Annotated in this window: 47 protein-coding genes and 2 tRNA genes (2 of these 49 running past the window's edge); 19 read left to right on the top strand and 30 right to left on the bottom strand. The window is 36.8% G+C overall.

Going from position 1 to position 57671, the window contains the following annotated elements; translation table 11 throughout:
• Positions 1-1336, bottom strand: partial view of a hybrid sensor histidine kinase/response regulator transcription factor gene (locus BD809_RS02285; RefSeq protein WP_148781332.1) — the start only. Its footprint begins 1397 nt before the window's first position; 1336 of the gene's 2733 nt are visible here — the first part of the coding sequence; its start codon is at positions 1334-1336; the stop codon falls past the left edge of the window.
• 229 nt (positions 1337-1565) lie between these two features.
• Here BD809_RS02285 and BD809_RS02280 point away from each other — a divergent pair, with 229 nt between their 5' ends.
• The 5 genes from BD809_RS02280 (at position 1566) to BD809_RS02260 (ending at position 6280) form a co-directional block, all read left to right on the top strand.
• The gene (locus BD809_RS02280; RefSeq protein ID WP_246131394.1) at positions 1566-2039 is read left to right on the top strand and encodes an ISAon1 family transposase N-terminal region protein; all 474 of its coding nucleotides are present in this window, start codon (positions 1566-1568) and stop codon (positions 2037-2039) included.
• Positions 2040-2407: 368 nt separating this feature from the next.
• Entirely contained in the window at positions 2408-3811 is a 1404-nt protein-coding gene (locus BD809_RS02275; protein ID WP_148781331.1) for an MBL fold metallo-hydrolase, read from the top strand.
• A gap of 16 nt (positions 3812-3827) precedes the next feature.
• A complete protein-coding gene (locus BD809_RS02270) occupies positions 3828-4283 on the top strand; it encodes a beta-lactamase hydrolase domain-containing protein (RefSeq protein ID WP_148781330.1) in 456 nt (151 codons plus the stop codon).
• 670 nt (positions 4284-4953) lie between these two features.
• Positions 4954-5307, top strand: coding sequence for an ISAon1 family transposase N-terminal region protein (locus tag BD809_RS02265; RefSeq protein ID WP_148781329.1), 354 nt, complete (start codon positions 4954-4956; stop codon positions 5305-5307).
• Positions 5297-6280 (top strand): ISAon1 family transposase, encoded by a 984-nt coding sequence (locus BD809_RS02260; RefSeq protein WP_170251737.1) that lies wholly within the window; start codon positions 5297-5299, stop codon positions 6278-6280. The genes BD809_RS02265 and BD809_RS02260 overlap by 11 nt, the downstream gene beginning before the upstream one ends.
• Positions 6281-6375: 95 nt before the next feature.
• Here BD809_RS02260 and BD809_RS02255 read toward each other — a convergent pair.
• The 6 genes from BD809_RS02255 to BD809_RS02230 form a co-directional block, all read right to left on the bottom strand.
• Positions 6376-6448: transfer RNA gene (locus tag BD809_RS02255), tRNA-Met, on the bottom strand.
• A 184-nt stretch (positions 6449-6632) separates the two neighbouring features.
• The gene (locus BD809_RS02250) at positions 6633-6815 is read right to left on the bottom strand and encodes a CPXCG motif-containing cysteine-rich protein (RefSeq protein WP_148781327.1); all 183 of its coding nucleotides are present in this window, start codon (positions 6813-6815) and stop codon (positions 6633-6635) included.
• A gap of 34 nt (positions 6816-6849) precedes the next feature.
• A complete protein-coding gene (locus BD809_RS02245) occupies positions 6850-8214 on the bottom strand; it encodes a TolC family protein (protein WP_148781326.1) in 1365 nt (454 codons plus the stop codon).
• Positions 8201-11404: an efflux RND transporter permease subunit gene (locus BD809_RS02240; RefSeq protein WP_148781325.1), complete on the bottom strand. Its 3204-nt coding sequence runs from the start codon at positions 11402-11404 to the stop codon at positions 8201-8203. The genes BD809_RS02245 and BD809_RS02240 overlap by 14 nt, the downstream gene beginning before the upstream one ends.
• Positions 11404-12558: an efflux RND transporter periplasmic adaptor subunit gene (locus BD809_RS02235; RefSeq protein ID WP_148781324.1), complete on the bottom strand. Its 1155-nt coding sequence runs from the start codon at positions 12556-12558 to the stop codon at positions 11404-11406. The genes BD809_RS02240 and BD809_RS02235 overlap by 1 nt, the downstream gene beginning before the upstream one ends.
• 129 nt (positions 12559-12687) lie before the next feature.
• On the bottom strand, positions 12688-14604 hold the full coding sequence (locus BD809_RS02230; RefSeq protein ID WP_148781323.1) for an ABC-F family ATP-binding cassette domain-containing protein: 1917 nt from the start codon (positions 14602-14604) through the stop codon (positions 12688-12690).
• A 57-nt stretch (positions 14605-14661) separates the two neighbouring features.
• Here BD809_RS02230 and BD809_RS02225 point away from each other — a divergent pair, with 57 nt between their 5' ends.
• Complete coding sequence (locus BD809_RS02225; RefSeq protein WP_148781322.1) at positions 14662-15048, top strand: DUF983 domain-containing protein; 387 nt, start codon at positions 14662-14664, stop codon at positions 15046-15048.
• A gap of 1 nt (position 15049) precedes the next feature.
• Here the strand turns inward: BD809_RS02225 and BD809_RS02220 are convergent, their stop codons facing one another.
• The 7 genes from BD809_RS02220 to topA all read right to left on the bottom strand — a co-directional run bounded on the left by BD809_RS02220 (position 15050) and on the right by topA (position 24545).
• Positions 15050-16087: an NAD(P)/FAD-dependent oxidoreductase gene (locus tag BD809_RS02220; RefSeq protein WP_148781321.1), complete on the bottom strand. Its 1038-nt coding sequence runs from the start codon at positions 16085-16087 to the stop codon at positions 15050-15052.
• A gap of 69 nt (positions 16088-16156) precedes the next feature.
• Entirely contained in the window at positions 16157-17047 is an 891-nt protein-coding gene (porN, locus tag BD809_RS02215) for a type IX secretion system ring subunit PorN/GldN (RefSeq protein ID WP_148781320.1), read from the bottom strand.
• 16 nt (positions 17048-17063) lie between these two features.
• The gene (gene porM, locus BD809_RS02210; RefSeq protein WP_148781319.1) at positions 17064-18608 is read right to left on the bottom strand and encodes a type IX secretion system motor protein PorM/GldM; all 1545 of its coding nucleotides are present in this window, start codon (positions 18606-18608) and stop codon (positions 17064-17066) included.
• Between the two features lie 57 nt (positions 18609-18665).
• On the bottom strand, positions 18666-19295 hold the full coding sequence (porL, locus tag BD809_RS02205; protein ID WP_148781318.1) for a type IX secretion system motor protein PorL/GldL: 630 nt from the start codon (positions 19293-19295) through the stop codon (positions 18666-18668).
• 83 nt (positions 19296-19378) lie between these two features.
• Complete coding sequence (gene porK / locus BD809_RS02200; RefSeq protein ID WP_148781317.1) at positions 19379-20749, bottom strand: T9SS ring complex lipoprotein PorK/GldK; 1371 nt, start codon at positions 20747-20749, stop codon at positions 19379-19381.
• 110 nt (positions 20750-20859) lie between these two features.
• Positions 20860-22008, bottom strand: coding sequence for a formimidoylglutamase (locus tag BD809_RS02195; RefSeq protein ID WP_148781316.1), 1149 nt, complete (start codon positions 22006-22008; stop codon positions 20860-20862).
• Positions 22008-24545, bottom strand: a complete 2538-nt coding sequence (gene topA / locus BD809_RS02190) for a type I DNA topoisomerase (RefSeq protein ID WP_148781315.1) — start codon at positions 24543-24545, stop codon at positions 22008-22010. Before topA ends, BD809_RS02195 begins: the two co-directional genes overlap by 1 nt.
• A gap of 355 nt (positions 24546-24900) precedes the next feature.
• On the opposite strand from topA, the gene miaB reads away from it, so the two are divergent.
• The 7 genes from miaB (at position 24901) to groL (ending at position 31679) form a co-directional block, all read left to right on the top strand.
• The gene (gene miaB / locus BD809_RS02185; protein ID WP_148781314.1) at positions 24901-26346 is read left to right on the top strand and encodes a tRNA (N6-isopentenyl adenosine(37)-C2)-methylthiotransferase MiaB; all 1446 of its coding nucleotides are present in this window, start codon (positions 24901-24903) and stop codon (positions 26344-26346) included.
• 25 nt (positions 26347-26371) lie between these two features.
• The gene (locus BD809_RS02180) at positions 26372-27640 is read left to right on the top strand and encodes a sigma-54 interaction domain-containing protein (protein WP_148781313.1); all 1269 of its coding nucleotides are present in this window, start codon (positions 26372-26374) and stop codon (positions 27638-27640) included.
• 37 nt (positions 27641-27677) lie between these two features.
• Entirely contained in the window at positions 27678-28184 is a 507-nt protein-coding gene (locus BD809_RS02175; RefSeq protein ID WP_148781312.1) for an LptE family protein, read from the top strand.
• A gap of 52 nt (positions 28185-28236) precedes the next feature.
• Positions 28237-29184, top strand: coding sequence for a hypothetical protein (locus BD809_RS02170; RefSeq protein ID WP_148781311.1), 948 nt, complete (start codon positions 28237-28239; stop codon positions 29182-29184).
• 7 nt (positions 29185-29191) lie between these two features.
• On the top strand, positions 29192-29515 hold the full coding sequence (secG, locus tag BD809_RS02165; RefSeq protein ID WP_148781310.1) for a preprotein translocase subunit SecG: 324 nt from the start codon (positions 29192-29194) through the stop codon (positions 29513-29515).
• A 158-nt stretch (positions 29516-29673) separates the two neighbouring features.
• Positions 29674-29949 (top strand): co-chaperone GroES, encoded by a 276-nt coding sequence (locus BD809_RS02160; protein WP_148781309.1) that lies wholly within the window; start codon positions 29674-29676, stop codon positions 29947-29949.
• 89 nt (positions 29950-30038) lie between these two features.
• On the top strand, positions 30039-31679 hold the full coding sequence (gene groL / locus BD809_RS02155; RefSeq protein ID WP_148781308.1) for a chaperonin GroEL: 1641 nt from the start codon (positions 30039-30041) through the stop codon (positions 31677-31679).
• An 83-nt stretch (positions 31680-31762) separates the two neighbouring features.
• Here groL and BD809_RS02150 read toward each other — a convergent pair whose 3' ends face one another.
• Positions 31763-33244, bottom strand: coding sequence for a helix-turn-helix domain-containing protein (locus tag BD809_RS02150; protein WP_170251734.1), 1482 nt, complete (start codon positions 33242-33244; stop codon positions 31763-31765).
• 119 nt (positions 33245-33363) lie between these two features.
• On the opposite strand from BD809_RS02150, the gene aceB reads away from it, so the two are divergent.
• Together aceB and aceA are read left to right on the top strand one after the other, a co-directional pair.
• The gene (gene aceB / locus BD809_RS02145; RefSeq protein WP_148781307.1) at positions 33364-34962 is read left to right on the top strand and encodes a malate synthase A; all 1599 of its coding nucleotides are present in this window, start codon (positions 33364-33366) and stop codon (positions 34960-34962) included.
• A 36-nt stretch (positions 34963-34998) separates the two neighbouring features.
• On the top strand, positions 34999-36276 hold the full coding sequence (gene aceA / locus BD809_RS02140) for an isocitrate lyase (protein WP_394348840.1): 1278 nt from the start codon (positions 34999-35001) through the stop codon (positions 36274-36276).
• 84 nt (positions 36277-36360) lie between these two features.
• Here the strand turns inward: aceA and BD809_RS02135 are convergent, their stop codons facing one another.
• From BD809_RS02135 to BD809_RS02095, 9 genes are all read right to left on the bottom strand, one after another.
• Positions 36361-37125 (bottom strand): M15 family metallopeptidase, encoded by a 765-nt coding sequence (locus BD809_RS02135; RefSeq protein WP_148781305.1) that lies wholly within the window; start codon positions 37123-37125, stop codon positions 36361-36363.
• Between the two features lie 24 nt (positions 37126-37149).
• Complete coding sequence (locus BD809_RS02130) at positions 37150-38868, bottom strand: efflux RND transporter periplasmic adaptor subunit (RefSeq protein ID WP_148781304.1); 1719 nt, start codon at positions 38866-38868, stop codon at positions 37150-37152.
• A 54-nt stretch (positions 38869-38922) separates the two neighbouring features.
• Complete coding sequence (locus tag BD809_RS02125) at positions 38923-39633, bottom strand: PepSY domain-containing protein (RefSeq protein ID WP_148781303.1); 711 nt, start codon at positions 39631-39633, stop codon at positions 38923-38925.
• 7 nt (positions 39634-39640) lie between these two features.
• Positions 39641-40222, bottom strand: a complete 582-nt coding sequence (locus tag BD809_RS02120) for a DUF2911 domain-containing protein (protein ID WP_148781302.1) — start codon at positions 40220-40222, stop codon at positions 39641-39643.
• A gap of 11 nt (positions 40223-40233) precedes the next feature.
• Positions 40234-42735: a heavy metal translocating P-type ATPase gene (locus BD809_RS02115; RefSeq protein ID WP_148781300.1), complete on the bottom strand. Its 2502-nt coding sequence runs from the start codon at positions 42733-42735 to the stop codon at positions 40234-40236.
• A 72-nt stretch (positions 42736-42807) separates the two neighbouring features.
• Complete coding sequence (locus BD809_RS02110; RefSeq protein ID WP_148781299.1) at positions 42808-43374, bottom strand: helix-turn-helix domain-containing protein; 567 nt, start codon at positions 43372-43374, stop codon at positions 42808-42810.
• A 37-nt stretch (positions 43375-43411) separates the two neighbouring features.
• Positions 43412-43972 (bottom strand): DUF3347 domain-containing protein, encoded by a 561-nt coding sequence (locus tag BD809_RS02105; protein WP_170251732.1) that lies wholly within the window; start codon positions 43970-43972, stop codon positions 43412-43414.
• Positions 43973-44012: 40 nt separating this feature from the next.
• Positions 44013-45272, bottom strand: coding sequence for a TolC family protein (locus BD809_RS02100; RefSeq protein ID WP_170251730.1), 1260 nt, complete (start codon positions 45270-45272; stop codon positions 44013-44015).
• 276 nt (positions 45273-45548) lie between these two features.
• Positions 45549-45995: an HYC_CC_PP family protein gene (locus tag BD809_RS02095; RefSeq protein ID WP_148781295.1), complete on the bottom strand. Its 447-nt coding sequence runs from the start codon at positions 45993-45995 to the stop codon at positions 45549-45551.
• Between the two features lie 86 nt (positions 45996-46081).
• Between BD809_RS02095 and BD809_RS02090 the strand changes: the two genes are divergently transcribed.
• Entirely contained in the window at positions 46082-46537 is a 456-nt protein-coding gene (locus BD809_RS02090) for a GAF domain-containing protein (RefSeq protein ID WP_148781293.1), read from the top strand.
• Between the two features lie 214 nt (positions 46538-46751).
• Positions 46752-47768, top strand: coding sequence for a UDP-glucose 4-epimerase GalE (gene galE / locus BD809_RS02085; RefSeq protein WP_148781292.1), 1017 nt, complete (start codon positions 46752-46754; stop codon positions 47766-47768).
• Positions 47769-47863: 95 nt separating this feature from the next.
• On the opposite strand, the gene BD809_RS02080 is transcribed toward galE, so the two are convergent.
• From BD809_RS02080 to BD809_RS02050, 6 genes are all read right to left on the bottom strand, one after another.
• On the bottom strand, positions 47864-49984 hold the full coding sequence (locus BD809_RS02080; protein WP_148781291.1) for a peptidylprolyl isomerase: 2121 nt from the start codon (positions 49982-49984) through the stop codon (positions 47864-47866).
• Between the two features lie 342 nt (positions 49985-50326).
• Positions 50327-51595: a hemolysin family protein gene (locus tag BD809_RS02075; RefSeq protein ID WP_148781290.1), complete on the bottom strand. Its 1269-nt coding sequence runs from the start codon at positions 51593-51595 to the stop codon at positions 50327-50329.
• Positions 51596-51798: 203 nt separating this feature from the next.
• Entirely contained in the window at positions 51799-52356 is a 558-nt protein-coding gene (gene lptC / locus BD809_RS02065; protein ID WP_148781289.1) for an LPS export ABC transporter periplasmic protein LptC, read from the bottom strand.
• Positions 52356-53726, bottom strand: a complete 1371-nt coding sequence (locus tag BD809_RS02060; RefSeq protein ID WP_148781287.1) for a tetratricopeptide repeat protein — start codon at positions 53724-53726, stop codon at positions 52356-52358. Before BD809_RS02060 ends, lptC begins: the two co-directional genes overlap by 1 nt.
• 16 nt (positions 53727-53742) lie before the next feature.
• Positions 53743-54987 carry a hypothetical protein gene (locus tag BD809_RS02055; protein WP_148781286.1) on the bottom strand — a complete coding sequence of 415 codons (1245 nt, stop codon included), beginning with the start codon at positions 54985-54987 and terminating at the stop codon, positions 53743-53745.
• A complete protein-coding gene (locus BD809_RS02050) occupies positions 54984-55715 on the bottom strand; it encodes a type III pantothenate kinase (RefSeq protein ID WP_148781285.1) in 732 nt (243 codons plus the stop codon). Before BD809_RS02050 ends, BD809_RS02055 begins: the two co-directional genes overlap by 4 nt.
• 97 nt (positions 55716-55812) lie before the next feature.
• On the opposite strand from BD809_RS02050, the gene BD809_RS02045 reads away from it, so the two are divergent.
• Together BD809_RS02045 and BD809_RS02040 are read left to right on the top strand one after the other, a co-directional pair.
• Positions 55813-55885, top strand: a tRNA-Phe gene (locus BD809_RS02045).
• Positions 55886-56119: 234 nt separating this feature from the next.
• Positions 56120-57671, top strand: partial view of an ATP-binding protein gene (locus BD809_RS02040; RefSeq protein ID WP_170251728.1) — the 5' portion only. The gene runs 347 nt beyond the window's last position; only the first 1552 of its 1899 coding nucleotides appear in the window; its start codon is at positions 56120-56122; the stop codon falls past the right edge of the window.

The following is a 57671-nucleotide window of genomic DNA, read 5'->3' as shown; positions in this document are numbered from 1 at the left end:
TTTTAGAATTATTAAACATTAGACCTACTTCCCGTGTTAGTTTCTTATCTAATAATTTATTTTCCGACAAGGATTCTATCGATGAAAGAATCAACGTAATTGGTGTTTTAAACTCATGTGATAAGCCCGTAAAAAAATTTGTTTTGGCTTCATTACTTCTTTTTACTTCCTCAGCTATTTTTTTTATTTGATTTCTTTGAACGGTTATCTTCTTATTTTGAAGTTCTAATTCTCGCTTTTTCTTTTTAAGTTTATAACTTGTGTAAATTCCATAAGTCCCTAATAGAAAACTCAAAATCAATAAAGCTAGTAAAAGCTTTAAATTGTTTAATTGGGTGGAGTATGTTTCTTCTTGTTTCTTTATCTTTTTTTGCTGATTTTCAATATCCATTTGATGCTGAGCGATCTTTTCAAACTGATTTTTCATGATATCAGCATTTCTGGAGTCGATAAGCGTAGTATTTAAAATATTATTTTTAGGTACTTTTTCTCCATTTAATATTTTCAAGGCAATTTTAATTGCCTCATCACCACCAGTCGGGTACAGTATAGTGGCTAAGAGGATTTCCTGTTGTACTAAATTAATACCTCCATTTGGACCGGGTAAACCATCCACTCCAATAAATTTAATAGAATTATGTAGACCTTTTTCTTTGGCAACTTCCCAAGCACCTAAAGCCATTCTGTCATTGTGAGTAAAGATGTAATCTATTTCTTTAATTTCATCTAATAATAAACGAAGACTATCTTTAATTGAGTAACTTTCCCAATTACTCTCGAGTGTCTTTACAACCTCAAGATTTTCGGTATTTTTAATTACATTATTGAACCCTAAACTTCGTTCTAAAGCAGGCGAAGAACCTGATAAACCCTTAATTTCTATAATTCTTTTTTTTGATTGAGAAATAGAAGCTAAGTAATTTGCAGCATTAGCTCCTACTCGGTAATTATCACCTCCAAGATAAGCTGTGTAATTTTGCCCATCTATTTTTCTATCTACAACTAAGACAGGAATTCCCATTTTAAAGGCTTTCTCAACTATAGGAGTAATAGGCTTTGATTTTACAGGGGAAACAATTAATGCATCAACACGGCTATCTATTAATTTTTTGATATCACCTATTTGGTTATCGATATCGTCCTCGCCGTCCAGTATTATGAGTTTAATCTCTGGATAAAATCCAGCTTGAATTTCCATGGATTGATTCATGGCTTTCCTCCAATCATCTTCAAAACCAGTTTGAGAAAAGCCAATCTTAAATTTACTATTCTCCTTTTGATTGCTGCATGAAAACAAATTCAATCCAATAAACACAAACATGATTAATCTGAACATTCTAAAAAATTGGAATTTTTATAAATGTATAAAATTCATTCACTTAAATTTAAAATGTATTAAATAAAAAGGCATTTTTGGAAGAAAATTGATTTTTAAAAATTTTATAATCTCTCCTATAAAAGTATTTTAGTAAGTTGAGAGCTACATGAAAAGAGATTAGGGATCATTCCTAAAAGCTGTGTGTGAATTATAAAAAGAATAAGATCTTTGTGAAAAAAAACAAAGATTGGATCCATATATTGATTTACTGAAGGTTCTTTTACCGGAACTACTGATTACTCATTTTGACATTGTAAAACATGAAATAAAGCAAGATGTTCTCCATCTTAATTTCGAGGAGAAAGTAGCGATCCCTCAAGAATTTTCTTCCGGACTGGTTATTTCTCACGGTTTTCACAAAGAGATAACGATTCAAGACTTTCCCATTCGTGGTAAAAAGGTCTATCTTCATATTAAACGCCGTCGTTGGCTAGATAAAATGATTAGGATAGTTGTTCAAAAAGATTGGAATTTAGTAGCGCAGGGAACCCGTATAACAGTGGAGTTCGCTGCTTTTTTAAAGTACTTAATCACTACTAAGCCTAACGATTCTCATACTATTGGTAGTTTTTATGGTGTTAACGGTAAGAAATTCCAACGGCAATACCGAGAATCTTTGAGGGAAGCTCATTGCCCGAAAAGGGAGCATTTTGCAGAATGAAGTGGTAATGTGCTGACTGATTTACAACCAGAAAATTATTGAGATTAATAATCGCAATCTTCTGTGTTTTTTCCATTGCTACAGGTAAAGCTACTTCAATCAACTTTTTTTCAGTCTTTAGTAGAAAATTTGAGAAGAACCCATTGAGACCCCTCATTTTTGTAATTTAATTCTATCAAATTTTATTATCCTTTATATTCTCAAATCGTAAACGTAAGGTTTCATATTGTAATTTTCTAAAACTATTAACATCTAACAAAGCTTGTGTTAATCTCTTGTTATACCACAAACCTTTAATTTTGTCTTAACTTTATTTGTCAATTATAACGCTTAATTTAGATAGCCTAAACTTCTAATATAGGCATATTATGGCTTTAAGATTTGAACCAATATTAGCAGAAGGTATTGCCCAGGTCTCATATTTTTTATGTGATGAAAGTGCAGGCTGCGCAGCAGTAATTGATCCTCGACCCGATGCCGATATCTACCTCCTAAAAGCACAGCAATACGGCGTAACTATCACCCATATTTTTGAAACCCATATCCATGCAGATTTTATGAGCGGAGCGCGTGAGTTGGCTTCCCGTTGCAACGGAAGCGCTAAAATTTTTGTGAGCGTTGAAGGTGATGCAACCTATGATTTTGCCCATGAATCTGTTCGAGAAGGAGATAAGTTTGAATTCGGCCAGGTCAAACTAAGAGCTAAGCATACTCCCGGTCATACCCCCGAACATTTATCTTACTTATTATACGAATCGCATGAAGAAGATCCGTGGGGCATTTTAACCGGGGATTCCCTGTTCATTGATTCTTTAGGACGACCTGATTTATTGGGGGATGAGAAAACCGAGGAATTGACCAAGGCTCTTTTTAACACCATGCGGGAAGTTTTCTGCCAGCTTAGCGATAAAGTAATTGTTTATCCATGCCATGCAGCAGGCTCGGCTTGTGGTCCTGATATTGGAGACCGTATGCATACAACTATCGGATACGAGAAGAAACATAATCCATTCATGCAGATCGAGACTTTCAACGAATTTAAAAAAGCGATTCAGGATAGTGCGCCTCCTGTACCTACCCATTACCCAAAGATGAAAAATCTTAATGCTAAGGGACCAGAAACTTTTGGTCATACGCCACAAGTGAGGTCTTTGAGCGTAAAAGAGTTTGAGGAAGAAATGAAGAATACTGATACGATCATTATCGACACCCGGGATATGTTGGCTTTTGGAGGCGGCCATATTGAGGGTGCCATTAACATAGGACAACGTCCCATTCTGTCGGTTTGGGCCGGTTGGCTGATAGATACAAATGCACCCATTTTGCTAATCCTGCACGAGGATAAGGACCTAGAGCGGGTCGTAAAGCTGCTGTGGCGCACCGGACATACCAATTTTAAGGGCTATCTGGCAGGGAACATGCGCAATTGGCAAGAATCGGGTAAACCAATCAAAAAATTGCCTCAACTAAGTGTTCATGAGCTCAGCGAAAACAAAGAACAATATCAGCCATTGGATGTACGTAAAAACAAAGAATGGCAAAATGGCAATATCCCTGATGCCACACATATATTTCTTGGAGAACTATCTGATAAGATCAACACTCTAGACAAAGAACAAAACCTTGCTGTGTATTGCGCCAGCGGCTATAGAGCTAGCATTGCGGCCAGTATTTTACAAAAAAATGGCTTTCAGAATGTGAATAGCATTCCAGGTAGCTTTAAGGCATGGAAGGCTGCAGGCTTACCAATTGAAAATAGAACAGAAAATTAAAATAAAGAAAGAAACTATGGAAAAGGAAATCAAGAAAGTAAATAATGAAATTTCGGTGGCTGCATTTGATCCGGATAAAAACAGCTTTAAAACTTTTACCGATAAAGGCTTCAAGTCGGTTATAAATTTGCAGACTGAGGAAGAAGAACAAAACGTTTCTACGGAAAAAGAAGAAAAACTAGCTAAGGAAAATAATCTTACATACAGACATATTGGTGTATCTGAAGATAATTTATCAGAGGCTAAAGTAAATGATTTTAGACAGGAACTTGAAACGCTCCCAAAACCTATCGTAGTTCATTGCAAATCTGGAAAACGCTCCGGTGCATTGGTGATGATGCATATTGGATGCCAGAAGAATATGTCTGGAGAAGAAGTAATAGAACAGGCTGAAGAAATGGGATTTGAATGTGATGTTCCTGAATTGGAGAAGTTTCTTAAGAAATACGTAAACGAGCATTCTAATTCTTAAATTTACATTGAACAGATTTTTAGATTGAGTAGCCCATAAATAGATGTGGTGAATGTTAGGAATCTGTTCTATGTTTTGAGGTTTTTTACTAAATCCTAGCAGATTTAGTAAATAGGGTCAATTTTTGACAAGAGTTTATATTCTACTTGGATGGAAAATGAGAGTTTGAAACTTTCATTAAGTAGAATCTTTAATGGTAAAAAATAATCTATAGAATACATTAATATCGGTCTCTCTATTAAAATTGAGCAACAAAAACCTTTTGGTAAAATACAGACTTTGCCTTTTTATTACAGATAAATTCTTGAACTAGAAGCCATATTTCAGAAAAACACAACTAAAATCATTAGTACCCAATTAACTAATTCAAAAGTGGGATGTCCTCTATGTGGCGGTCCAAAATATAAAAATGTTACCGGAAGAAAATCTAAGTTTTAAAAGGGTATGGCTTGCACTAATTAGAAATTGATTGGGCACTTTTTACCAAATATTAACTCAAAACAGAACATATTCCAAGTTAAAAAATGTTCAAAATAAAATACGAATACAACTAACATTAATTTTCGCCAAATTACATTTCTTAAAAAAAATACTAAAATGTTGGGATCATTCCTAAAAGTTGTGGGTGAATTGAAAATAGAATAAGATCTTTGTCAAAAAAAAGCAAAGATTGGATCCCTATATAGACTTACTGAAGGTTCTTTTACCGGAACTACTGATTACTCATTTTGACATTGTAAAACATGAAATAAAGCAAGATGTTCTCCATCTTAATTTCGAGGAGAAAGTAGCGATCCCTCAAGAATTTTCTTCCGGACTGGTTATTTCTCACGGTTTTCACAAAGAGATAACGATTCAAGACTTTCCCATTCGTGGTAAAAAGGTCTATCTTCATATTAAACGCCGTCGTTGGCTAGATAAAAAGACCAAGGCAGCTGTTCAGAGAGATTGGAATTTAGTAGCGCAGGGGACTCGTATGACAGTTGAGTTCGCTGCTTTTTTAAAAGCACTTAATCACTACTAAACCCAACGATTGTCATACTATTGGTAGTTTTTATGGCGTTAACGGCAAGAAATTACAACGTCAATACCGAGATTCTTTGAGTGAGTTTAAGGAGTGGAAAGAAAAACCTCATGCTAAGGAATGGTTGATTTTTCCAGAGAATATGGGTACGTATTTGTCTATTGATGAAACAACACTTTCTAAGGGAGAACTCTACACAATTATTACCAATAAAAAAGCCAAAGGAAGAAAAGGAGCTATTGTTGCTATACTGGCAGGCACCCAAGTAGACCCTATCGTAGCGCAATTACTGAAAATTCCAAAATCACTAAGAGATAAAGTAAAAGAGATCACTCTAGATATGGCTAATTCAATGAAAGCGATCGCTAAGAAATGTTTTCCTAAAGCCATACAAGTCACAGATCGATTTCACGTACAAAAACTAGCTTTAGAAGCCTTGCAAGACATTAGAATAAAACATCGTTGGGAAGCTATAGATCAGGAAAATGAGCAAATCAAACAAGCTAAAACTAATCAAAAAAACTTCAATGCTGAAACCTTTTCTAATGGAGATACCAGAAAACAACTCTTAGCCAGAAGCAGATATCTGCTCTATAAAGCACCAAATAATTGGACAGAAAATCAACACCTAAGATCCAAGATACTATTCGATCAGTATCCAGATATTAAAAAAGCATATGATTTAGTTCAAGGACTAAGAAGTATATTCAATACGGCTACTTCTATTCAGTCAGCCTATACTAAACTAGCACATTGGTATAAGGATGTTGAACAAACAGGCTTCAAAGCATTCAATACTATTGCCAATACAATCACTATAAACTATAGGTCCATATTGAATTATTTTATCAATAGGAGTACCAATGCATCAGCAGAATCTTTTAATGCGAAAATAAAAGCCTTTAGAGCGCAGTTTAGAGGAGTCAAAAATGTGGAATTCTTCCTTTTTAGGTTAACCAGAATTTTTGCTTAAACACAACAATTGATCTTGATCCAAATGTTGTACCTATTGTTGTTACCAAGCCATAAAAAAAGCCTCACATTACTGTGAAGCCTTATCTTTTCTAGTAGCGGGAACTGGACTCGAACCAGTGACCTTCGGGTTATGAGCCCGACGAGCTACCTACTGCTCTATCCCGCGATATATGCCACATGATTTCAAAATTTAATGTCTTCCGACGTTTAAGGAATAACCTTAATGAAACCTTTATTCAAGCAACGTGCTCGTTGTGGACGGCAAATATACAACCCTTTTTCAATTATATCCAACTCTTTTTCATAAAAAATATAAAAAATATCCGACACTTTGATAGTCATCACGTTACCTATTGTTCAATGCTATTTGCTGTAAAAGAAATCAACTCTCTATCTACAAATTGTGTCCGTAATTCTATGGGGTTACAACAAATCTCACAATCTTCAATGTAGGTTTGGTTAGCTACCGAAGCATCTAACAACATAGAAATGTTTTCCCAACAATACGGGCATTGAAAAAAATGTTCGTACATCTGCTACCTTTTAATTCGTAAATACAGCGAAAGATTAAAATTGAACATTCAATAACTGTCCTGTCAATTGTAACAATTGCAACTCCGCCAATTTTGCAGTATACTTTGCTTGGTTTTTGTTTGTCTTAGCATTGATTAAATTAATCTGTGCTTGTCTGAACTCAATAGATGTGATCTGCCCTAACTTAAATCGTTCTTCAGAACGTTCAAAATTATTCTCACTGGTGAGTACATTCTGTCTCTGAATTTTGTAAATGTTGAGACGATTTCTATAATTACCAAAGGCATTGGCTATATCCCTACGAACTTCCAGCTCAAGCTGCTCCCTTGCCAGTTCTTGATTATCGAGAACTATTTTACTGTTTTTTACTTGGGTAATGGTTCGTCCTCCATCAAATAGATTCCAACTTAAGTTTATTCCTGCTCCCAACGTCGCTGTATTAGAAAGGTTTCCCGGAAAAAATGCAGATGCCGGACTTCGGTTTTGATTCCATCCATACGATCCCGTAAGACCAATGGTTGGTAAAAACCCGGACTTACTAATTTTAATATCATATGAATTTATAGCCAAATTACTTCGATTTTGAAGTAAAGCGACATTATGCTCTTCGGCTTTTTCGAGATACGTATCTAATTGAAGTTTTGGTAAAAAAGCGACAATAGTATCTACCTGAAATGGTGCATCTAAATCCGAAGCATTCAGAATTACATTAAGATCCCGCTTTGCATTGAGTACTGATTGTCTCACCGTTAGCAAGTTGATACTGTCATTTGCAACATCTACTTTGGCGTTGAGAACAGCCAGTTTATTATTCTGACCATATTCAAACTGATATTGCGAACGTTGTACCCTCTCCTGCGAAATTGCTAAAGTCTCCTCCAGAATCGCTTCGTTTTCAGTCAGTCGTGCTACCTCATAGTACACGCTAAAAAGTTGCAGGATGGTATTCTCAATAGTTTCTCTAGCTTGTAGCCCGGATAAATTATATTGCTCTTTTAACCTTTTGTAGTTATAATATCTCCCTAATCCGTCAAACAATAAATAATTTAAATTTAAACCTGCTGTATAGCGCTGTGTCTCTGCATCTTCAATGACTCGATCAGCTAGCGGTTCACCCGTATCAGGATCAACAACTCCCGGAAAAGAAGTTGTAGTATTTGCCAATTGATAGTTTGCTCCGGCATCACCGGTTAAACTAGGTAAATATCCGGAGTTTAATATACTTTTGTTATTCTCAGCAATTTCAATAGAATTCGTAACGATTTTTACTCCCAGATTATTTTCCAGTGTTATCCGAACGGCTTCCTGTTTGGTTAACGTTTGTCCATGCGTTACTCCGGTTATTAACATCAGGAATGAAGCTATAACCGAATATCTTATAATTTTAATGATTTTCATCCTCTTCTTTTTGTTCTTTAATTGCGCGCTCGACTTCTTCCTTAGATACATTCTTACCTGTTATTAACCATTTTCCTTTATACTTTATCGTGTTGCTAAAAGAAAGAAACAGGGGTAATAACAACAAGGTTAGAACGGTCGCAAAACCAATCCCATATGCAATGGATATGGCCATAGGTTTAAGAAATTGTGCCTGTCTACTTTTCTCAAAAATTAAGGGTGCCAAACCAGCTATTGTAGTGATTGAAGTTAAGAATATAGCTCTAAAACGTGCTCTTCCTGCTTCGTAAATAGCGTTTTCAAATGACAACCCTGCTCTCAAATTAGAATTAAACTTACCGATAAGTACTAAACCATCGTTTACCATAATACCTATCAGAGCAATAATTCCCAACATCGATAAGATGTTGATAGGAAAACTGTGAATCCAGTGTCCCCATGCCACTGCAGGTAAACAGAAAGGAACTAATAAAAGTAGTAAAAGTGGTTGGCTGTAACTACGAAAGGTAAAGGCAATGGTAATATATATTAATAATAACACCGTCAACCCAACCGGTCCCAGAGAACCTAATAATTTACCTGCTTCTCTGTTCTGTCCTTCATAAGAAGGAGTTACCGTAGGATATTTGGATGTAATCTCCGGCATTATTACGGTTTGTATGTCTGCCAAAATATCTGTGGCGCTTGTTGTCGATGGATCTTTGAGATCTGCGGAAATTTGAATTTCTCTACGACCTTCAAGGTGATTGATGGCTACATCACCTCGCACTATTTCATAATCTGCAATTTCACTTAGCGGAACTCTTTGTCCGGTAGGTGTTACGATACGCATTTCATCCAAATTGGTGATAGAGGAGCGGTTGTCACGATCATATCGCACCCACACTTTAATTTCGTCTTGTCCTCGCTGAAAACGTTGTGCTTGCACACCAAAAAATCCACCCCGTACTTGTGTCATCACCTCTCGTAAATTGAGTCCTAAGAGATAGGCATTCTCTTTCAGCTGTAGGCGAATCTCCTTAATTCCTGCCGGGTCATTATCTGCGACATCTTTTAGTAAGGTATTGTTTTCTAAAGCTTGTTTAAGCTCCTGCTTCGCAGCTTTTAACTCCGCAATATTATTACCTAACAGAGAAACCGAGACCGGACTTCCTCCAAAATTACCTCCACTTCCGTAAATTAAGCTTTCAACGCCAATTACCGGACCAACTTTATCACGAATCATATTGGTAACTAAGCCGGATGCAACAGCATCCGGTCGCTCTTCTCCCGGTAATAAATTAATGGTCAGTGAGGCTGAAGAGGCTCCAGGACCTATCCGTCGAATCATGTTTTCGACCAATTGCTTTCCATCTTCCTTGATATATTCTTTGGTTAGTTCATCATTAACTTCCCAAGCTTTTTCTTCAATAAAAGAAATAATACTATCGGTTATTTTTTCATTGGTTCCATTAGGCATTTCTAAGGTAATCGAAACCCTGTCACTGGCGATCTGAGGAAAAAAGGCAGTTCTTATAACACCCCCACCGATCGAACCTATCGTCAGAATAAAGATAAACACAAAAATTGCAAAAGTCAAAAACTTGAATTGTATTGCAAACCGTAGCATTGGACTATATATATTATCTCTAAGCCAGACCATGACCCTGTCACCAAATGCATTGATGTAGCGAAGCTTTGCAAAAACTTTTGCGATTCCCTTTTTGGGTTCATTGGTTTGTGGCTTTAGTGCTTTAGAATGAGCTAAATGCGCAGGAAGAATAATCAAAGCTTCTACCAGAGAAACAACTAATGTTAGAATAACTACGACAGATACTTCGCCAAAAAATTCACCAATCCTCCCATCGAGAAATAAAAAGATACCAAAAGCCAAAATCGTGGTTATAATAGCTGATATAATGGGTGGAATAACCTCCATTGTACCATCAATTGCAGCCTGTATAGGTGTTTTGCCTTGTTCATGATGTTGATAAATATTCTCAGCAATAACAATTCCGTCATCAACCAGAATACCAATAACAATGATCATCCCGAATAAAGACAACACATTGATTGTTACATCAAAATATCCCGCAAAAATGAACATTCCCAAAAATGCTACCGGTAATCCAAAAGCAACCCAAAATGCCAATCGTGTATTTAGAAACAACGAAAGAAAAATCAACACCAGAATCATCCCTATAATCGCATTCTCAGTTAGCAACTGAGTACGTTGCACCAATGTTATGGACAAATCACTAACAACACTTAATTGAACGTTACTATACCTTTGATTGAAATCTTCAATATATTCTTTGGTACTTTCGGCGGATGAAATTAAATCTTCTGTATTTGTACTGGTTATTGTTACATTTACGGACAGATCTCCGTTGAAATAGGTTGTATTAGGTGTTTCTGAAAATCGATCCCTAAGTACCGCAACATCTTTTAAACGAATGGTTTGACCACTTGGGTCAGCTCGAACAATTAGATTTATAAGTTCCTCTCCGTAATAAGATCTGTTATTGGCGCGAATCAGGTATTCTTCGGCATCCGTTTTAATCGTACCTCCTGTGGTGAGAATATTGGCGCGACTTACCGCTTGTGCTACATCGCTGAAGGTAAGATTAAAGGCTAACAAACTATTCTCATCTACGGCTATTTCAATTTCCTCTTCCGGGTAACCACTTACTTCAATCTGGGAAATCCCATCAATGGCTCTCAGATCGTTTTCAATTTGGCTCCCAATTTGTTTTAGGGTCTTCAATGGAATATCTTTTCCGCTGACTGCGAAACTAATCGTCTGCCGAACTTCTTCACGTTTTGCCACTACAAGAGGTTCCATTCCCGTGGGAAATGAAGGTACCCGGTCAACAGCATTCTTGACCTCGAGCAGCATGAAATCGATATCTTTTCCTTTATCAATTTCTACAGTAATCGTCCCACTGTTTTCTCGTGAAGTGGATGTTACACGATCCACACCATCCAGCCCCTTCAAATTATCCTCTATTTTGAGCACAACCCCTTCCTCTATTTCCTGTGGCGATGCGCCCGGATAAATAACACTGATATTAATAATTTTTGAATCCACCAGTGGAAAAAAGGAGGAACGTAAAGACAATGCTCCTAATATACCAAAAATGAAAAATGCTATGACGATCACATTGACTGCAACGTGATACTTTATAAAATACGCGATTACATTTCTCATTATTGCTTATCGTTTGTGGTGCGCGGCGCTACGTCAGATGCACGCTTCTCTTCGTAGATTGCTACTAACATTCCTGCATACGCTCCGGGAACACTTTTAGCTAATAAAATAGTTTGATCAGGTATTCCCTTTACAACTACTTTTTGTTCGCCAAAATAAGCAGGCTGTACCTCAATTAAGTCCAATACACTGTCTCGCACAATAAAGACCTTGTTGCCCTCCTGTAATAAGTTACGATCTATTTCAATTGCATTTGGTTCTTCCTTTGCATCCAATTGCGCTTCGAGATACATCCCTTCTCGCAATTCTTTGTTTTTTAATTCTATATAGGCGGTGATAGTTTGAGAAGCTTGATTCACGCTAGCATTAAGGCGGCTCACTTTGCCTGTATAGCTCTTACCCTGATCCAGATCTGTCAACTCCACAGATTTACCTATTTCGATCAGATTACCATAGGCTTTTGGTATCGCTACTTCCATCTCGTATACTCCCGTTTCAATATAGGTGCCTAACTTTTGCCCCTGTCTTATAAGCGTTCCTTCTGTCACCAAAGCTTCGGTCAACACCCCTTGAAAAGGAGCCGTGATTCGGTATTTTGACAAACGTTGTTCGAGATTTTTAACATTGTAATAAGAGGTGAGAATATTTCTTCCACTTATAAAATATTTTTCCTTTTCTGAAGTGATTTCAGGTAATGGTGGAGTTGATTTGCTAAGATCAAAATCTGCGAGATATTTCTGCCACTTGGGATATACTTCAGGATAATCCAAACGGAGATCCGGCATGATCGAAGTAATCAAATTAAACAAATTACTTTTTGATGATTGAACGGTCGCATAATACTCTGACGCGTCAATACGAATCAACGTCTGACCTTTATTATACGCTTGTCCCGTTCTAAATAATTTTGATCCACCTCTGAATACACCTTGTACTTCAGCAAAAAGCTCCAAACGCTGCTTTGCAGTAAGATTTCCATTAGCCGATATGCTGATAGGGATAGTACTATTCTGCACCGTATCCACAAAAATAGTCTTCACTACTTTTGCTGGTTTTGCTACAGGACGTTTTTTACTATTGATTATGGATTGTGCTCCAAAAAAAGCGGCAATGATGAGTAAAATACCCATCACTGTAAGAATAATTTTTCTCATAGTAGGTAATGAATTTCAGATTTGCTGAAATTTTTACAAAACTATTAACACCGCCGCGGTAGTGCAGTTAAAAAAGTCATAAAAATAAGCGTTCTTTGTCGATTATACGCCGCTTACCTCTTAAAAGCATTAACCCAGCGCCTCTATGGTTTCCTGAACCTCCTCCCACTCCTTCATGAGTTTCTGAAGACGAACTTTCTTTTTCTCGTAATTTTCGAAAAAATTTGGACTGGCCACTGTTGTATCATAATCAGATTCAAGATTCTGATCTATAGCCTTAATATCCCGTTCTAGTTGATTAATTTTGGATTCAACATTGCTTAATTTATTGTGCAAGGATTTAACCTTTTTCTGATCCTCATAAGACTGCTTCGCATCAACTTTAGTAGCAGAAACGGATTTAGTTTGCTTATCTTTTTTTTCAATCTCCCGTAAATCTGCAACCTTACGCTGCTCCAGATAGAAGTCTATATCCCCCAGGTATTCTTTAATTTTTCTGTCTTTAAACTCGTACACCGTATTCGTCATTCCCTGTAAGAAATCCCTATCGTGAGAAACCAGAATTAAGGTGCCTTCAAAACTGCGCAATGCTTCTTTTAAAACATTCTTAGATTTTATATCCAAGTGATTGGTCGGTTCATCCATTACCAGAACATTAAACGGTTCTAAAAGCATTTTACAAAGCGCTAAACGGTTACGTTCTCCCCCGGACAGTACCTTAACTTTTTTATCAACCTCGTCTCCTCTAAAAAGGAAAGATCCCAGCATATCACGAACTCTGCTTCTGGTTTTTTCATTGGCAGCATTCACCATTGTTTCCAAAATTGTAAGCTCGCCATCTAAGTATTCTGATTGATTTTGCGCAAAATAACCGATCTGAACATTATGACCCAGCTTGAGAGTACCATCATGTGATAGCTCATCTATAATGATTTTGGCTAAAGTTGACTTCCCTTGCCCGTTTTGTCCAACGAAGGCAATTTTGGATCCCCGTTCGACCAAGAGATCGATATCTTGCAAAATAACTTTCTCACCATAGCGCTTCCCAATCCCATCAGCTTCTATCACTACCTTTCCGGGCTGTACACTAACAGGAAATCGAACATTCATCACCGCATTATCATCCTCATCAACCTCAATTCTATCAATCTTGTCTAATTTCTTGATTAATGATTGTGCCATAGAAGCTTTGGAAGCCTTAGCTCTAAACTTTTCGATAAGCTTTTCAGTCTGCTCGATTTGCTTAGATTGGTTTTTTTGCGTAGCAAGTTGTTGTTCTCTCAATTCTTTGCGCAGCACTAAATACTTGGAATAGGGCTTATTATAATCATAAATACGTCCTAATGAAATTTCTATAGTACGATTGGTCACATTATCCAAAAACATCTTATCGTGAGATACAATGACTACAACTCCTGCATACCCTTTTAAAAAGGTTTCTAACCATATAATAGATTCTATATCCAAATGGTTAGTGGGCTCATCGAGAAGCAAGATATCATTGTTTTGCAAAAGTAATTTGGCCAATTCAATCCGCATTCTCCAACCACCGGAAAAAGTATCAGTCAGACGATCAAAATCATCGGGTTGAAATCCCAAACCTAAAAGCACACGTTCTGTTTCTCCTTGATAATTATAACCCCCAAGAATTTCATAGTGATGTGTATGGTCACTCAAATCAGTAATTAATTGACTATAACTGTCGCTTTCGTAATCAGTACGTTCGGCTAACTGAACATTAATAGCGTCAATTTCTCGTTCAATTTTCTTGATCTCAGTAAATGCCTCGTAGGATTCATCCAGTACAGTTCGTCCCTCCACAAAATCAATATCCTGTTTTAAGAATCCAATCTTGACATCCTTATCCATGGCCAACTGACCTGAATCTGATTCCTGTTCTTTTGACAAAATTCGAAGCATGGTTGACTTTCCTGCTCCATTTTTTCCTACGAGTCCTACACGGTCTCCTGCATTTAATCTAAAACTAATTTCTTCAAAAAGATATTCGCCTCCAAACGATATGGATAAGTTGTGTATGTTTAACATCAGCTTCTAACAATTTTGTGCAAAGATGCTTAAATTTGTGATACAATAAAAGGAACTATGAACTTCTTAAGGGGAACCAAATTATATAGTATTATTACAGGTGCCTGTCCTGTATGTCAAGAGGAAAGTATGTATAAGGAATCTAATCCTTATAAATTGCACAAAACCTTAAAAATGGAGGATCGTTGCTCACACTGTGGCACAAAATATAAAATAGAGCCTTCTTTTTTTTATGGCGCCATGTACGTTAGTTATCCTGTAGGTATTGCTTTTGCTGTCGCAGCTTTTGTGATTTCCAATTTAATTTTTAAGCTTAGCTTGTTGGGTACTTTTTTTGTAATCGTTGGTACAATGATAGCTTTTATGCCGATTATTATGAGGCTAGCACGTAATATTTGGATCAACTTTTTTATGCACTATAAAAAAGAACAACAATCTTCGTAGGTTAATTAAATCGATCAATAGATAGTAACGGATCTAATGGCTCATTATATTCGATATGACGGTAGAGCTGCTTTGCAACCGTAGGGCCTGTTAAAATCCCTCTGCTTCCTAACCCATTAAGTATATGAATCGCATTGTGGTCAGGATGTGTACCTAGTATAGGTTTACGATCTGGTACGGTGGGACGAATTCCCGCTTCTTGATCAATAATACGATAGTTACTTTTCAAAAAAACTTTTAGTTTATCTTCAATTATTTTTCTTGATGAAACAGTTATTGTTTCAGTTTTATCATTTGGATTATAGGTAGCTCCTACTTTGTAAAGATTATTACCTAAGGGTATGATAAAAATAGAAGCTTTTATGGCAGTCTCTAACTGTAACTCTGTAGATTCTACAATCAAATACTCTCCTTTATTACCCGGAATCGGCAAGTGATTAAAAAAAGGATTTTTATGGACTCCAAAACCTTCAGCAAAAACAATGTGCTTTGCCTGCAATCCATTATAGACAACACCCGATGTATTAAATTGGAGTGAATCGTATTCAAAAGATTCTTCAACTAGCATAGCGCTGTCGCGTAATTTATCAAGGTATTTTTTTAAAAGACCTTTTATCGCAATTCTGCCTGTATTATTCACTTTACCATAATGGAATGGCGCATATATCGCAGTATTTGTATTCTTTAAAAGTTCAGGTGATAACAAGGAAGATAAAATAGGTTTATCACAAGCTTCAAACCACAAATTTTGTTCTTCCACCGAATTAAATCTACGTAATACCGGTAGGTCATACACTATTTTGTAATCAAGTGTTTCTTCCAGTTTTTTATAAAAAGGAATAGCGGTTTTCATATGTTCATAAGCACCCCATGCGGGTGTAAACCTCTTTAATACTACCGGATTAAACAATCCCCCGGCTACCCGGGAAGATTTTTGAGAATAATTCTCATACACTTTAAAAGTTTTCCCTTCTTGCGCTAATTGCTCAGCAAATGCTAGTCCCGACAAGCCCAATCCAACAAGTATATAATCCAACATAGGTTCAAAAATAAGAAAACCCCCAATATAAGATTGAGGGTTTTACAACTATAATTTTATGATGCAGTTTTAATAACTCCACATATCCATTTCAAAGTTACGAATACCTTCTTTGATACGCTCACTTTCCAGTAATTGCATCAAAGCGTTATCCACCACGTAATCCTTAATTGCACGGTCACCCTGAATGTTATCTTCTTTATAAATCATACTATTAAAACGTCTCGCGTTCAATATATGATCATAGGTAAAAGGCATGGAAGTATTCTTACGGTTAAAGGCTTTGGCATTATGCAAAATTTCTCTTGCATCAGGATACCAAATCCAGAATAACGGTACCATATCAGGCTCATCATCATCGATAAAGTTAACATCAGGCGCAACAGGCGCTATACCTAATAAACGGTAACGCAATTCACCTTGTCTTTTATCAAAATAATAATACCCTCGAATACGATACTCTGAAACGTCAGCAGAAGCAATCTCCCTTTTATTAATATATTGAGGGTCCACTGTTTCACCAGCATTGTATTGTTCAAATCCAAGATCGGTCGTATCTACTCTAGATAATGTAGTACTTAGATCCTCGATTGTACGTGTTTCAGTAAAATATGAATCTGAGTAAATGTTTTTAATCTTCCCATTCTTAACATTGGTCATAAGTACGTCATATAGCGAACGGCGATTAGCACCAATGTTATTGGTATCAATTGGGTAGTACAATGGAAAGTTGATTCTCTCATCAAGATCTATTACTTCCCAGGTAGTTTTAGCCCATAATACATCACGTTCATCGACATAACCATATTCCAAAGGACGGTCATTATCATTTAATATTTGCTCTTGGGTCTTTTTTCCGATATCGTCCGGATCATCGGCATTTAAAATATTAGCCTGACCAAAAGAAAATGATGTAATGAAAAGACCTAAAACGGTAACTAGAAAATTTCTCAAATTCATAATCATTATTTTTTTATTAGTTTGTCAACTCGACAATAACCGGAGAGATCTTTTTCAATTTATAGCCAGCGTTAGTTGTTAAACGAGCTTTAATATCTATAATTTGAACTGTTGATCCTCTTTTTGCTTTACGTAAAGCAGATTTTGCCTTAGAGTTTAGTCTTCCACCGTTAATGCTAACTGTTGGCTGACCTTCTACTTTAAACTTAAACCCTGTTACTTTTAGTTTAATATCAAAATCAAAATCAGGTAAGATAGCTCCAATTGATGCAATCTCTAAAGCGTTTTTAGCCATTTTAATTGATCCATCTTCACCACGTACTGTCCCTACAGGTCTTGGAATATCTTTAATTCTGAACTTCTTACTATCACTAACAGAAGTTCCGTTAGGTAATTTACCAGAAACTTTGATACTCACTTCTCTGGCACGTACTGTAGTAACATTCATCATGTATTTACCAGCACCACCTGCTTTTTTAAGACCAGGAGCTTGCGCACTTACAGATGGCACACCTGGGATAGAAATAGTCATCGGGTTATTTACTCCTCTATATACCACATTCATCTTATCAGCAGAAATAACTGCAGAGTTTGGTTTTGGTATTACAGCGTAAGAACTCTCGATAGGAATGGTTACGATAGAATCACCTTCTTTGAACTGAAACTCACCTTTGATATCCTGCTCTCCAACATTACCTGCAGGGAAGTCAAGCATTGTCTGACCTTCTTGCATTGATTCTGCATCAAGCTCTTTACCATTAACGATTACTTTATGAGCCTTAAGCGTTTTATCTTTTTTACCTAAGATAATTCTACCCTTAAACGGTTCACCACTAAAGAAAGCAGTTTTGTCCGGAACCACGATAGCTTCAAAGTTCGATAAAGAAACCTCTGATTCTAATTGTCCTGATAACATTGCAGAAAGCACTTTACTCTCAGCTGTTTTAACATCTGACTGTAATTGTGTAAACTTTGTTATAGAGGCCACTAAAGGATACCCTTCGTAGTTATATTTTAACCAATCTATTTTTTGACCATCTCTGTTGGTTACAGGTTGTGTAGCAAAAGTTTTCTCAACATCAGTAGCGATGTTTGGATACTTTTCTGCAATAACGCCGGTAACACCTTTACGGTAGTCATCTATTTTTTTGATGAATTCTTTACCTGCAGGGGTAATAGCACCACCTTTAAAGAAAATTTCATCTAAAGTATTAGATTTATCCATCGTTACGTAATCTTTCTTATCAGAAAGGTCCTTTGTGATGGTGTTTTTAATATTAGCAATGTAAGTATTAAGTTCTTCAGAATACTTGCTTACTTCGTCAGCTTTCTCCTTAAGTGGAGTATATTTTGCTGGTTGTTCAGAGACTTTTTCGACTAATCCAGCCATAAACGCATTATTACGTTCTGTGGTGGTTTCGTTTGACTCAACTAACTTTTCGTTCATCAAACCAAATGCCGCTAGTACCTCTTTCGACATATTTAATGCCAACATTGAGATGAAAACCAGATACATCAGGTTTACCATCTTCTGCCTTGGGGATAATTTTCCTCCTGCCATAACTCTTATTAAATTTTGGTAGTTATTATTTTAGTTTTATTCTATGTGCGCTAAGTCTTATTTTTTGCTCATTGCACTTAACATACCACCATAAACTCCATTAAGAGAAGACAGGTTACTTGCTAGACTTTCCATTTGATCTTTAAGTTTAGCAGCATTATCAGCAATTGCTTGGTTTGCCTCTGCCTGACGTGCAGAAGATTCCAATTGTACTTTGTACAGGCTATTTAAAGACTCCATTGAAGCCGCAGCTTTTGACATCTCTTCGCTATATTTTTTCTGACCTTGAATTGAATCTACTGTTGGAGAAATTCCTTTTGCAGCACCTTCAAAGTTTCTGATACTTTCACTCAAACTACTCATAAGATTAGAGTCAACTCTTGCTTCTTTAAGCATATCATCTAATTTTTTAGACAATAATCCGTCTGGTGTTGTATCATTTTTATCTTTTTTACCTCCAACGCCTCCAGCTAATTCCGGATACACTAATGACCAATCTAAATCGTCATCTACTGGTTCGAATGCTGAAATTGTAAATACAAGTGCTTCGGTAATTAAACCTGCGATAAGCATTGCATTACCTCCTGGCCAGTGCATAATTTTGAATAATGCACCTAAAATTACAACGGCTGCTCCCAGACCGTATACCATGTTCATTAACTTCTTGCTTGCTTTTGAATTTGCCATAATAAAATTGTTTAATTTTCTTTAAATTTTAATAATTAAAAAAAGGGGTTAGTAATTAAGTTGATAGATAATTTTGGGACTTATTATTTATTTTGAGTATTCTCTTCTCCAGTTGATTCAGTACCCATATAATCCTGTACTGTTCTGAATCCAATATAACTCCTCGCAGAATCGGCGTATTCGTAATCTCTGGTACTTACCTGTAGGAAATAAGCAACATCTTTCCAAGATCCACCACGCACAACTTTACGTTTGTTTTGATCATCACTCACGTTCGGGTTCATTGATGACACATACTCATAGGAGGCAGGATCATAAGATGACTGCACCCATTCTGAAACATTCCCAGCCATATTATATAAGTTATAATCGTTCGGGTCAAAAGTTTTTGCCTCTACCGTATACAAAAAGTTATCGGCAGCATAGTTACCCCTTAGTGGCTTGAAGTTTGCCAAGAAACAACCTCGGTCGTTCATTGCATAAGGTCCACCCCAAGGATAGGTAGTAGACTCTAACCCGCCACGGGCAGCATACTCCCACTCAGCTTCTGTTGGGAGTCTGAAATAATTCACTAATTCTTTATTTTTCTTCTTCTGAAAAGAGTTTTTCTCAATTGTTCTCCAAGTACAAAATGCTTTGGCTTGTTCCCATGATACTCCAACAACTGGATAATCATCATAGGCACTGTGCCAGAAGTAATCATTATGCATTGGTTCATTATATGAATAATTGAAATCCTTAATCCAAACTGTAGTATCCGGATACACCTCTATAACCTCTTCTCTAACAAAGTCTTTTCTTCTACCTTTCTTAGCACGTGCTGCTGCTTGAATATCCATCCAAGTAAAACGAAATTGAAATTTACTTACATCAAGCGTACGTCTACCATTGTAAGATTCTTCTAAAGGAATATACATAGTATCCATTACCTCAGCATAAAACTCATCTGGATAATCCTCAACATCCCATTCGATATCAATATCTTTATTTAATCTACGACCTTCGTAACCAGTTTCTCCGGTTCCGCTGTAGTTATCATAAACATATTTTTCATACACAGTCATATTCTCGGTATCCGCATCCAAGAAAGCATACTCTCCAATACCGTCATCACCTGGCGTCTTACCTAAATCATCTGCCATGATTGCGAGACGCATTCTAATTGTAGAATCACGAACCCACTGTACGAATTGTCGGTACTCGCTATTTGTAACCTCTGTCTCATCCATATAAAATGAACGAACGGTTACCGTTTTGGTAGGAGCATTAGATAATGCCGCCTTATCATCGTCTGATTTACCCATAATGAACGATCCTCCGGGGATGAGGGTCATGCCATAGGGCTTTTGCGGATGCCATTTTTTACCTTGCACTCCAGTCAATTCACCGCGGTTTCCACCACCACAACTGTAGAGCATTGCTAAAATAGCAAAGAGTGATACAAATTTCTTCATAACATGTTTTAGGTTAAGATCTTCAAGATTCAAGGTGGTAAACCTATTTATTTATTTCCAGAAAAACAATTTTTTTCCAGAAAAAACCTCAAATCCCCTTGTTAAATAATTTATACTTCGTTTTTTCGTTTCGCTTTATACCATCTTTCCGGTATTTCCTGATTACAAGCACGTTCGTAATCGTTGTATGTGCAAGGTAATAACGTATGTCTTTCTAATTTATTATGTCCGGACGACAAAAAAGGTATTTCTATCCACCATCTCTCCGTTTTTACACTTTTGTAAAAGGAAAGCACCTCATTATCAATAGGCACACTATAATGCAACGTACTTTTGTCAGACTTAATATCTAACTCATTGGATCGATAATTTAATCCTTCTATAAAATACCAAAAAATTTGAGCCACCAACATGGCTCTGGATGTTTCGTCGGCTCCATGATCATATTCGTATATCCCAAAGCTTTTAACTTTGTCGCTTATGCCTGCATAGCGGGCGATGGCACAAATTTCTCTTCCGTTAAAACCGTTTGGTGAAGAATTCGAACTAATTGCTCCCAGGTCAATAGTGACTATATCTGCATCTCGCATAATGGGCTCAACAATTGTCACATCATTGATTACTTCTCCCAGTCGATATGCATCAAAATACAATTTTTCTATCAGATCTATTTCTTCCTGAGCGTTGAAATATGTTTGATACCCTAAATTACTGTAGTTGAATAGATTATAAGGCTCATCAACTATAATCCTACTTACAAACGATTGATTTGAAATTGGCTCTGAGGCATTACCAATATCAAATCGACTATCTACATTGACCAGATTCACCATACGCTCCAATATATCATACGAACGATATTGAGCGTACACAATATCCTGACTGCCTCCGATAAGTAAAGGCACAATATTTTTTTGCAGAAGTGTAGAGACAACTTCTTTGATCACAAAGTACGTATCACTTACCTCATCTCCCGGTAGAATATCCCCGAGATCCGCAAATTTCAGACTCCAGTTTCCGGGATACAACCCGTAAAGAGAAGAACGAATTTTATCGAAATTCACAGAAGCATCCGATGATTTATTTACCCGATTTCTTTGCTCTCGTACTCCCAAAAAAACCACATCAATTCCGTCTAAATCAGGAACACCTTCTTCTTTTGTATGGATTTGTATTTGTCTGCCCAAACACTGTTCTGAAAGAAAATTATTTGCCTCAACTATATCTTCTGAAACAGGTACAAGAAACTCAAAAGCCATTATTTTTTCTTTTTAGTTGTAGCGGTTTTTTTTGAAGTATTTTTCTTCGTTGTTGTTTTTTTTGCCGCTTTCTTTTTGGGTGCTTTCTTCTTAGGTGCGTTTTTTTCTAAAATATCCTTAACCTCTTCCAAACTAAGTTTAGAAGCGTCAACAGTCTTTGGTAATTCAACTTTTAGCTTTCCTTTTATAACATTACTACGCCCCCAGCGAGCTTTTTCAACACGAATACCTTCATCCTCCCAGTTATGAATAACTTTATCAATCTCTTTCTGCTTTTTCTCCTCTATTAGATGTACGATGTCCTCATCAGACAGATTATCAAAGTCATACTTCTTATTAACATTGATAAACATTCCATTCCATTTAATAAAAGGACCAAAACGACCGGTTCCTTTTTGAACCGGTAAATCTTCGTACATGTATATTGGAGCATCAGCTTTTTCTTTGGCAACGACAAGCTCTATTGCCCGCTCCAGACTTATGTCCAAAGGATCTTCTCCTTTATCCAAAGAAACAAATTTGTCCCCATACTTGACATATGGACCAAACCGTCCATTATTAACTGTCAGAATCTCTCCTTTATACTCTCCCACTTCTTTGGGTAACTGAAACAAATCCATTGCTTGTTCAAAGGTCAGATTACTTAATGTTTGTCCAGGACCTAAACTAGCAAATTTCGGCTTTTCTTCATCCTCTACAGATCCTATTTGCACCATTGGACCAAATCGACCTAATCGCACACTAACCGGCTTACCATTTTCGGGGTCTTCCCCTAATATACGTTCTCCAACTTCGCGATCAGCATTCTCTGCCACATCCTGAACTCTGGGATGAAATTCGTTATAAAATTCTTTCATAACTTCTTTCCAGTCCTCATTTCCTTCAGCAATATCATCAAAATCTTGCTCTACCTTTGCCGTAAAATTATAATCAAGCACAGTGGAGAAATGATTTACCAGGAAATCGTTTACAACCATCCCGACATCTGTTGGTATTAATTTACCTTTATCACTTCCAACTTTCTCCTTCAAGGTACTACCCTTAATAACATCTCCTGACAAACGCAGGCTTGTATAGTTTCTTTCTTCTCCTTCCTTAGCTCCTTTTTCTACATACTTTCTATTTTGTATGGTCGAAATTGTTGGTGCATAAGTAGAAGGTCTACCAATCCCCAGTTCTTCTAATTTTTTAACTAAGGCAGCTTCAGAATATCGACTTGGTGGTCGGGTAAAACGCTCTGTTGCAGAAATAAAATTTCTATGTAAAACCTCATTGACTTTTAGTGCAGGCAGGATCCCTTCTTGCTCTTCATCCTCATCATCGCTACCTTCGAGATACACTTTTAAAAAGCCCTCAAACTTTATAACCTCTCCATTGGCTACAAAAATTTCTTTATGCGAATTAGTTTCAATCCTTACCTGTGTACGTTCCAATTTTGCATCGCTCATTTGGGATGCAATGGCTCGTTTCCAGATCAACTCATATAACCGCTGTTGATCTGAGTCCATATTAACCGTATGTCTCGAAAAATCCGTAGGGCGTATGGCTTCGTGAGCTTCTTGCGCTCCTTTGGACTTACCTTTATACTGTCGGGCTTTACTAAATTCTTCCCCATAAGCAGATACAATTTCTGCTTTTGCTCCTTTTTGTGCTTCCGCAGAAAGATTTACACTATCTGTTCTCATATAAGTAATCAAACCAGCTTCATACAAACGTTGCGCCATGGTCATTGTTTTACTTACCGAAAAATATAATTTACGAGAAGCTTCCTGTTGCAATGTAGAGGTTGTAAACGGCGGTGCCGGTGATTTTTTTGCCGGTTTTGTTATCAAGTCTCCAACTTTATGTGAGGCTTCAATATTGGCTTTTAGAAAATCCTCTGCCTGTTTTTTTGTTTTAAAATTTTTCGGTAGTTTGGCTTTTATTGACTTTCCTTCTGCATTTGAAAATTCTGCATCGATACGATACGACGCCACGGGTTTAAAGTCAATTATTTCTCGTTCCCGCTCAACAATCAATCGTACTGATACCGACTGCACACGTCCCGCAGACAAACCTCCTTTTACTTTACGCCATAAAACCGGCGAGAGTTCATACCCAACTAATCTATCCAAAACACGTCTAGCTTGCTGCGCATTTACCAGGTTGTAATCAATTTTACGTGGGTTTTCGATAGCTTTAAGAATGGCGTTTTTTGTAATTTCGTGAAACACTATTCTTTTGGTTCTACTTTCTTCCAAATTAAGCTCTTCGGCAAGGTGCCAAGCTATCGCCTCTCCTTCTCGATCCTCATCACTAGCTAACCAAATCATTTCTGCTTTTTTGGACAAATCCTTCAGCTTCTTAACAACATCTTTTTTATCCTTCGAAACAATATATTTAGGCTTAAAATCCCCTTCGACATCAACACCAAGTTCCTTTGCCGGCAAATCAGCAATATGCCCAAAGCTAGACGCCACGGTATACTCTTTTCCCAGAAATTTTTCTATTGTTTTTGCCTTAGCAGGTGACTCTACGATCACTAAATTCTTAGCCATAATCCTCTTTTTTCTTGCAGCAAAAGTATGTCAATTTTTTTACAACAAAATTTTTTGGGATAATTTTAGCGGAATTTCTTGCGCTTTATGACTATAAAATTGATTCTCATCGAGAATTCGATGTTCATAATCAGTAAATAGAAAATACAGACTCCTAATACATTCTATTAACTAGTATAAAAGTATAGTATATAATGTAGAATAGTTATAACTCAATTATCTCGCATCAACACTATAAATACCGATACCAACGACTTGAAGTAAAAAATAATTATAAAAAAGCTCTGCCACTTTGGCAGCTATTCTTTTAAGAGTATCTTTGTCCAAACAAAATTACCAAGTAAGTACATTATAGATGGAGAAGATTATAGATGAAGACAAACAAGGACAGGCGCTCGTTCTTGATTCACGAGAGACCAATAAACGCAAGCTTTTCATAGAGAGTTACGGGTGTCAAATGAATTTTAGTGACAGCGAAATTGTTGCGTCCATACTTGCTGAGAATGGTTTCAACACCACTCAAAATTTGGAAGATGCTGACCTTGTTTTGGTGAACACATGTTCTATTAGAGAAAAAGCAGAACTTACCGTTAGAAAACGTTTAGAAAAATATAACGCTGTAAAAAAAATCAATCCAAAAATGAAGGTTGGCGTATTGGGCTGTATGGCCGAACGTCTGAAAAGTAAATTTTTGGAAGAAGAGAAAATTGTAGATTTAGTGGTTGGTCCTGATGCCTACAAAGATCTACCCAATCTGCTTGAAGAGGTGGATGCGGGCCGTAATGCTGTGAACGTTGTTTTATCTAAAGAAGAAACCTATGGCGATATTGCTCCCGTACGGCTACAGAGCAACGGTGTGTCGGCTTTTGTATCGATTACACGCGGCTGTGATAACATGTGTACCTTTTGCGTAGTTCCCTTTACCCGAGGTAGAGAGCGAAGTCGTGATCCACAAAGTATTTTACAAGAAGTGAGTGACTTGGTGAGCAAGAATTACAAAGAAATTACGCTCCTTGGACAAAATGTGGATAGCTATTTATGGTATGGCGGTGGTTTGAAAAAGGATTTTGAGAAAGCGAGTGACTTACAAAAAGCAACAGCTACTGATTTTGCAAAACTGTTGGATATGGTAGCGCAGCAATTTCCTAGGTTACGCATCCGGTTTTCTACCTCCAACCCTCAGGATATGACGCTGGATGTTATTAACATTATGGCAAAGCATCCGAATATCTGTAATCATATTCACCTACCTATACAGAGTGGAAGTGATCGTATCTTGAAGAAAATGAACCGATTGCATACTCGTGAGGAGTATATGAAACTAATTGATGATATTAAGCAAATTCTTCCTGATTGTTCTATTACACAAGATATGATCATAGGTTTCCCTACAGAAACAGAGCAGGATCACCAAGATACGCTTTCACTATTGGAACATGTAAAATATGAGCATGGATATATGTACGCGTACTCTGAAAGACCCGGCACCATGGCCGAAAGAAAATTTGAGGATGACGTACCCGAAGCTGTAAAGAAAAGGAGACTTGCCGAAGTTATTGCACTTCAACGAACACATTGCGCATACAGACATGAATCGTATCTCGGTAAAACTTTTGAAGTACTTATTGAGAAAGAATCAAAAAAATCTGATCAACATTGGAGCGGAAGGATTTCGCAGAATATCGTAGCTATTTTCCCAAAAGAACATTATAAAATTGGAGATTTTGTGCTCGTTCATATTAGCGAATGCACAAGTGCTACACTACTAGGTAAAGCTGTAGCCTACTCAGATAATAATTAATTTATTTACTTGAAGTTAACAACATATGGAATCAGTTCAAGCTACAAAGCAACGTTTTGGAATTATAGGAAACGATCCTAAGCTAAACAGAGCTATCGAAAAAGCCATACAAGTAGCCCCAACCGATATTTCAGTTCTAGTGACTGGAGAAAGTGGAGTGGGTAAAGAGAGTATTCCTAAAATAATTCATTCGCTCTCGCATCGTAAACACGGTAAGTATATAGCCGTAAACTGTGGTGCTATACCTGAAGGGACAATTGACAGTGAACTCTTTGGTCACGAAAAAGGCGCATTTACAGGAGCTACACAAACCCGTAGTGGATATTTTGAAGTTGCAGATGGTGGCACCATATTTCTGGATGAAGTCGGAGAACTACCTTTAACTACTCAAGTTCGATTGCTTCGTGTGCTTGAAAACGGAGAGTTTATAAAAGTTGGATCTTCTAAAGTTCAAAAAACCGATGTGCGTATCGTTGCAGCTACAAACGTGAATATGTTTGAAGCGATAAAGAAGGAGAAGTTTAGAGAAGACTTATATTATCGACTCAGTACTGTGGAAATAAATTTACCTCCTCTGAGAGAACGAAAAGAAGATATTCATTTACTCTTTAGAAAGTTTGCTTCCGATTTTGCTACAAAATATAAAATGCCAACGATCCGACTTGATGAGGAAGCCACTACTCTATTAGAACAATATCATTGGAGTGGTAACATCCGTCAATTACGAAATATTGCCGAGCAAATTTCAGTACTTGAACAAACGAGAGTTATTACAGGTAAATCATTGCATGGTTATTTACCGAATATGGGCAGTAATCTACCCGCAGTAATTTCCTCTAGTAAGAAAGATAGTGATTTCAGCAATGAACGCGAGATTCTATACAAGGTTCTTTTTGATATGAAAAATGATCTTAACGATCTCAAGAAACTTACCATGGAACTGATGCAAAGCGGAAACTCTAAACAAGTTCAAAAAGAAAATGAGGGATTGATTCGTAAAATCTACGGTGATGACGAAGAGGAAGATGTATCTTACGAAGATTCACAGGAAGAAGAAGCTAGAGAGATTTTACAAATTCAGGCGGCAGCTACTCCTACACCTCCCACAACTGAAGACAAATATCATTTTGCAGAAGAAATTGAAGAAGAAGAAACACTTTCCCTTCAAGACAAAGAACTTGAACTGATTAAAAAATCACTGGAGCGACATCGCGGTAAACGCAAAGCAGCGGCAGATGAACTTGGAATTAGCGAACGAACTTTGTACCGTAAAATCAAGCAATACGACCTCTAATTATAGCGTAGTTAAACATCGCAATTATTAATATTGTATGAGAAATATAAAAATCATTTTTGTAGCCCTAATTAGCAGTATCATACTGTATGGTTGTGGAGCATATTCGTTCAGCGGCATATCAATTTCTCCTGAAACCGAAACTTTTCAGGTGAACTTTTTTTCGAATCAGGCTTCTATAGTAATACCGGGAATTGATCAAACATTTACAAATCAATTACAAGATCTTATCTTAAACCAAACCAATCTGGATTTGGTTACCTCATCCGGAGACCTCGTCTACGAAGGTGAGATTGTTCAATATTATGTTGCTCCCAATACTGCCACTTCAGAAAATACTGCAGCGCAGAACAGACTAACTATTGCTATAAATGTCCGTTTTTATGACATCAATGATCCTACGCAAGATTTAGAACAACGCTTTTCGTTCTTTTATGATTATGCTGCTTCACGTTCAGAAAACGCAGTACGCGATGAAGCAATTCAAATAATTTATGAACGCTTAACGCAGGATGTTTTTAATGCAACCTTAGCCAAGTGGTAATGCATTGTAATTAAATTTTCTTATCTTAATTCAGGAAATAAAAGTATTAGTTTTGAACAGCAAGTCGTTATCTTTTCTTCTAAATTACCCTTCTCAAATCAAGAAGGATCACATTGATGCCTTAGAGCATTTAATAGAGGAGTTTCCTTATTTCCAATCGGCTCGTTCAATTTTATTAAAAGGCTTAAAAGATCAAGGCAGTTTTCTGTACAACAAAGAACTTAAAACTACGGCAGCATATACCACGGATCGTAGGGTTTTATTTGAATTTATAACATCTTCAGATTTTGTAAACGTTAGCCCTGATGGGCTTGACAACAAATCGTCAGTACAGCAATCTGCAAAGGAGCTGTTGGTAAAGGATACCATATCAGTATCTATGGACGAAGCAGTTGCTATGAATATTGATGAGGCCGAAGAGGTTTTGAATCCAGCACTTTTTGAAACTAAGGCCATGGAGGGTAATACGGTTCAAGAGGAAGCGGTCGCAGATACAGGGTCTTCGGCAGAAACTAGGTCGCAACCTACAAATACTCCTAAAGAAGAGCTACATCCAGACGCCCCATTAGAGTTTACTAAGAAGGAAACACATTCATTTACAGAATGGCTAAAACTCACAAATCTACATCCGATAGATCGAGAAAACGAAGAGGACTCCAATGCTGAATCAGTTGCCGACAAAAAAGAAAATGAAACTTCGGATGAAAAAAATACACGCCTCGTACAACAGCAAAAGTTTGAAATTATCGATCAATTTATTGCTAACAATCCTAAAATTAAACCGGCAGATAAATCACAACCAACCCGCAACATTGCTAAGGAGCATAATCAGGCACCAGATGAGTTAATGACAGAAACGCTGGCAAGGGTGTATTTATCTCAAAAGAATTATAAAAAGGCCATTCAAGCATATAAAATATTAATTTTGAAAAATCCCGAAAAAAGTGGTTTCTTTGCAGACCAAATTCGGGCAATAAAGAAATTACAAGAAAATAAATAACAATATAATGACAACGTTTACAATCTTTTTAATACTTATCGTTATCGTATCTTTTTTACTGATTGTAGTAATCATGGTACAGAACCCAAAAGGAGGCGGACTTTCTTCATCTTTTGGTGGCGGCGGCTCACAACAGCTAGGTGGTGTCAAAAAAACAACCGACTTTTTAGACAAAAGTACCTGGGCTTTGGCAACCTTACTACTAGTTTTGATTTTATTATCAAACATTGACCTAATGGGAGGTTCAGGGATCGAAGATTCCAAAATTAACACCGAGGACATTCAGGTGGAGGCTCCTCCTGTAACAACACCTCCAACAGAGAACAATTAAAAGATAGCAGTATACGCTGCACATCCTATAAAAAATGCCGACTTGTCATATAAGTCGGCATTTTTTATTTCAATTTGTCAGTATCTATCCACTGGCACAATTTCTGAATGATTAGATAGAACAATTGTATAGTAATTTTAATATTAAAACTAATCATAATGGGAGTAAACATTAAACCTCTTTCGGATCGCGTGGTAATTGAGCCACTTCCGGCAGAAAAACAAACAGCTTCAGGATTATACATACCTGATTCAGCGCAAGAAAAACAACAAAAAGGTAAAGTTGCTGCTGTAGGTAATGGTAAAAAAGATCATGACATGACTGTAAAAGTTGGTGACACGGTTCTTTACGGAAAATTTTCCGGTACCGAATTAAAATTAGATGGTAAAGACTATTTGATCATGCGTGAGGATGACATCCTTGCAATTGTATAAAGGGTTCAATACAAACACAAATCGCGTTCGGTAATTTCTAGATTGATAAAAATTACACAGAACTCAAAATCAAAAAACAAAATTCTATTATGGCTAAAGACATAAAATTTGACTTAGAAGCACGTGACGGCATTAAGCGTGGTGTGGATGCATTGGCAAATGCAGTAAAAGTAACCTTAGGACCTAAAGGTCGTAATGTAATCATTAGTAAATCTTTTGGAGCGCCAACAGTAACCAAAGATGGTGTTTCTGTTGCAAAAGAAGTTGAATTAGAGGATCCATTAGAGAATATGGGTGCTCAAATGGTAAAGGAAGTAGCTTCAAAAACGAATGATCTTGCCGGTGACGGTACAACAACCGCAACTGTATTAGCACAGGCTATCGTAAAAGAAGGCCTTAAAAACGTTGCTGCGGGAGCAAATCCAATGGATTTGAAACGCGGTATTGATAAAGCTGTAGAAGCGATCACTGCTGATCTTGAAAAGCAAACTAAAGAGGTAGGAAGTTCTACAGAAAAAATCAAGCAAGTAGCTGCTATTTCTTCAAACAACGATGAATTGATTGGAGACCTAATTGCTCAGGCTTTTGGTAAAGTAGGTAAAGAAGGTGTAATCACTGTTGAAGAAGCTAAGGGAACAGATACATATGTAGATGTTGTTGAAGGTATGCAGTTTGACCGAGGGTATTTATCGCCTTATTTTGTTACTAATAGTGAAAAAATGACTGCTGATCTTGAGAATCCATACATTTTATTGTATGACAAAAAGATCTCTGCAATGAAAGATTTATTACCGGTATTAGAACCAGTGGCTCAAACAGGAAAACCTTTACTTATTATTGCTGAAGATGTTGATGGTGAAGCTTTGGCTACTTTAGTAGTAAATAAATTACGTGGTGCCCTAAAAATTGCAGCGGTAAAAGCTCCTGGATTTGGTGATCGTCGTAAAGCAATGCTTGAAGATATTGCGATCCTGACCGGAGGTACTGTAATTTCTGAAGAACGCGGATTTACCTTAGAAAACACAACTATCGAACAGTTAGGTACTGCAGAAAAAGTAGCTATCGACAAGGATAATACAACCGTTGTGAATGGTGCCGGTGAAGAAGAAATGATCAAGAATCGTGTGAACCAGATTAAAGCGCAAATCGAGACGACTACTTCTGACTATGACAGAGAAAAATTACAGGAACGATTGGCTAAACTAGCCGGAGGTGTTGCTGTATTGTATGTAGGTGCTGCTTCTGAAGTTGAAATGAAAGAGAAGAAAGACCGTGTGGATGATGCTTTACACGCAACTCGTGCCGCTGTTGAAGAAGGTATTGTTGCCGGTGGAGGTGTAGCGCTTGTAAGAGCTAAAGCAGCGCTGGACGCTATCAAAACAGAAAATGCTGATGAAGCAACAGGTGTACAGATTGTTAATCGTGCTATAGAAGCACCATTACGTACTATTGTTGAGAATGCAGGCGGAGAAGGTTCTGTTGTAATTGCTAAAGTGATCGAAGGTAAAGATGATTTTGGTTACGATGCTAAATCTGAACAATATGTTGCCATGCTCGAAGCAGGTATTATCGATCCTAAAAAAGTAACACGTGTCGCATTAGAAAATGCTGCATCAGTTTCAGGAATGATTTTAACTACTGAGTGTGCGTTAATCGATATCAAAGAGGATGCTCCTGCTGGTGGCGGCGGAATGCCACCAATGGGCGGAGGTATGCCAGGTATGATGTAAGTCGTAAGACAAACTCAAAAAAAACAAAAACGCTATTTGATGTATTTCATATAGCGTTTTTTTATTATAATATCAGATGTTGCTTAAGAAAACTTATTCATCATCTCCTCTACCAAAGTTTCGGTTTTTTTGAACTTTTCTTTAGCCAGTAATCGTTTGGGGGGCGCCATTCTCACTTCGCAATCTTGTATCGAACAGGTTTCACAGGTAACTCCAACCTTTACCGTAGCAATCTTTGCATCATTTACAAAAGCTATTTTCTTTTCGAGTGCCGGCGAAATTAAAAACCCTATACCAATACTACGGTAAAACTCTTTTCTAAATGGATCTTTGGTTGCCGAGGTGAATACTAAATACTTCTGCCCAGTGTCTTCATAATCAGAGATCTGAATATCGAAAGCATATGGAATATTCTCTTTGGCCGTACGCTGCAATGTTTTAATGGCCATCCATCGACGACAGTAATGTTCATTTATTTCATTAGCACGGGGTTGTTGTTGATGCGTAATATGTAATTCTTTTACCAAGTTGAACTTATTCGCTCCCAACTTATGGGTGAAACGTAGAAAAAACACGTTCTGCATCCCAAAATCCTTGGGCAATATATTGGTCAGACGCTGATAAAAAGACTCAGGAGAGGCATTATACTGATGCATCACCTTATGAAAATCAACGGCTGAAAACTTTTTCTTTGAAAAAACGGTTTTCAATTGATTCTTAAGATGCACTCTAGGCAAAATCAATACGCCGGCAAAATAAGAGGCGTAAAAATTATGCAACACCTCTTCAAAGTTGTCGTATTTGATCCATGAAAACGTATACGGGCGTTCTTTAATCTCCAAATACTGATACCCTAATTCTTTGGCATAAATAAAGGTCTTTTGAGACTCATCAACCCTACCTGATAAGAGTAATGTTTTTGTTTTAGGAACAAAAACACATCGTAAATTTTCTAATTCTTCTTGATCAGGAATAGCGTCTGTAATGATCGTATAGCCGTATTCCTCTGTAAGGATTTCATCTAATTCAGCTGAATTTATCGTGCCATTCAAGCCAAGTTGATAGGAGTTTGCACAGCGAATAGCTTTCTCTTCAAGCTCCTTAAAAAAGTTATTATGTGCCTCTTGATACGATCGCAAAGAAGCCAAATAAAAACCTTCTCTGCTCAAGTTGTAGTGTTGCGCAATCTCAATAATTGTACTTATAAACGCATTCACCTTAGAAGGTGCATTGGCGATAATATCAATTAAATCACTTTGCTGGATTCCGAATAATTCCAGCGGAATCTCATCAAGTATTCCCGATTGCAATATTTCTCCAATAGGCGCAAGATTTTTATCCAGTTTTAAAGACACCAAACTGTCATAAGGCACTTCTAAGGTTTCAGCCAATCGAATAATTTTATCCGTCTTAGGATATTTTTTTCCTTTTTCTATCTCATTTAAATACGATTTTGAGAGACCACTCAACTTAGATAATCCAAAAAGAGATAATTCTTTTTCGTTACGTATCTGCTTGATTTTCAGGCCAAAAATCAAGCGTATATATTCTTCTGCTATTGCCATATAGATCAAAAGTAAGCATTTTTGCGAATATTTTCAAAAACAAAATATTCTCATTTAGCGAACGTTCGCTTGTTTTATAAAAAACTTTTTTTTAATATTGTTCACTCAATCGATATGTTATGGAGACACAAATCAATATTAATCAGAAAATCAGCTTTGACCGGAAGGTAAAAAATTACTATCCGGACATTTTAACCGACGGGGCTTTAACTTTTTTAGAAGCTTTACACAAACGTTTTAATCCAAAACGTTTGCAACTACTTGACAATAGAGTATACAGACAGCAACTCTTAGACTTGGGGTCTTTTCCTTGTTTTCCTGAACACACCAAAGAAATTAGAAACTGTGAATGGTCTGCAGAAAAAATTCCTTCGGATCTTTTGGATCGCCGTGTCGAAATTACCGGTCCTGTAGATCGAAAAATGGTCATTAACGCTCTTAATTCGGGAGCCAAAACCTTTATGGCAGATTTTGAGGACAGTAATGCTCCGCTGTGGGATAACTGCATGCAAGGGCAACAAAATCTAAAAGATGCCGTTAATAAAACCATTTCTTTTTATCACCCAAAACGTGATAAGACCTATCATCTTAATGCGCATTGTGCCACGCTTTTAGTGCGTCCCAGAGGCTTGCACTTAGAAGAAAAACACCTGTTGATTGAGAACCAGCCTATCAGTGCTTCGTTGATTGATTTTGGGTTATATGTATTCCACAATGCAATCAATTTGAACGAACAACAAACAGGACCTTACTATTATTTACCAAAGCTGGAACATTTTACCGAAGCTATCTGGTGGAATGATGTAATAAACTTTACTGAAGAATTTCTGGGTCTCGCTCATGCTACGATTAAAGTTACAGTCCTAATTGAAACTATTACTGCTAGCTTTCAGTTAGACGAAATCATTTACGCTCTTAAAGATCATATCGTTGGCCTAAATTGTGGTCGATGGGATTATATTTTCAGCTATATCAAAAAAATGAGAAATCATCCTGAATATATTGTTCCGGATCGTGATCAGGTAACTATGGCGAGTCCATTTATGGATGCCTATAGCAAATTGGTTATTCAGCGTTGCCACAAAAGAAATATTCTGGCTATTGGAGGTATGGCTGCTCAAATCCCAATTAAAAATGATGAAGAAAAAAATGCCGCAGCTTTTGCTAAAATTCGTGCGGATAAGGAACGTGAAGTTCGTAATGGCCACGATGGTACTTGGGTAGCACATCCTGATATGGTGAAGGTGGCAACCGAAATTTTTGATACACATATGCCAGAAGCAAATCAAATAGCTAACAAACGTACCGATATCCAAATTACCGAAAAGCAACTAATAGAGGTTCCCAAAGGTACCATTACCGAACAAGGTATACGAAAAAACATCAATGTAGCCATACACTATATCGCTACTTGGCTTGGTGGTAATGGAGCAGTTGCTTTGTATAATCTAATGGAAGATGCTGCGACAGCAGAAATAAGCAGAACACAGATATGGCAATGGTTACAAAATAAAGTTGCGCTCGATGATGGCCGAACTTTTAACCAAGAGCTATACCAAACATTATTAGATGACGAACTCAATAATATTGAACAGCAAGTAGGCGCAGCATTGTTTGAAAAACAAACATATCAAAATGCGATACAGCTGTTCAGAGATTTAGTCGAAAGTAATGAACTTGATGAGTTTTTAACCACAAAGGCATACAGCTATCTATAAAAATAATTTAAAGGAATACACTAAAATCAATATATCATGAATACACAGCAACGAATTGAAGAACTTCTTGTAGACTGGTCTACCAATCCAAGATGGAACAACGTAACCCGTCCTTACACCGCAGAAAAGGTGGTAAAATTACAAGGCTCGTATCGTATAGAGCACAGTATTGCTAAGCAAGGATCCGAAAAACTTTGGATGAAGCTTAAAACACAAGATTTTGTGGCAGGATTAGGCGCACTAACCGGTAATCAAGCAGTTCAAGAAGTCGAGGCTGGATTAGAGGCTATCTATTTAAGCGGTTGGCAAGTAGCAGCCGATGCAAACCTTGCGGGTCAAATGTATCCCGACCAATCCTTATATCCGGCTAATAGTGTACCACAAGTAGTAAAACGCATCAATAACGCTCTTTTACGAGCTGATCAAATACAGGTGGTTAATGAAGAAACAGCTACCAAAGATTATTTAGTTCCTATTGTTGCCGATGCCGAAGCTGGGTTTGGAGGTAATCTCAATGCTTTTGAATTGATGAAGGCTATGATAGAAGCAGGAGCCAGTGGTGTGCATTTTGAAGATCAATTAAGTTCTGCTAAAAAATGTGGACATTTAGGCGGAAAAGTATTGGTGCCTACGCAAGAAGCGATCAATAAGCTGGTTGCTGCACGACTTGCTGCAGATGTAATGGGCGTATCTGCTATCATTATCGCCAGAACGGATGCTGACGCAGCAAATCTATTGACTAGTGATATTGATGCAAGGGATCATAAATTTGTAACAGGTGAACGTACTGCCGAAGGTTTTTTTCATGTTAAAAATGGAATAGAGCAAGGTATTGACCGTGGTCTCTCGTATGCACCGTATGCAGATCTCATTTGGATGGAAACCAGTAACCCTGATCTGAAGCAAGCTCGCAAATTTGCAGAAGCGATTCATGCCAAATATCCAAATCAAATGTTAGCGTATAATTGTTCTCCTTCTTTTAATTGGGCATCAAAATTATCTGTAAAAGAAATGGAAACGTTTAGAGAAGAACTAGCGGCTATGGGATATAAATTTCAGTTTATTACGCTGGCAGGGTTTCATGCACTAAACACAAGTATGTTTGAGCTATCAAAAGCGTATAAAGAACGTGGTATGGCAGGTTATTCGGAATTGCAAGAACGTGAGTTTGCTTTGCAAAAAGATGGCTTTAGAGCTGTAAAACATCAAGGTTTTGTTGGAACCACTTATTTTGATGCTGTTCAAAATACAGTAACTGCAGGGCGTTCCTCTACAGTAGCTATGGCAGGAAGTACAGAAGTTGAGCAATTTTAATTTTTTCCGATTTTATTATTGTTGTGATACAGCATCCTTTTGGATGCTGTATTTTTTAATAACGGTTGGTAAAAATAAAACTATTTACTCTTCATCCTCGGTACAATTCCATTTGAAATCTGAAATTGGATAGCGCCGTCCTCCCACATAATTATAATGCCACCACTCTGTTCTAATAGTTTTAAAATCAAAAGCCAACATGGTTTCTTTGAGCAATGTCCGATGTTGCTTCACCTCATCTATTAAATTAGCATAGGCATGATGCGATTCCCATCCAAAGTGATCATAGGCCGACCCCATATCAATAGGCAAACCTTCCAAGGTTGTGATTGTTAGATCAACCGCAGCACCTTTATTATGAATTGAACCTCCTCGTGGATTAGCTACATATCCAGGCTTGGGAAAAATCTCCCACATCTTTTTTTGTACGCTATGGGGTCGATAACAATCAAAAAACTGCAAACGATATCCAAGTTTCATTAATTCATTATTAGCTTTTATCAAAGCAACAGCTACGGGTGCACGCACATAACAGGCTGCACAGTCATAGACAGCTGTTTTCAGGAAATTATCTGAAGTTGCATACTTGATATTCAAAGTGAACTCATCGGAATACTTGGTAATATCAACTAAGGTAGCATCCGGTAATGACTTAAGTTCGTTCGGATCCGCTTTAATTTGCGTAACAGGATTACTTTTTACTTTCTTATCTACACGCTTTTGGCTAGACAGCTCAGTTTCTTCAGACGGAGTGCTGGTTTTTTCTTCGGAAAATGTTTTCTTCTCTTCAACAGACTTAGCACACGAAATCAATAAACAAATTAATAAAAACCAAAAATAACTTCTCATTATACACACCGTTTAGCTCAACCTTTACTTTGTAAAAAGGGTATCAATCACACTCCCACATCCAAGCATTTCAAGTCCAAAATACGGATTTTTAATCTTTCCGTCTTTGCTAAGCCAATCTGCGCCTTTATTTGAATCTGCCATAGGACAATTCATGATATAAAAAGTACTGTTTAAAGTATCCATATTTTTAGCAATCGTAATAATTTCCTCAGAAAGCGCAATAAAATGATCTCTCTGATTCTCAATCGTTTCATTATCAAATATTGCTTGTGCCATTTTTTCGATCCTGAAAACATGAGAGCTAAGCATTTTATCCATCGCAGATCGTTCTATTTTTGCTGTTGACACTAACAATAGGCTAGCTCCCTCTTTAATATTTTCTGCATCCGCAACGACAAAGGCATCCTTAAGCGTAATATAATTCAAAATTACCTCTTCAAATTCTTTTTGAACTGCACTAGGTATCACCATTACACTTTCATTCATCGAGTGACTTTGAGGTTCCTTAGAATTCATCATCGATCGCTTCCCTTGCAGCTGTGCGGAAGCATCTATTGTAAAAACTCCGTTGACCACTATTTCATCTGCAGGAGACAACCCCTCTGATATAGTATAGGATTCACCAATATTATTTTTTATTTTGAGTTCTCTCATTTCAAACACCGGCTCATCCGGATTAGTTTTTACATAAACCACAGAACGTTTTCCTGTCCATAATACTGCACTTTTAGGAATAATTATTTCTTCTGGCTTTGGATCATTGCCAGAAACATTGACCTCTCCCGTTACAAACATTCCGGGTTTAAGTCTATCTTTTTTATTTGGAAGTACCGCACGAACTGCTACCACTCTGGTATTAGAGTTAAGTACGGGATCAATAAATGAGATAGTTGTATTAATTTCTTCAGGAAACGTCTTGGTACGGATTGTTATGTTCTGACCCTTTTTCAATTGATCAATAGTAGATTCATACACATCAAAAACTGCCCAAACCGTACTTAGATCAGCTATCTTAAGTATCGGCTGTCCCTCCTTAACGTAATCACCAACTTCGACCATTTTTGAAATGACAATACCGGATGACTTAGCATATATTGGAATTGTATTTTGTACTACTCCGGAAGATTCTATCGCATCAATCTGCTTGTTTGAGAATTTCCATAATACTAATTTGCTACGTACAGCATTGTACAAATCGGGTTGCGATTTCTTCAGGGCAGCCATTGTTATAAGTTCTTGTTGCGCAGCAATCAGTTCAGGAGCATATATCTGAGCCAACAATTGCCCTGATTTTACTGTTTCTCCTTCGAAGTTGACATACAACTTTTCTAACCTCCCGGCGTAGTAAGCAGTTTGCACTACTTCCTTTTCTTCATTTTTAACTATAGTTCCAGAAAGAGATAATGTATTATTTGCTGAACCACTAGTTCCGACTTTTTGGGTTTGGATGTTAGCCAGTGCCATGGCATTTTTAGTCAATCTAAATTGATCAAGACTTAAACCATCTGAAGACGTTTCGGCCGGAATCAAATCCATGCCGCAGATTGGACAATCTCCCGGTTCTGATTGCTGTATTTGCGGATGCATAGAACATGTCCACAATTGATCCTCATTGCTTTCTAAATCGTGATCATGCATGCTGCTTGTTTCGGTAGACACCTCGTTGTTTCCAAAAATAAAATAACCGGCAAACAATCCTGCTAAAGCTGCTAAAGCAATATATAAAACCTTTCTATCCATAAGCTGTTTGTTATAATTTGAAATATTCCTTACTGAGACTCAACATTAGAATCTTCAGTTCCTCTTTGACTTTACTAATCTTCTTACGGTTGGAGAGCTTATATACCAGAGTAAGAACCCACTGAGTACCGTCAACAAACCTAATAAAGAAAAAGCTCTGAGAATAACTGTATTAAAATTATCTCTTCCTTCATAATCCATAGTATGTGTCATCCATAAAAAGTCAAAAAATCGCCAGTCTCTATGTCTCAAAGTTTGAAACTTTCCATCTGTAATAGAGACATATGCTTTGATATCGTTAGTGGATTTATATGAAATAACAAAAGCAGGTAATGGCCGTCCTCTATACTCATGGTGCTCATCAACATTTTCGATTCGCCTAATGTTTTCTACTAAGAGTCCATCCCTCATGTTTTTTTCTGCAATTTTAGTTGCTTCGTTTTCTGTAATTTCTTTCTTGAAAGCTCCAGTCCTTGCGTGCAACAATATTTCTTCATTAACCCAATAAAAAGGTTCCCCTGCAATATCTTTTAACTCCAAAGACTTAAGAGGTACAGTAGGCTGCAGTTTAGAAGGACTCTCTAGATTAGCAAAGGAGCTTAAGAGTACAGCTTCTTTTTTAAATTGATCTCCATGGATTTCATCAATATCTGTCCAGCTAAAATATAGGCCACTAATCGTCCACAGCAAAAATTGAACGCCGATAAAGAGTCCCAAATACCTATGAGTTTTTCGAATGTTTAACGCAAGTTTTCTTCTTACCATAAGATAGTTATTTTTTGACTTTAAAAGGAAATTTCACCTCTATCTTTTCCCATCTTAATCGTATCAAACCTTCGTCGCTGTCCTTTTTCTCAATAACGTATTCTAGATGCTCGTGAACCTCATTTAGGGTAACAGGTGCCACATCAAATCTTAAAACATCATCTTGCTCGGAGTATTCATCTTTGCCGTGTTGTTCCCAATTCTTATTAAAAATTAAGGTCCATGAATCCTTTGAAGGAATTACAAAGAAACCGTATCTACCCGAGGGCAGCTCTTTTTGGTTGATAATTAAATCTTTATTGGTTTCGATCCAAGTAGCGTTATGAGCTCCTGCCTGCCAAACTGTATCATAAGGTAATAATCCTCCAAAAATAATTCTGTTTCTTACCCCGGGCGAGGAGTAATCAATATGAATATGTGCATCACCTATCATTTGCATGACACTCTCATGGGGACTCAATGTTTTTTTTCCAGCTTGCACCTCAACATTCTTTACTTCATGATTGGAGTGTACTGGGCTCTCTTTTTTATTTTCGTTGCAACTGTAAAGTAACATTAATACTACACCCACACTTATTAGTTTTTTCATCTTATTTATTATTAATTAATTTTTGCAGCTTTTAATCTTAATGAATTTGCAATTACTGAAACCGAACTAAAACTCATTGCTAAGGCGGCAATCATCGGAGATAATAAGATTCCGAAAAAAGGAAACAAAACCCCCGCCGCTACAGGTATTCCAACCACATTATAAATTAAGGCAAAAAACAAATTTTGTTTGATATTACCCATCACCTTATGACTAAGGTTTCGTGCTTTTACGATCCCTTGTAAATCTCCTTTTACTAAGGTTAATTCTGCACTTTCAATTGCTACATCGGTTCCGGTTCCCATAGCAATTCCTACATTACTTTGTGCTAGTGCAGGTGCATCGTTGATACCGTCTCCAGCCATCGCTACTTTTTTTCCTTTCTTCTGTAGATTTTCTACCACTGACAACTTATCCTGAGGCAACATTTCTGCTTTAAAATCCGTAAGATCTAAGGTTGATGCAACAGCCCTCGCAGTATCTTCATTATCCCCAGTCAACATAATGACGTCAATACCTTTGGCTATTAATGTCGCAATAGCTTCTTTACTGGTTTTCTTAATAGCATCACTGATCACCACAAATCCTACCGCTATACCATCAACAGAAAGATAGGATACTGTCTTACCGCGTCGTTGTTCCTGAATGACACTACTATTCAGTTCCTTTGATAGCGAAGCATTTACTTCAATCATCAACTTCTCATTTCCTAAAGCTAACTTTTTTCCTGAAGTGGTTCCTGTCACTCCTTTTCCTGTAATCGAAGTGAATTTCTCAGTTTCAAATGCTGTTATGTTCTGTTGTTTTGCATATTGAACGGTAGCTTCTGCTAACGGGTGTTCACTATGTTGGTTCAGGGAAACAATATATTGCAACACTTCTTTTTTTGAATACCTATCAGAAACAGATACGACATCCTCTACTGAAGGTTTTCCTTCGGTTATGGTTCCGGTTTTATCTACAATTAAGGTATCAATGGTATTTAACTTCTGTAAGGCTTCTGCGTTCTTAATTAATATGCCGGATTGCGCTCCTTTACCCACACCAACCATAACGGACATGGGTGTTGCCAAGCCCAAGGCACAAGGGCATGCGATTATCAACACAGCTATACCATTTACCAGCGCATAGACATATGCCGGGTCGGGTCCGACAAGTATCCAGACTATAAAAGTAATGATAGCACTAACTACTACCGCCGGAACAAAATATCCGGAAATTTTATCTGCAAGTTTTTGAATTGGCGCTTGACTCCTACTGGCTTTATTCACCATTTCGATAATTTGAGACAAAAGGGTGTCATTTCCTACCTTTTCTGCCAACATTACAAAAGATTGCGTTCCATTGATAGTACCCGAACGCACCATATCTCCAACATTCTTATCTACAGGAATAGGTTCGCCGGTAATCATCGATTCATCTACAGTGCTGGTACCTTCATCGATACGACCGTCTACAGGAATTTTATCTCCTGGTTTTACACGTAATCGATCTCCAATAACGATTTGATCTATTTGTATGCGCTCTTCCTCACCGTCTGTAACTCTGTAAGCGATATTTGGTGCCAGTTTAAGCAGCTCTTTTACTGCGCTGTTCGTTTTACTATGTGCCCGTGCTTCTAATACCTGACCCAGAAGCACTAAAGTCAAAATTACCGTTGCAGCTTCAAAATACACATGCACTGTCCCGTGATGCGATTTAAATTGAGACGGAAAAAAATCGGGGAATAATAAGCCAAAAACACTAAAGACCCAGGCAATCCCTGCTCCAATACCGATTAAGGTGAACATATTGAGATTCCAGGTAACGATAGATCGATAGGCACGTTCAAAAAACATCCAAGTTGCATAAAATACAACGGGCAGTGATAAAAACAGTTGTATCCAATTCCAGTACACCATGTCCATCCAATCATACAACAGATTACCCGGTATCATTTCTGACATAGCGATTAGAAAAATCGGTAATGTAAAGGCACTCGCTATCCATAGCTTTTTTAGCAGTCGTTTGTAGTTCTTCTCTTCTGCACTCGCATCTGCTTTTATAGGAACAAGATCCATTCCGCAGATAGGACAATCTCCCGGTGCATCTTCGACAACCTCCGGGTGCATAGGACATGTGTATTGTGTTACTGGAGATTTCAAACTAATCTCTTCTACCAAATCCATTCCGCACACAGGACAATCTCCTGGTTGATCATACGTTTTTTCTCCTTCACAATGCATGGGGCAATAAAAAACACCGGTCCCTTTACCATCTGATGGTTTTTTATTTGTTGCATGAGATGATATGAATTCCTGTCCCGGTAAAGCTATTGCATAGCCACCCCCATCCGTATCTAACGCTTTTTGGAAAGTTGTAATCGGAATATGCTTCGCCATTTCTATCGTTGCTTCGGCATCTTCAAGACTCACCATTACTTTTTCAACATGATCAATTGTACTCAGTGTCTTTTCAACATGAGCTCGGCAGCCATTACAGCTCATCCCCTGAATTTTATAAGTGTGCTTCATTTTACTTCTTTTTTTACCACTACAAAATTAGCATATCCCCACTAAGCTGTTTTACGAAGTTATGGTTCATTTTTATATAATTTGGTCTAAAGCTCTACGGTTCCAATGTTCACTTTTTCGGTATTCACTCATGCTTACCCCAACTATCATCTTAAATTGGGATGCTAGATGACTACTACTTTTATAATTTAGTGCGTACCCTATTTCAGAAAAATTCATAGTTCCCATCTGGATATACTCTTTGGCTTTTTCAACTCTTAGTTGTATCCAATATTTTTCAATTGTCATTTTCTCAACCCTGCTAAAACATTTACTAAGTTGCCCATAATCTTTGCCAAGTTTTTCTACTAAATAAGAAGATATGTTTTCATTAGGGATTCTATTTTCTCCGTCCATTGTTGCTATAAGAACTCCTTTAATGGCATTGGTCAATTGCGCGTGCTCTTTTAAGACACGAACAAAGCCTTTTTCTTCTAAAGCTTGATCAATGCTATCCAAAGAAGATGCGTTTTTGAGAGCGATAACTGCTACGCCTAATTCTAAAGAAATTAAGGGAATCTCTAAAGTCTCAAAAATCTGGTTTACCACCAGTATACAGCGATCGCAAACCATATTTTTTATGTGTAACACTTTTTCCATCGCTCTTTTAGAGTCTTTTAGAATCTTTCTATGGTTTTTATTCTATAGTTGCTTTTACACTTCCACATTTCAACATTCTGTTTCCGTAATATGGGTTACGAATTTCTTTGGAATCTGACAACCAATATCCTCCATTACCATCAAATGCCATAGGGCAGAATTGCTTATATACTTCACCAGAAGCAATTTTAGCCTGACTAATTACCTTTATCGTTTCATCTGTAAGGGTGCTAAAAAAATCACGCTGTTTTGCAATATCTGTTGTGAGCGCCATTAATTCTGCTGTAGCCTTCAATTGTTTAAAATTTTCATCCTCAGAAATCGTGTTTGATAACGCTTTTGCGTGCGTCATCGCATCTTTTGGATTCGAATTTACCAAAGCTCCTTTGATTGCTAAATAGTGCGTATATAGACTGCTCACCATCTCATTTTCAAATTTGATGGCCGTCCGATCATCTGTAACATTATAATTTACACCCTCCTCTTCAACTGCCTCTACAGTTTCATGATGTATCTGAGTCTCGTGTGTTTTCTTTTCTTTTGCGCAAGAAAAAAATAATATTGATCCTGCAAGTAGTACTGTTGTTTTTAAAATCATTCTTTTTATCATGTTTATTTAATTTATTATGGTTTTATACTTATTCACTGACGTTTAAATAGGTGATCTCTGCGGTTTGTATGTAGTATTGTTTTATAGCATCAATCTTTTTATATTCAAAATCTAATATCATTTTTTGAATATCAAGTAACTCATCAAAATCAATTTGGGAAGTTGTATAGCCAGTTCGAAGGATTTGTTCAACTTGACGTGCCTGCTCGATATTTTCTTGTTGTGTATTATAATTGATTCTCGATGTGATTCGCTCATTGATAGCGCGCTCCAAACGATTTTCTAATAGATTTTGTGCAGCATCATATTGTTGCATAACTTTATCCTGCTCTAAGGCAAATTGTTTGGATTGTGATCTATATTTTTTAGCAAATAAAGGGATAGACATAGAAACCATAGGCATTACAATATCTTTTCCGTTATCCGGTACTATCATATCCGATCGTTCTTGCACAATTACATAATCAAGTCCAAACCCCAAAGCCGGCAGCGCTTCTTTATTGTTTAGTTTTAGCTTAGCCTCAATTACATTGGTTTGGTATTCATAAGCCGTGAGTTCTGGATGATTATTTATTTCTTCCATAAGCATAGTAGGTTCTTCCTCCGGAATAAAAAGATTATCGACCACATATACTGGATCAAATCCATCGCGGTTAAGAAGACTATTAAATTCTTTTTGGGTTGATAATTTTTCTCCCTTAAGTATTTCCTCTTGATTACGAACCTCATTTAAAGCGATATTAATTTTTAAAATATCAACCGCGGTTGCACGATTTGCAGTAAGTGCTGTCAAACCGATCTCCTTATATGTTTCTAATAATTTATACCGTTCGTGTAAAATTTGCTGCTTGGCATTTAGGGCATATAGCGTATAGTATGTTCGTTTAAGACTTAAGAAAAGTTTGCTTTTAGCAGTTTCCAGTCTATTCATTTCAACCAAGCTCATCTGTCTGGCGGCATCTTTTTTAGCATTTAGCACTCCAAATAAAGGTACCATTTGTTGTGCACTAAATCTCGCTTTCTGAGCACCGGTTCTGGTCTCAGCCTCTTGCACAAAATAGCCAGCTGACACAGTGGTATTGGGTAAACTTCCTGCTTCATTTATCCGTTCTTCACTTAGATCCAGATTATACTGCAAAGCTTTCAATTCAGGATTGTTCTGTACAGCTTCTTCCTGATAATCCTGAAGGGTTTGCGCAATACCCAAACTAATATTAAGCATGGAAAACAAGAGAATAAAACCAACACCAAGTGCCGGCCTTTCGTTTATATAAAAAATTGTATTCAATTGCGTCATGTTACTTTTATAAATTTATTGATCTTAGAAAAACAATCATTTCTATCCGGGTTAAAAACCACAAAACTTAATTCTATGACTCAGATCTATCCTTGTAAAGAATTTCCCTCATGCAAACTATCTTTGCAAAGCTTTAAAAGATAGATCGAACGTTAAAGGATAGATGACGGTGCTCTCTAAAGTATTTTAAAATTTATCTCTCAAAATACTATGATATTTACACATAGCTCACAACAGGGGTAAAACACCTATCGCACTCTTAGCATCTTAAATTAGAAAAGTACCATACCATTGGGTGAAGTTCCTGATGATGGGTGGCGGTGAATATTTTGAGCAAAATATTGGTGTACTCTCAATTGGTTTCAGAAAGTTGTGATACGCACTTTGAGTAGTCTGCGTAAATACCAGCTTTTTGAAGTCAAGGATATCAAATGCGTTTTTCAATTCATCTTGTCCCTTAACCACCTGCAATGTGTCCTTACAACAAGGTGTTTTGTGAACTAACGTTTTTGAGGGAGATATGGATTGAAGTTCGGCCTCCATACCACAGGTTCTAGCAGGCGTAAAAATAGCCGTATCAACCAAGAAATTTCCGCAGTAATGCTTAGATACGGTAAAAGATAGTGTTGAAGACAAAACTAAAACCGCAAGTAGAACCGAAATAATATTTCGAAAAGCATTTTTCATTAATACAAAAGTACGTAATAATTTCAATATCGATTTATTTTAACATAACAATAGAATGACTTAAGCGATCGATTCTAAGAAATAATAAATATTTTTGCATCAAATTTTGATCTATGACCTTAGAAGCACTAAAACCTGAAGTTGATACAATTATTGAAACTCAGAAACTTTCTACTGATGAAAAACTGCGGGCTATTTGCCAATTACTGAAGGATAATGTTACCTACTATAACTGGGTTGGATTTTATTTCAAAAACGGAGATAAAGAGGAGCTGAAATTAAGAACGTATGTCGGAGCTCCTACAGATCATGAGATCATTCCTTTTGGAAAAGGAATCTGTGGACAAGTGGCGGTATCGAATGAAAATTTTGTTGTTCCGGATGTTCAGGCACAAGATAACTATATTGCATGTAGCATTTCGGTAAAATCTGAAATTGTTATTCCTATGTTTAAGGACGGAGCGAATATTGGTCAAATCGACATCGATTCTGACACCCCTGATCCTTTTACCGAAGAGGATGAGCGATTTTTAGAGTTTGTAAATAAGAGAGTCTCACAAATCTTATAACTTTCAAATTTACCATAAAAAGACAAGGTCAGGATACTCCTGACCTTGTCTTTTTACGTAGGTTCACTTCAACGATGTATCTTATTTTATCAATTTTGGCAAAAAGATAACACTCCCTAACGTTGTTTGTTGATTTGAAGAGCACTCGATTTTATACATTTGTAACCTAACCAATATGGATAAGTTACATCCATAGCCATTGAAAAATTAATAAATGAAAATTTTAGTAACCGGAGGTCTCGGTTTTATTGGATCTCATACGGTAGTTGAGCTTCAAAATAAAGGGTACGAAGTTGTGATTATTGATAACTGCTCCAATTCTTCGGTAGAGGTACTTGCAGGCATCACAAAAATTACTAACACACAACCCGAATTTGAGCAGTTTGATCTACGCGATAAATCCAAAGTGCAAGACTTTTTTAAGCGACATACTGATATTAACGGTGTGATTCACTTCGCAGCTTCAAAAGCTGTTGGAGAAAGCGTCGAAAATCCGTTGCTATATTATGAAAATAATATTGCTACTCTAGTCTATCTTTTACAAGAGTTACAGAACTTACAGATAGCTAATTTTATTTTTAGTTCCTCTTGTACAGTTTACGGTCAAGCTGATGAACTTCCTATTACAGAAAACGCTCCGGTCAAACCGGCAGAATCTCCTTATGGAAATACGAAACAAATCGGGGAAGAAATAATAAGAGACACTTGTAAAGTTAAGACAAATCTCAACGCTATAGCCTTGCGTTATTTTAATCCCATTGGAGCACATCCCACTGCTGAGATCGGTGAGTTACCTATCGGAGTTCCACAAAATTTAATTCCGTATATCACCCAAACAGCCATTGGTATGAGAGATCAGCTTTCTGTGTACGGAGATGATTATCCGACAAGTGACGGCACGTGTATACGAGATTACATTCATGTTGTGGATCTTGCCAAAGCACATGTAATTGCACTACAACGATTATTAGAAAAGACTAATCTTACCAATTTTGAAGTGTTCAATGTAGGAACCGGTACAGGCAGTACCGTGCTAGAAGTAATTAATTCATTTGAAACCGTATCCGATAAAAAATTAAACTATAAAATTGTTGGAAGACGTGAAGGCGATATCACCGCAGCGTATGCAGACACATCCAATGCGAATACAGAATTAGGCTGGAAAGCTGAGAGCAGCTTAGATGATGCATTAGCTTCTGCCTGGAAATGGGAGCAAAAGGTTCGTTCTTAAACCTCAAGAACGACTAAAAACAAATACAAAAGAGCCCCGAAGAAAATTCTTCGGGGCTCTTTTTATGCCTTATATGCTATACTAATTATAGCTCCTTAATAAAATTTGGCTCTTTTATCTTCGATATCCGCAGCATCTTTTAATGCATTAAACACACGAGAGTTTACTGCGTTAACCTGCGTTTTCGAGGTTTGATTTGCATAACTTTTATAAGTATCAAGTTTGATCGCAGGTGTCTTTTTAACAACTTCAATAACATACACTCCGTTATTACCTTGAATCGGATTTGAAACTTGACCTTCAGCCATTGCAAATGCAGCGCCTACAACTCTAGGCTCTGTCCCGGCACCGCTAATAGTTGGCGTGGTCATGTTAAGTGCAGATGCTGTTTTTACCGTTTGCCCTTGTTTACTAGCAATTGCATCTAAAGTAGTACCTGATATTTTATTTTTCAGTAGTTCTGCTTTTTTATTTTTTAACAAAATAGGCTTCACTGTCATTGAAGCATCAGCAGCGCTCATTAAACCTTTTTCAGTACTTGCCGTAAGTTGTACTACAATATATCCTGCTGGCACATCAAAACGCTTAATATCACCTACATTGGTGTCTTCATTAAAAGCCCATTGTACAACACTACGCTGTGCTCCTAAACCAGGTATGTTTTCTTCTAATTCTTTAATTTTATTTACCGGGCGAACGGTTAAGTTCTTTGCTTTGGCTGCCTCGCTGAAATCTGAATCCTTAGCTTCTTTTTGAAACTTTGTTGTTTCAGTAAAAATGGTGTTCATCGTTTTTTCACTAGATTCAATCTTTCTGGCAAGTGTTGCAAGCTTCACCGCCGCTTTTGCTTCAGTTTGATCTTCGATACTTACGATATGATATCCAAAAGCTGTCTCTACAACACCTATCTCTCCTTTTCCGTTATTAAAACTAAAATCGTTGAAAGGCTTTACCATAGTTCCAGGTGTAAAATAACCTAAGTCGCCTCCTTTATCCTTATTCGAAGAATCAGCAGAATACTCTGTAGCTAAGGTTGCAAACTTATCCTTGTCAGACTTCACTACTTCCAAAATACTATCAGCAAGTTTCTTAGCCTCTTCTTTTGTTCTTTCAGTTGTACCTGCAGTATTTAAACCTTTCCAGGAAATTAGGATATGACTTGCTTTTGTTGAGTCAGGCATAGTTTCCTTGGCTACAATTTTAGACACTTTGTAATATTCACCATCCTTATACGGTCCAAAAACGTCACCAATAGTACCCTCAAATACATCATCGGCAATAGCTGAAGATACATTATTTTTAAAGCTGAAACGGTCACTATATTTTAACGCAGAATTTTCGTTTATAAACTCTTCAATATTCTCAGTATTTCTTAGACCTTTGATAGTGTCTGTAGTATTTGTAGCACTGTTAAATTCGGCTCTATCATTAAGGAGTGCAGTAATTTCCTCTTTTAACTCAGCTTCGTCCTCTTCACTTGGCTTTTCTTCAAATACAACGTAACGTAGACTTCTCGATGCATCCGCTTTATAACGTTTTGGATATTTCTCAATATACGCTTCTATTTCTGCATCCGAAACAGTTACCTCAGTATCAGGAATACTGCTATATGGTAATTGCACATATTTGATATCTACTTTATCATTTTCCATTTTGTAAGCAAGTTCGCCTTCACTCAATGTAGCCCCAACACCCGCTTTAATCATATTCAGGTAAGCTTCTTCTTTTGCTCCTTTACTTACAGAAGCCTCATAATCCAACCATTGTTGATATGCCTCAGGTGATGTCGCTTTAACGTTTGCAACATATTCCTGTAATTTAGCTTTATCGAACACTCCTGCTTCATTTTGAAATGTAGGGTTATTTGCTAATGACTCTTGGACGAGAACATTTACTTCATCCTCCCCAACCTGGATCCCCAGTTCTTCGAATTGTTCATCGAACAATACTTCTCTAACTTCTTGATTCCAAACATAATTTACTGCTTGAATGCTAGAACCGTTCGTTCCAAAACTTCTGGATGCAGCCTCTACCTTTTGAGCAAACGCTGTTCTATCGATATCATTTCCATTGATTGTTGCTATTGTATTCTGAGATTTTTGAGAAATTGCTCCGCCATTACGGATCAAATCTGCCAATACAAATGAAAATAGCGCAAGTGCGATAATCACAATTAAGAAAACTGAACGTTGTCTAATTTTATTTAAAACTGCCATTGTAAGTGTAATTTATTCAAATATAGTGGGCGAAAATACCATTTTATTGGATTAATACCAATTAAAGACCAAAAGTCTTTATAACTTTTTTTACTTTCTGATATGCAGTAAACTATCAGCCGTATCCCGATGATAAAAAGCTGTACTAAGACTTCTTGTTGCTATTCAAAATTGTGAAGAAACTGATGGAGTTGTCGTCAACTCTTCATTGTTTTAAAAAGGTACTTTCATTCCCAAACTACTTAGGAATTAGAAACCGATTGTGTTATTTGTTTAGGCCCCTAATTCCATAACAGCATTAATAAAATAGAGATTAAACATGCCGTTATTAGAAAATACTCACTACTCCTCTTGAATACGTTGCAACTCAACTACCTCAATTTTTGTAGTCGAAGTCTCAACAATATAAAGCTTAAAACCTGCTAGTAAAATTTCATCTCCTTGCTGCGGAATTTCTTGGGTATGATCGACAATCATACCACCTAGGGTTTCATAATTATCGCCAACGGGCAAATTAATTTTATAGGTTTCGTTAATATAGTCTACTTCCATACGACCAGAAAAACGGTAACGATTGGCATCCAACTGTTCTTCTATCAATTCAACAGAATCATGCTCATCTTCAATTTCACCAAAAAGCTCTTCAACGATATCCTCTACTGTAATTATACCACTTGTTCCACCGTATTCATCTATTACAACGGCCATACTTTTATGCTTTTTGGTCAACAGATTGAGAACATCTTTGACAAACATCGTCTCAGGAACAAAAACAACAGGCATTAGTATGGATCGAAGAGAAACCGGTTTTTTAAAAAGCTCAAAGGAATGCACATATCCTATAATATCATCGATGGTTTCATTATAAACCAAGATTTTAGAAAGTCCGGTTTCCACAAAAATTGTATTCACCTCGTCTACTGCTTTATCTTTATCTACAGCAACAACTTCGGTACGTGGCACCATCACTTCTCTTGATTTCACTTCAGAAAATTCCAACGCATTTTGAAAAATCTGAATTTCACTGTCGATATCCTCATGGGACTCTACAGCCTCCATTTGTTCTGTAATGTAATCTCCCAATTCGGTTTTACTAAACGCTAATTGCACTTCATCACCATCTGTTTTTAGAAAATGCTTTAATACAAAATCAGATACCCAGATAATGAAAGTAGACACGGGAGAAAACAACACATAAAAAACGTACGCCGGAAACGAGAATAGTTTCAGGAAAAAATTAGCGTAAATCTGAAAAAAAACTTTTGGCAAAAACTCTGCGGTCAATAAAATAACCAACGTTGACAACACTGTCTGAATCAACAAACTTAGTCCGCCGGTTAGTTGTGGATAGAATCCCTGTAGCAGTTGCACCAGTAGATCTCCCATATAAAAGCCATAAATCACTAACGCTATGTTATTTCCTACCAACATTGTAGCAATAAACTTTGATGGTTTTCTGGTCAATAAAATCAATATACTAGCCAAGAAGCCACCTTGTTTTTTTTCTATTTCAATATGAATCTTATTGGAGGATACGTAGGCGATCTCCATTCCGGAAAAAAAAGCAGAAAGCAGTAGAGATATTACAACAACAATAATTTGGAGTTCCATTATTGCTTATTCTTATTAGCATCAATACGTTTACGGAAATTTCTCTTGAAGAAATACATAAACACAGCAACCCCGGCAAAACAGAGGTACAAAATACTTTTGCTATCTTCTAAATCCCACTCGATGTAGGCCTGATAAAGAAAAAAAATCGCGATTAAAATATATGCGATTTCAAAAAATTTAAAAAATTTCATCATACTATGTTATTCATCTATAACCATTACACCTTCATTAATGCGAGAATTCAAGATAGTGAAATCTTGGTTAGCATCAAAACCATCAGCTTGATTGATAGCTCCGTCCGGCAAATAGCTGGTATAAGGCTGATCGGTAAAAATCCAATCATTATTTTGATTCCAATATAGTTGTTTTGCTTTGAGATGGGTACTATCTGCAGTTTTAATATCTACATTGCCCTGCATATCTATGAGCCCGGTTTCTCTGTAAGATATAGCGTAATCAGCCTTGACCACACTTATTTTACCTTCTTTATCGATTAGATCCAGCACAACACCGTCAGGAAATTCGTGATATGCGAAGTTTTGATTTGTAAAATCTAAGATTTTTGGAGCCTTGAGCACTGCAGTCAATCTTCCGGAATCTGTATATTTCAGGTTAACATCAAAAATCTCGCCTATTGGCACATCTTCTATACTCACAGATCGATTTTGATTATTCCGCTTCGATTGACATGAAAAAAACAATGTCACAGCAAATGCTGTGACAAAGTTTATGATTATATGAGGTAAGCTTTTACACATTACAATTTAGGAACTCTTACCGTTTCGCCGATCCAACATCCGATTTTTACCGAAGTAACTCCTGGATTGTTAAAAATATCGGTTTTTGATGGTGCTTTTGCATTATAACTAGCTGCAGTTTGCGCTGCCGTAGATTTTAAACTAGGATCAATTTTACCTGCTCTGTTTGCATAGTTTGCAGCTAACCAATATACAGCTCTTTTACTAAACACATCATCTCCACAATTATTTGCACTACTAGCAATCATACTTGCTATTCTAAGATGAGCAACTCCCATAGAAGGCTTATAATTTAAAGCTTTTCTATAATAACTTCTTGCCTTACCAAAACTCCCTTGCTTTTTCAAAACTTCACCAATTCTAAAGTACACTTTTGCCTTATCACTTGCTTTAGTCTCTAATTCTGCCGATTGGTTAAAGTAATCCAGAGCTGTTGATCTCTTATTATCCTTTAATGCTAACAATCCTAAATAGTATGCAGATTTAGCAGAAGGTTCTGCTTTATGCAACGCTTCAACCAATTTAAAAAATAATGGATCTTCGGTACATTCTTTAGCCGACATTCTTCCTGCAGCTCCTTTTAACCAAATAGCATCTCCTTTTTTAGCTTCAAACTGTCCGTTATAAAGTGGAATCAAATTCTCACAGTCCGCTAGAACACCAAGCTTTTGATTAACACCAGCTTTCACCTTACTATATGCTTGCAAATTAATTTCTGCATTCTTTAAGCTTCTCTTCTCTTTTGAAGTTAAAGCTGTTCCTGCGTCTAATTTTTCAGTCAATTTAGTTATTGTAGCAGCCTTTTCACTTTCTTCACCTTCAATCTTTTCCGTTACATCGTCATAAAGATCAAATACAGCTTGCAGCTCTTTCTTACCTTCATTATGTAAGTCTACGAATAGTGTAAAGTATGTATATAGCTTTTTAGCTCCTTTGAAATTTTCTTTGTCCTCTGTATAGGCTTTATCAAATGCTTCAAATTGAGACTCTTTAGTTCCAATATTGTTGTCAAACATTAATTGACCTATATCAGAGTGCAAATCTCCTATCTTTGTTTTACCAGGAAAATATTGATAACGTTCTTTCAATAAAGCAATTAACTCATTTACTACAGCTGTCTTCTCAGCATCCGGAGCTTTTTTTAATTTAGCCTTCAATAATTTCTCACCAAATTGATAAGTAGCAACACTATATGTAGGACATTCTTTACGAACTTCCCATAAAGGTTTCTCTGCTGCTTCATAATTTTTCACTTTGGCGTGCTCATATGCAATAGAAGCCGTAGTTGCGCAATCGGTAGCCTGAGCATTGAGACTCGCTACTCCACAAACCAAACCAACTGCTAACGTGTATAAAAATTTAGTATTCATATTTTATAAATTGTAGTTAATTAAACTTTATTTGTCTGAACCATTTGTCGTTCAAAGATAAACTTAATGAGAGGTTCATAAAATCTTCTCTTATTAATCCGGCATCTTTTGTTCCACGCTGTCCGTATTCAAAACCGATGTTTAAATTAGAGAACAATCTTCCCACTGGTAATCCTACTCCAAAAGATATGCCAAACTCATTAATTGCATTATCATCTATAGTCAAACCTGTTTCTTCATACCGCACCCCAGCTCTATATACAATACGATTTAAATAACTGGTAAGTGAACGATAATTAGGTATATAATACCCCCCTAATTTAAATTTTGATGCGTTATCGTAGGTAACTCCTTCCTGCGTAAACGAACGATTTTGAAATTTCTCTGCATCCACATAGCTATACTCTCCTCCTACATACCAGTTTTTAGGAGCACCAATACCAGCGCCAAATTTAAACTCTGCCGGCAAATCCAGATCACGATTTTCTACCTCAACATCCTGCGACTCGATAAGTGTTTCGCCACCATTACTATTTACAATAACACTGGATAAAGTTCTGTCATTTTCTGAAGATAATGCAAAAGAGGGACTGGAAACTATTGAAGTAGTCAGTTCAAGCTTATCAGTAAGCATCGTACGATACGTTAGACCTAATGACATACTAAAACCCGATAAATCAGAATCATTAATTTCACGTGTGCTAAACAAAATATCTGAACGAGTAAGTAGTACTTTATTCTGAATATTTCCAAAATTATAATGTAGATCCAATCCTACATTTAAGTTTTTATTAATTTGAACACCCGCTGCTAAAAATACACGATTAAGACCTCCGGTTCCGCTAAATCGCGTTTCTGAACCATCCGCCTGCTCTGACTTTAATTGATATCCTACAGCGTTTACAGGCACCACACCAAAACCAAAACCAAATTTTCCGGCAGGAATAGCAACAGCCAGATAATCTAAAGTTGCATTATCTGTAGAAGATGAACCATTTTGACTATTTAGTTTCAAAGAATTATACGTAGCACCCAAAGTATAGGCGGTAAGTTTTAAATCACCGTAAGCCGAAGGATTTTGCAAATTTATATGGATACTATCTGTCAAAAAACTCAACCCCCCCATGGACCTGTTTTCGACCGTACCTTTGAATTTTTGGAGCCCGATACCATAGTAGGAATAAGGTGAGGATGTTCCCTCTTGCGCATATGAAAAACCGGCAACAATCACCAGCAGGACTACTAAAATCTTCTTTATCATTGAGTATTATTAAATGCTAAAATATAATTTAGACCCTCTAACAAAAAATTAGAGGTGGCAAATATGCTATTTTTTAATCTTTTAGACAAAAAATGTGCATCTCCTCCGGTTAAAATAACTGTTAAATCACCATAGATGTTGCAATATTCTTTAATTACTCCATCAATTTCGTATACAACGCCATTCACAACGCCAGAATGTATTGCATTTATTGTACTATCTCCAGTTAGTTGATCAGGAGCGATTAAACTTAATTTTGGGAGCTTAGCCGTGTACTGATGCAAACTAGAATATCTAAGATGTATTCCCGGTGATATCGCTCCTCCTAAATATTCTTCATTTTTATTTTTAAAATCATACGTGATACATGTTCCCGCATCGATCACTAATACATTTTGACCTTGGCAATTATAAACTGCCGCAGCAATGAGTGCTATACGATCTACACCCAAAGTATGTGGTGTGCTATATAAATTCTTAAAGGGAATCGATACATGTTCATCCAAAACTAAGGTTTCAATTTTTTTTTGAAGAAAATTTAATTTTTTTTGAGACAACTTTCCTACCGATGCGATAATCGCTTTTTTTAGCTCTTGATATTCCGACAAAACAGAAACAATAACCTCCTCAAAATCTTTTAATTGTGCTGCTTTTTTAAAGACCAATTTCTCTCCATTAAACACCCCTATTTTAATGGTTGTATTGCCAATATCGATGACTAAATTCATATTTTTTAACTATTCTTCAAAGGTACAAAACAGATTTTTTTAAAAAAATCTTTTGCGAATTAAAAAAAGGCTCTATATTTGCATCCGCTTACAACAAGGTGCCTTAGCTCAGTTGGTAGAGCAAAGGACTGAAAATCCTTGTGTCCCTGGTTCGATTCCTGGAGGCACCACTTTAAAGCAAGAGAAAACCCGAACTTTGTGTTCGGGTTTTTTTTGTTTTGTAGTATTCTGATTTAATAAATTGATTAGAGTGTTAATTCGAAGGATTATTTTATCATAACAATAACTAAAAACTCGGCTCCTTAACATCAATTTATAATATTCACTTCTACTTTAAACATATCTTTACCAAATCCTTTGTCGGGAATTTTGAGATGAGAGAAAGTGCTTTAAAAAAATCATATTTGACAAACAGCCAAGAGAATAGCATCACCCCTAAACAAGATAAAAATAGTTCTGAAAACACTATTTGTTTAACTAAGATAATTTTTGATAATCTAGGTGATCCTGTTGTGCTTTTGGATGAACAACTACGCGTACTAGAAAGTAACCCGGCTTTCTTAGCTTTATCTGATAAGCCTGCCGAAAATATCTTGAATAAATTATTTTTTAAAATTGACAATAAGAAATGGGATCATAAAAAAATCAAATTACTTCTAAATTCAATTCTAAATGAAACGCCCTTTATTAGTGTACCGATTACACTCGAAATAGCTCATAAACACTATGAAATAAGCGCCAAAAAACTTGCATTTACAGAAGAATTATCCAGCGCTCGTATTTTATTGAGTTTAAAAGATATTACCTCTTCTGTAACTTTAGAGCACAAGCTACAAGAACAAATTAACAATTATGATCAACTGATATATCTCTCTCCTTATCTCATCGCTATTTTAAAAGGTGAAAAGTTAATCATCGAAATTGCTAACGATACAATTTTAGAGAATTGGGGAAAAGGTAAAGATATTATTGGCAAACCACTACTCGAGGTTCTGCCGGAGATAAGAGAGCAAGGTTTTGAAGATCTTTTATTACAAGTAATGGCTACCGGTAAGGCCTACCACGCCTTTGAGGTCCCTGCAGAGCATCTTAAAGAAGGCAAGATGGTCAAGGATTACTATGATTTTGCCTATCAACCTATTTTTAGTCTTAATGGCAAAGTAGAGAAAGTAGCCGTGATTGCCACTAATGTATCTAAACAGACAGAACTCTATCATAAAATTTCTGAAAGCGAAAAGAAGTTCAGACAAATGATCGATCTCTTACCTGATAAAATCATCAATGCAAATCCAACTGGCGAAATTATATATTACAACAAAAGTTGGCAGGAATACACTGGTTTTAGCTTAAAAAAACTACGAAATAACGGGTGGACAAAAATAATCCATCCAGATCACAAGGAAGAATTTTTTGAAAAACTAAACGCTGCATATGCAACCGGAGAAAATCAGGAGATGGAACTGCGTTGTCTTAATAAATTAGGCAAATATAAATGGCACTTGTATCGCGCAGTGGCAATTCATGATGAGGCCGGAAATATTAAAACTTGGTTGAGTACCTGTACCGAAATTCACAGAGTAAAAGAAGAGCAAAGACGAAAAGAAGAATTTCTCAAAATGGTGAGTCATGAACTAAAAACACCTATCACTTCAATCAAGGGATATGTTCAGTTATTATTAAGTATGATTAATGCCAATCAGGAAGTTCCGGAAGCATTAGTCCCGGTGCAACGATCATTAAAAAGAATCGATAGCCAAGTCTCTAGACTCACCCGACTGATTTCTGAAATGCTTGATCTCTCGCGAGTAGAAAATAGTAAGTTAGAATTGAAAAAGACACATTTTAGTCTCAACGAATTAATCTACGAAACTGTAGAAGACATTAGATTTTCGTCAGATTTAAGTGTAGTTGAATTTCATGATAGCTTTGAGATGGAAGTACTTGCTGACCGGGATA

Source organism: Aquimarina intermedia (genome assembly GCF_008124785.1).
GTDB lineage: Bacteria > Bacteroidota > Bacteroidia > Flavobacteriales > Flavobacteriaceae > Aquimarina > Aquimarina intermedia.
This window is presented reverse-complemented; position numbering and strand designations above follow the sequence as displayed.

What these genes read in the sequence shown, in the direction of transcription:
- BD809_RS02275 (WP_148781331.1), top strand. Translation starts at nt 2,408, where the DNA reads ATGGCTTTAAGATTTGAACCAATATTAGCAGAAGGTATTGCCCAGGTC.
- BD809_RS02240 (WP_148781325.1), bottom strand. Translation starts at nt 11,404, where the DNA reads ATGAGAAATGTAATCGCGTATTTTATAAAGTATCACGTTGCAGTCAAT.
- porK (WP_148781317.1), bottom strand. Translation starts at nt 20,749, where the DNA reads ATGAAGAAATTTGTATCACTCTTTGCTATTTTAGCAATGCTCTACAGT.
- miaB (WP_148781314.1), top strand. Translation starts at nt 24,901, where the DNA reads ATGGAGAAGATTATAGATGAAGACAAACAAGGACAGGCGCTCGTTCTT.
- aceB (WP_148781307.1), top strand. Translation starts at nt 33,364, where the DNA reads ATGGAGACACAAATCAATATTAATCAGAAAATCAGCTTTGACCGGAAG.
- BD809_RS02150 (WP_170251734.1), bottom strand. Translation starts at nt 33,244, where the DNA reads ATGGCAATAGCAGAAGAATATATACGCTTGATTTTTGGCCTGAAAATC.
- aceA (WP_394348840.1), top strand. Translation starts at nt 34,999, where the DNA reads ATGAATACACAGCAACGAATTGAAGAACTTCTTGTAGACTGGTCTACC.
- BD809_RS02220 (WP_148781321.1), bottom strand. Translation starts at nt 16,087, where the DNA reads ATGTTGGATTATATACTTGTTGGATTGGGCTTGTCGGGACTAGCATTT.
- BD809_RS02130 (WP_148781304.1), bottom strand. Translation starts at nt 38,868, where the DNA reads ATGGATAGAAAGGTTTTATATATTGCTTTAGCAGCTTTAGCAGGATTG.
- galE (WP_148781292.1), top strand. Translation starts at nt 46,752, where the DNA reads ATGAAAATTTTAGTAACCGGAGGTCTCGGTTTTATTGGATCTCATACG.
- BD809_RS02160 (WP_148781309.1), top strand. Translation starts at nt 29,674, where the DNA reads ATGGGAGTAAACATTAAACCTCTTTCGGATCGCGTGGTAATTGAGCCA.
- BD809_RS02090 (WP_148781293.1), top strand. Translation starts at nt 46,082, where the DNA reads ATGACCTTAGAAGCACTAAAACCTGAAGTTGATACAATTATTGAAACT.
- porM (WP_148781319.1), bottom strand. Translation starts at nt 18,608, where the DNA reads ATGGCAGGAGGAAAATTATCCCCAAGGCAGAAGATGGTAAACCTGATG.
- BD809_RS02225 (WP_148781322.1), top strand. Translation starts at nt 14,662, where the DNA reads ATGAACTTCTTAAGGGGAACCAAATTATATAGTATTATTACAGGTGCC.
- BD809_RS02115 (WP_148781300.1), bottom strand. Translation starts at nt 42,735, where the DNA reads ATGAAGCACACTTATAAAATTCAGGGGATGAGCTGTAATGGCTGCCGA.
- BD809_RS02195 (WP_148781316.1), bottom strand. Translation starts at nt 22,008, where the DNA reads ATGGCTTTTGAGTTTCTTGTACCTGTTTCAGAAGATATAGTTGAGGCA.
- porL (WP_148781318.1), bottom strand. Translation starts at nt 19,295, where the DNA reads ATGGCAAATTCAAAAGCAAGCAAGAAGTTAATGAACATGGTATACGGT.
- BD809_RS02180 (WP_148781313.1), top strand. Translation starts at nt 26,372, where the DNA reads ATGGAATCAGTTCAAGCTACAAAGCAACGTTTTGGAATTATAGGAAAC.
- BD809_RS02060 (WP_148781287.1), bottom strand. Translation starts at nt 53,726, where the DNA reads ATGAATACTAAATTTTTATACACGTTAGCAGTTGGTTTGGTTTGTGGA.
- lptC (WP_148781289.1), bottom strand. Translation starts at nt 52,356, where the DNA reads ATGTGTAAAAGCTTACCTCATATAATCATAAACTTTGTCACAGCATTT.
- BD809_RS02120 (WP_148781302.1), bottom strand. Translation starts at nt 40,222, where the DNA reads ATGAAAAAACTAATAAGTGTGGGTGTAGTATTAATGTTACTTTACAGT.
- porN (WP_148781320.1), bottom strand. Translation starts at nt 17,047, where the DNA reads ATGAATTTGAGAAATTTTCTAGTTACCGTTTTAGGTCTTTTCATTACA.
- BD809_RS02245 (WP_148781326.1), bottom strand. Translation starts at nt 8,214, where the DNA reads ATGAAAATCATTAAAATTATAAGATATTCGGTTATAGCTTCATTCCTG.
- BD809_RS02110 (WP_148781299.1), bottom strand. Translation starts at nt 43,374, where the DNA reads ATGGAAAAAGTGTTACACATAAAAAATATGGTTTGCGATCGCTGTATA.
- BD809_RS02050 (WP_148781285.1), bottom strand. Translation starts at nt 55,715, where the DNA reads ATGAATTTAGTCATCGATATTGGCAATACAACCATTAAAATAGGGGTG.
- BD809_RS02250 (WP_148781327.1), bottom strand. Translation starts at nt 6,815, where the DNA reads ATGTACGAACATTTTTTTCAATGCCCGTATTGTTGGGAAAACATTTCT.
- topA (WP_148781315.1), bottom strand. Translation starts at nt 24,545, where the DNA reads ATGGCTAAGAATTTAGTGATCGTAGAGTCACCTGCTAAGGCAAAAACA.
- BD809_RS02175 (WP_148781312.1), top strand. Translation starts at nt 27,678, where the DNA reads ATGAGAAATATAAAAATCATTTTTGTAGCCCTAATTAGCAGTATCATA.
- BD809_RS02135 (WP_148781305.1), bottom strand. Translation starts at nt 37,125, where the DNA reads ATGAGAAGTTATTTTTGGTTTTTATTAATTTGTTTATTGATTTCGTGT.
- secG (WP_148781310.1), top strand. Translation starts at nt 29,192, where the DNA reads ATGACAACGTTTACAATCTTTTTAATACTTATCGTTATCGTATCTTTT.
- BD809_RS02125 (WP_148781303.1), bottom strand. Translation starts at nt 39,633, where the DNA reads ATGGTAAGAAGAAAACTTGCGTTAAACATTCGAAAAACTCATAGGTAT.
- groL (WP_148781308.1), top strand. Translation starts at nt 30,039, where the DNA reads ATGGCTAAAGACATAAAATTTGACTTAGAAGCACGTGACGGCATTAAG.
- BD809_RS02230 (WP_148781323.1), bottom strand. Translation starts at nt 14,604, where the DNA reads ATGTTAAACATACACAACTTATCCATATCGTTTGGAGGCGAATATCTT.
- BD809_RS02270 (WP_148781330.1), top strand. Translation starts at nt 3,828, where the DNA reads ATGGAAAAGGAAATCAAGAAAGTAAATAATGAAATTTCGGTGGCTGCA.
- BD809_RS02075 (WP_148781290.1), bottom strand. Translation starts at nt 51,595, where the DNA reads ATGGAACTCCAAATTATTGTTGTTGTAATATCTCTACTGCTTTCTGCT.
- BD809_RS02080 (WP_148781291.1), bottom strand. Translation starts at nt 49,984, where the DNA reads ATGGCAGTTTTAAATAAAATTAGACAACGTTCAGTTTTCTTAATTGTG.
- BD809_RS02055 (WP_148781286.1), bottom strand. Translation starts at nt 54,987, where the DNA reads ATGATAAAGAAGATTTTAGTAGTCCTGCTGGTGATTGTTGCCGGTTTT.
- BD809_RS02105 (WP_170251732.1), bottom strand. Translation starts at nt 43,972, where the DNA reads ATGATTTTAAAAACAACAGTACTACTTGCAGGATCAATATTATTTTTT.
- BD809_RS02235 (WP_148781324.1), bottom strand. Translation starts at nt 12,558, where the DNA reads ATGAGAAAAATTATTCTTACAGTGATGGGTATTTTACTCATCATTGCC.